We start from the raw sequence: 57,671 nt of genomic DNA on the forward strand, positions 1-57,671 counted from the left end.
GGAAACCCAGTGGGCGTTCCCCTTCCAGTTGGAAAGACAATAAGTTGAGCTCCGGCAGCAACTTGCCCAGTTGCTGTTTCTCCGTCATGACCGGGTGAATCTAACAAATGTAGCCCCTTTTGCTGCAGCTGTTCTCCGTATTTCACCACACCGGAAAAAGGCGCATTTCCAGACTTCTTCATGCTGCCCAGCGATTTTTCTACGACACTAGAGAGACCGCCATCATAATTTCCTGTTGAGATTAAATGATTGCGCGCTTGGTTGGAAGATTCAGCTGTTTGTCGCTCCAACCGCTGTTCTGTGTCTTCAATTGTACGCTTGATTTCAGCAGCGACATGATCATCGACTGCCCGCCTTGCCAAAATATCCTCGGTGCCTAACAATTCAGTAATTTCACTCAAAATAGCCGAGCCACCTTGTTCGACGATTTTATCGGAGGCAAGCCCAAGAGCTGGGTTAGCTACTAATCCAGAGGTGACATCAGAACCTCCACAATTTAAGGCGATTGTTAATTCACTGACCGGAATCTCTTCGCGCTGTTGTCTAGAAGCAACTTGCTGCATTTCTCGCGCTTTCTTTATTCCTTCCTGAATCGCTTGCAGAGAGTCTCCTTCTTGTTGAATAATAACCGTTTCAAGCATTTTGCCGGTCGGTTTGATACCTGCAGCCAATTCTTGGGGAGAGAAACGTTCACAACCAAGCCCTACAACTACCACACCTGCATAGTTCGGGTTTTTACCAATTTGAATCAGTGTTTTTGCAGTCGTTTCAAGGTCTTCTCCTACTTGAGAACAACCTACTGGATGTCTGAAATAGACAGAGCCTGGGACTTGGTAAGCGATTCGTTCAGCCACTTTCCCGGAACAAAAGACAGAGGGAATGATGGCAATTTCATTACGTATACCGACCTGACCATTTTCTCTACGGTAACCCATGAAGGTCTCTGTCATGCTCTCATGCCCCTTTCACAATACATGTTGTGATTATGAATCCAACTGCCTTTTTGCACTGGCACGGACATGCGGCCAATGATTTCCCCGTACTTTAAGACGGGGGCATCCTTTTCCAAGTCCGTTAACGCAATTTTATGGCCAAAATTAATGCGTTCTAGCACACGAATGATTTCTTCCTCCTTACCTTTGCGCACAAGACAGTTTTCTCCTTCATTAATCTGCGTCAGAGCTACACTCACATTATCTTTTTCATCAATGAGGAGTGCTGATTTCTTTTCATTGTTAACGGCTACATTTAAATGTTCACTCATTGTTTTCGCCTCCAATTTAAACGTCCTAATGAGCTGTTTGCAGCAATCTCGTTTCTACCTCTCCATTAGAAGTAAAGGTTAAAGATTTTCGCTCCCCGATTGTATAAGTGACCCCCTCTTCCTCCATCTCCTCTATCACAGCAGGGCTTACGAGCAAACGGTCCAGGTGAAGGGTATTTGGTATTTGGATCAATTTCAGGGTAGATTGGTTTTCCTCTGGTCCCAAGCTTCGAATAGCTGTTTCTATTGCTTCTTTTTCTGTTTCATAAATAAATGGAAGCATCGCTCTGCGTAGATACGTACTTGTTAGTGCATTCGTATACGTCACGTGACGGTCCATTTGGTCGGCAAGTCGTTGCGTAATAAAATCACCAAGTCCCACTCCTTGGGCGTTCCCAAACGATTCAGGTGATAAATCCAGTGTTACAATTCGCGTGATTTCAGGGAGGGGCGGTTCAGGTACACCATCAATCCGCCATCTGCCAATAATGTTTGGGTCCATGCCTGTGCCACTGTAGTTTTTTCCCATCTCTTCAACGACTAAGATATCCATCGTGTCTATTGGCAGACGAGGCATCATTTCCTTGGATGCGTTTAATAATTCAGCTTCTTCTTCAAACCAGTGGTCGCGGGATACTGCTTTAATCTGCGCCGTTTTATCAAAAGCGTTTTCAACAATTCCAATACCCATAAGCGGGGGCGCTTTTTTTAAGCAGGTTTTACAGACATCTATTATATTTTCTGCCATTTTTAATGAACCATGGCTATGCACGAAGGTGGCTCCGCGGATCTTTCCGAGGCCAATTGTGACCATCTTGCTCAAGCCGCTCTCTACCTTTCCGCGAAATGCTGTATGAGCCTTCACTCGATTCACCACAATGATTCCTTCTGCCTGAAACGCATGCTTATCCATATAAGCCGGAACGCCATTTTCGGTGTAGCCGATTAATTCAACCTCCATAGAAGAACGAATCTCTGCGCCCATTGTGTTTTCTGTAACACCTAGATGATCTAGCACTTCTAGCTGCCCTTCTGCTGTTGCTCCGCCATGGCTGCCCATGGCCGGGACTAGGAAAGGTTTATAACCTGCTCCTTGCACAGTTTGAACGGTTTCTTTTAACAGTTCAGCAATAGCATGGATGCCTCTGCTTCCGGCTGTGATTGCAATTTCACTTCCAGCGGGCAGTTGATTTTGTTCGAGCTGTTTCTTTACTTCCTCTCGTATTGCTGCTTTTTTATCTGGTAATGCTTCTTCAGGAAAGTTTTGATAGATCTCGATTAACTCCATTTTCCTTTCACCTCCTTGAAAGAGTCTTCAAGCATTTCGTAACACTTGCTTGTGGAGCCGTTAATATATCGGTGTTTGGAAGGTGCAGCTGGTCAGCGACATGAGCCATGCTGTACTGAGATAAGACGATGGCTTCATGATCTTCTGCAAGTTCTTGCATCAGATCTTTAATCTTACGGTCATGACGTGCTGGCTCTCCTTTCTGTAAAGCAGTCATAGCTGTGGTGTCTATTTTGACTGTTACTTCTATGGATGGTGCTATTGCTTGTAAGTAAGACAACAAAGGAGGAGGTGTTTCTTCAACCGTAGCAATTAAGCCAATTTTTATATATCTGGACGCTTCATCCATTACACCTTCATCCGAGCGAAATACTGGAGCATTGACGAACGGTTGAATATCGTCTCTTACCCCATTAAAGGCTGAACACGTCATTTGTACAGCTTGCACATCAAGTGCATCAGCCTGTGTACAAAAAGATGCTAATCTTGATCGTATGAGAGGGGTGATTTGTTTCTCTTCCCTTAACAGCTGCAATAAACTGGTATCCATCATGTGAATCAGCTCAATTGATGGATCGGTTGTTAAAAATGCGCGGTCGATTGGAGCAAGAGAGGATTTAAGTGCATGGATACAGGCAATTCTCATTCTAGGCTTCTCCTTCTTTTAAAGAGTAAGAGCATTTATTCCAAAGATAAGAAACGATAATATTACGCTCGCAAGTAACACATAAGGAGCATTCCACATCCCTATTTTTATTGGCGAACGACTAAGTAAATTTCCTAAGGTTAAGTTAAGTGCAGCAACGGGCGAAACCGCGGTCGAAAGCGACCATCCTGCTATTAAAGCCAACCCTAACGCTTCAATACTAATCGCTAAATCAGTTAATGAGATACTCGCCCCAATAAGGGAAACGGTTAATATTTGGTGAATTCCTACCACCCCTAGAACCACAATAACTAGGATCGTAATGAAAATGACTAAAAAAGGTGACAAGCTATTTAAATATGTGAAAAAATCAGAAATCATGATTGAAACGTCTGTCATTTGAACCATTTGCGCAAAAAAGGCAGCAGCAATAAAGAGAATAGCTTCATTATGAATACGAGGTAATATATCGTCTTTATAGTGACCAAGTGATTGGACAAACTCTTTCGTTCTTTTAATCAGCACAGCCCATAGCAGCGGATAAATGAAGGCAATCACACTAATTAAAATAATTAGGTTAATGTCAAACATTCGCTCAAATATAAAAATCGAGGCAAACATACCAACAAAAACGATGAGTAGTTCAATCGCCTTCTTCCAAGAAGACGCTCCTTTGTCCTGTGGCTCTTTAGTCACCGCTGCTTCTACCTGAGGTAGTGGAATCTTGGCTTCTTTTGAAACTAATAGAATCGCTACTAACGTTCCACTTATCATTAGCAACAGGCCCCAGAAAATAAAGGGGAAGATAGGTAAATTAAGCATATTAAGTACGATTGCGACACCTGCAAAATAAGGAGACCAACACATAGCCAGTGAAAATCCTTGTGATATGGCGCGCGTGTAGAATTTCGGATCTCTTTGAATGTCTTCCTTAAATAATTCAAACGAAATCCGAACAGAACCTAAGTTCATAAAGGTTGAAAGTGAACTCGTTAAAATCACGATATTAGAGAAAATTTTAAATGGCGTTTTCAAAAAGCGATGAACTAACCGAGACACATACTCTACATATCCACCATTTTGGAGGGGATAAGCAAAAAGAGGTACTGAAACAAATAGTGCCACCAAAGGAAGGTTTTCAATCAGTCCAGCTTGCCAATAGGAAACGCTTAAATTTTGAGTGAAAAATACAAGATGCCCTACGCTAAACAAAGCAATGGTCATGATCTTTGGAAAAAAGGCCATAAATGGTAATGAATAGAGGATCAGTATGACTGTTAACCCTACGAGCAGCTTATCAAGCGGCAGATTCATCACCGTTGATAGAATAAAAAGGACAGCCAATCCAAATAGCATCAACCCTCGTGAAATTGAGACCCGTTTTTCCCATTCTCCAGCTAAATTCAAGATGCTTCCCCTCTTTTATTCCACTTTAGAAACACAGAATTTCTAAAGGATTAGAGTTTCAGAAAAATCATTGTTCGCTAGTAGGAACTTAGGAAAGTGTTAAACCAAGTAGTGACCAATACGGCAATACTACAACGAGAACAAGCAGCAAATACGCTACTGTCATAAAAAGCCCTAATTTGAAAATATCAAACGTAGTTAAGCCGCTGTTGTTATAAACCATTACTAGCGGTGTAGACTGCGCTGGATAAAATTTGATCCCATCTACTATCATTGGAACAAGCAGGACAAGCGCATACTCATTCAGTTGGTACGTATCAGCTAATGACATAGCAATCGGCACAAGTAAAGTTATACTTACCGTAATGTTTGGGATGAGCATATTTAATAGACCTAAGAAAAGTAAAATACTACCTACCACCAGCAGCAGCGAATGTTCTTGAGATACAAGTTGAGTAAACTTAAATGTTAAGGAAGCTAATATCTCGTATTGTTCTAATACATTAATAAGAGAGAGCATGCTTCCAATAATCAAGATGTTCTTCCCAAGACTTGTAGCAAGTAAGGCCTTCCAGTTTACTGCTTTTGTAAATACTGTCAGAAACCCAAATGCCACCAGCAGAGGAACAGCAGGATCCAGACCATGAATACCATCTGTTACCCAAAGCAGTACTGTACAAGTTATGATACCAATGATCCAATAATCCTCTTTTACAAATTCCGGTTTCTCCGTTAACTGTTCTTTCTCCAGAGCTGTAACTTGTTGCACCGTTGCTCGTGCTTTATACATGAGAAGAAGGTAGCTCAACCCACATAGTAAAAAGATATAATACGGAACGGCCATCCAAATAAACCATTGCAGCCAACTTACATCTCTTAAATAACCTGCTGTAATAATGGAAGTAAGCCCACCAGTTAAAATGGCAGAGGAAGCTAAAGGATTTAATACCCCCAAAGCAAGATAAGCGCGTTTCGTTTCTTCTTTTAAATCATAAAACTCAAGAAAAGAACGCACGAGCGGATATAAAGTTGCGTTTCTTGTAATAGCTGATGGCAGTATTATTGACAACGGAAGAAATGAAAGTGTGAGTACTGCCGGTAAAGGCCATTTTTTTTTACCATAAAGTATTTAAATAAACGGAGGAGTCCACTACCAATCGTTGAATGAGCTACAGCCAAGCCGAGCGCAGTGGCACCAATTAAAAATAGAATGACGGACGAACCAAAGCCTTCTACTACGAGATAGCTGTTTTCTTTAGGTAAATGAACAACTAATGAAATAATAATAAACAATGAGGTATAAACGGGTGAAACAAACTCTACAGCAAAAAAGCATATGCCTGTAACGGCAAGTAATAAAATGGTCCATTCAAGCGGTAGAAACCATCCAAAACTATTGATTACAGCAGCAAGGGAAATGAAAAGGATGAACCTCCTCCACATAATTAAGACTTCTTGTTAGTCGCTTGATCTACTAAAAAGTCAAAATCACAACCCTTATCAGCTTGGAGAACATGCTCTTGATATAACTTTGTGTAGCCTCTTGCTGCTTTTGTTTGAGTTGGTTCTTTCCAGCTTTTCTTGCGGTCGTTCAATTCCTCTTCAGAAATGAGCAATTCAAGCTTTCGTTCGTTTACGTCCAAACTTATGCCATCACCGTTTTGCACAAGGGCAAGTGGTCCGCCAATCGCCGCTTCTGGAGCTACATGTAACACCACAGTGCCAAATGCTGTCCCACTCATTCTGCAATCAGAAATACGTACCATGTCACGCACACCTTGTTCTAACAACTTTTTTGGGAGTGGAAGCATCCCAGCCTCAGGCATGCCTGGAGCACCGACAGGACCAGTATTCTTTAAAACTAATACATCCTCTGCTGTTACATCTAAATCAGGGTCGTTGATTTTAGCTTGCATATCTTCCGTAGATTCAAAGACTACAGCTCTTCCTTCATGTTTGAGCAACTCTTCAGAAGCTGCTTTCGGTTTAATCACTGCCCCATCAGGAGCCAAGTTACCTTTCAAAACCGCCAGCCCCTCACCTGCATGAAGCGGGTCGTCAACAGGCCGAATAATATGGCGATATACGGGGGAGATGTTTACTTCTTTTAAATTTTCGCTGTGAGTTGCCCCCGTTACCGTTATTTCATTTACATGAAAATAGTCCGCTAGTTCTTTCATTACTGCTTTAGCTCCACCCGCTCGGTAAAACTCCTGCATTTGATATTCGCCGGCAGGGCGTAAATTAGCGATAAATGGAGTTTCTTTTCCAATTTCATCAAAAGTCTCAAGCGAGAGCGGAATCCCTAACCTGCCTGCAATAGCGATCAAATGTACGACTGCATTGGTTGACCCACCTACTGCCATCAACATCTTCACTGCATTTTCGATTGCTTTCTCCGTCATAATCTTGGAAGGGGTAAGATCTTGTTCGACAAGAGACACAATCTGTTTTCCCACTGCCTGAGCCTCAGCCAGTTTACGATTGTCTGTAGCCGGGATAGCCGCTCCACCAGGGAGCATCATGCCCAGGGCTTCAGAAGCAACAGCCATCGTGCTCGCACTTCCCATAACCATGCAATGGCCGGCAGTAGGAGCAAGGGACTGGTTAATTTCTTCTAATTCCTCCTCATTGATTGTGCCGCTGCGATATTCCTGCCAAAAATGTCTGCAATCTGAACAAGCACCCAGTGTCCGCCCTTCGTATTCCCCGTTTTCCATCGGACCTCCGGTAATCATAATGGCAGGGATATCCGCACTTGCAGCTCCCATCAATTGGGCAGGAGTCATTTTGTCACAGCCGCCAATTAAGACAACCCCGTCTAACGGCTGGGCCCGCACCATCTCTTCAGTATCCATAGCTGCTAAATTTCGATACAACATGGTTGTAGGGCTTGTGAAGCTCTCTCCAAGCGAAATGGTAGGGAACTCAAGTGGGATGCCTCCACTCATCAATACGCCTCTTTTGATCGAATCAACAATACGGTCAAAATGAGTATGACACCGATTCACTTCACTTTGCGTGTTACAAATGCCAATCACCGGCTTCTCCCAGTCTGATGCCTCGTGACCCATATGGCGGGCAAATGCCTTTCTCAAAAAATGACTGAAACCTTCATCACCATATGAAGCAACTTGTTTTCTCATTTTATTCATGGAACTCCTCCCCACTTTGAAACGTAGTAAATACTACTTCACCTTCAGTAACAACCGTCCCATCTTTCTTTACCACGTTTACTTGATAGGTTAATGGAAGTGCTTTCTCTAGTTTCTTCCATTGAATAGTTAATGCTTCGTTTAAGTACACCTTTGCTAAAAATTTCGTCTGAAATGATTGGATAAAGTATCCACTTTTTAAAAGCGAAAGAAAAGGACGATACATATATCCCATCGTCAAAAGGCCATGAACAATAACTCCAGGAAGACCATGTGCTTTAGCGGTTTCTGGATCAATATGAATCTTGTTTAAATCACCTGAGGCATATGCATACTCTCGCACTTGCTCCATTGAAAATGGTTCAATCATATAGCTGCCTTCTGCTGGAATGAGCTGTTCTGTCATTGGACCCCCCCTCTAGCTGCTACATGTTCTGGAACGATTAATGTCCGCTTTGAAATAAAACGAGGCTCTTTGTTTTCATCTAACCCTCTCTGTTCCACATACAAAAACGTCATGTTCCCGCTTTTTCCTGTTTTTCGTTTCACATCTGTCAGCTGTTGATAACATGTTAGTACGTCGCCAATGCGAAGCGGCGCATCGTATTGATAACTTTGTTCCGCATGGATTAAGCCTGAACTTGGCCACTTCATACGAGGAACCTCACCATAATTAAATGTACGCGGAAAAGTAGGGAGTTGACGTAATATATGATGTTCGTTTCGGTCGCCTTGTAAGCCTAAAGCTTGAGCAAAAGCCACTACCTTTTCTGCTTCGATAACATTTACAGTGGGGGTTGAGGAAAGGCCAATAAAATCTTCCCACTTCATCTCATCACACCTTGATCACTGACTTTTTCTCGCTCAAAACAATCTATCTTCTGTTCTCTTAAGACCAAGCCGGCTATACTTTGGATTTTTTATGATCTTTCATACTAGAAATCAAACTGCTTTTATTTCGTTCAATGTGGAATTCGGTAACCGTTTTAATCACGTTCATGTTTCCTGCCTTTAAGGCCTCAAAAATTTGCCGGTGTTCTTGTTTCGCTTTCTCATGATGATCTTTTAAAAGCATAGGACTGGCAATCGGCAAGAAACCGGTCCAGAGGAGCTCCAGGTTTTGCTTTACTCTTCGCCACGGGCATTTTTCAATCATTTTCTTATGATAGGCTTTATTCAGTTTTGAGTAATAGTCTATGTTGTCATCAACTAATTGTACGTTTTCCATTTCTTCTAAAATATCTCCAAGTTCCAAGAAATCATTTTGAGTAAAAAAGGGATAGGCTTTTTCCACCGCTAACGTTTCGTGCATCGAACGCAAGGTGTAAATTTCTTCAATGTCGTCGATCGTGATAGGATAAGCCACTGCTCCTTTGCGTGGTTCATTCTTCACTAAGCCTTCTAATTCCAAACGCTTTAAGGCTTCTCGGATCGGCATCCGGCTAACCCCTAGCTGGTTGGCCACACTTTCTTGGACAATACGCTCTCCCCGCTCATAGTCTCCAAGTAAAATTGATTTGCGAATTGAATCTGCGACATGATCTTCAATGGTTCGTTTATCTTCTTCCGATAAAGGCTCATATCTCATCTTCCTCCCTCCTTAGTCAATCCTGTATAAACTGGACTAGGGCTACATAGATTCTGTAGCCCACGGTCTTTAAACACGTTAATCAAGTAGACCTTGTTCTTCATAATACTCTTCTGCTCCAGGATGTAGAGGGATGTCTCCAGCACCTTCTTGGAAGTTTTCTACCTCAAATTGTTCAAATGTTTCATGCTGGCCGTGCAGGTCCTCGATGTTTTCCCACAAGGATTCGACGAGATCATACGCTACATCATCAGGCAGAGAAGCATCCGCTACTAGGAAATTCTGCAGGGCGGTTGTATGCACATCTTCTTCTTGCCCTTCATAAGAACCTGCTGGAATCGTTTCTTCGATATAAAAGTCGTATTCTCCGACCATTGCATCGATCTGTTCATCATCAATGCTCGTTAAAACTCCATCAGCCGTGCTTATCATTTCACTAACGGCTGAAGTAGGAATACCGGCATTAATATTAGCTCCATCTACCTGATTGTTCCGCATGAGATCAGTTGCTTCGGGGAAATCGCCAAAATGCGTTTCCATATCATCAAATGTTAAATCATATGCATCTAAAATTTGTTGGGAAGCAATTTCTGTACCGCTCCCTGTTGCCCCAGGCGCAAAATCCTGTCCTTCTAAGTCAGCAATTGAGTCTAGGTCTGCCCCTTCACGTAAAACGACATGGTTGTAATTTGGATAAATCCCTCCCAAAATACGAACGTCTTCATATGCTTCACCTTCAAACCCTGCTTCTCCGTTATAAGCTTCTTCCAATATATTACCCATAACAAAGCCAACATCAGCTTCACCATCTGACATAAAGATCATATTTTGAACACTTCCATTTGATGATTGGGAAGAGGATGAAACGCCATCTACTTGATTACTCCAAAAATCAGCCAGACTTGCTCCCAATGGATAGTAAAGTCCCGTTTCACTAGCAGTTACGACATCTACGTGAAAATCATCTTCATCTCCTTCTTCATCCAACCCATCAAGGCCATCTCCACCAGCGGCTTCATCGCCCCCTTCTTCTACTTCACCATTCTCCTCCCCTTCAGTATCGGCATCGGCATCTGTGCCTTCATCTGCTCCATCTCCACAAGCTGTTAACAAACTTAAACCTAAAAACCCTGCAACTACTGGATACAAAGTGTTTCTCCGCATTTTTTTCAATTTTCCTCTCTCCTTTTATATAGAATATGGAACCAATTAACCCTTTAGCGGTTTGCAAGAACTTGGAGCGTGCAACCCCATTCACCACCTCCCTTACCACTTGATACTTTCTAGATAGCTGTTTCAGGTGCTTTGCCTTTAGTTATTTGGGTAGAGGCTGGTTTTAATTTTTGCCATACTACTATTCCAGCAAGTAAAGCCATGCCTAACGCATCATAGATTAAAGTAGGTTCTACGAGCAGTAACGCAGCTACAAATAAGGCGATACGCTGCGTCCAAACAGCGCGGGATAATAACCAACCTTGTAGTCCGCTTGCTAGAGCTACCACACCCACAATAGCCGTGAGCATAGCAATGATGCTGGCTGTATAACTAGATCCGTCAAAAAGGAGAACAGGATTATACAAGAAGAAGAAAGGTAAAATAAATCCTGTTATACCGAGACGAACCGCAGTTACTGATACTCGATTAGGTGAGGCTCCTGCGATCCCTGCCGCTGCATAAGAAGCAAGGGCAACTGGAGGTGTGATATTTGAAAGAGCTGCATAGAAAAATGCAAACATATGAGCCACTAAAACAGGTACTCCAAGTTCAACAAGCAATGGTGCTGAAACTGTTGCTACGATAATATAAGCGGCAGTAGCTGGAATGCCCATCCCCATGATGATGCTTATAACCATCGTGAAAAATCCTGCTAACAGCAAGCTTCCACCGGCAAGCTGTAGAATGTTTTGGCCAACGACCAATCCAAGGCTAGTAAGAGTAACAGATCCTACAATAACTCCCACAATCGCTGTCGCAATTCCAACCGAAACAGCTGCTTTACAACCATCTTCAATGGATTGAACGATCGTTCTCCAGCCCATGCGTGTGGATTTACGGATCATGCTTGCTACCACCGTAGCTAGTAAAGCAAATACAGCAGCATATGTTGGCGTGGTACCGCTTACAAGGAGGTATATAAGAACGACCAATGGAAAAATAAGGTGTCCTTTATCCTTTAAAACCCCAAAGGCTGGTGGAATATTCTCGCGTTTCAAACCAGAGAGGCCCAGACGCTTTGCTTCAAAATGCACCACCATAAATACAGTAATAAAATATAGAAGAGCTGGAATAAGTGCTGCTAACATGACCGTGGTGTAAGGTACCCCTACAAATTCTGCCATAACGAAACCGGCTGCCCCCATGACTGGAGGGGCAAACAGTCCCCCCGTAGAAGAAACGGCCTCAACTGATCCGGCAAAATGAGGTTTATACCCAGTTCGTTTCATTAAAGGTATGGTTACAGACCCCGTGGTCACCGTATTTCCTACCGCACTTCCGTTCACCATCCCCATAAATCCACTGCCAATGACTGAAACTTTAGCGGGACCGCCTGCTGTCCACCCTGCTACAGTCAAAGCAATATTGTTAATAAAGTCTGTAAAACCACTGTTTCTGAGAAAAGCACCAAACAAAACGAACATAAATACAAAGGTCGTAAACACCCCTAGTGCGATCCCAAAGATCCCTTGACTTCCCCAAAACATGGTATCTATTACTCGAGTCAGATTAAATCCGCCATGACCAAACGTCCCAGGAATATACGGACCCGAAAAAACGTATAAGAGAAAAACTCCAGCAATAATACTTAATGTATTACCTACAACTCTTCTACTAGCTTCAAAAAGCATGACTGTGCCAATCGCTCCAAAAATGTAATTCCAATCGCTTCGGTGAAAGCCGCCCCACTCGCGCGCAAATGTTTCATAAATGCTTACAAAGTAAATGACAGCACTTAATGCGAGTACAATACAGACACCGTCCCAGACGGTCGGAAGCTTTCTTTTTCCCTTGCTTCGTTTAGAAGCCGGAAACAAGAGAAAGGCTAATAATAGAAGAAAGCCAAGAGTGTAAGCTCGGAGAATAATGGCTTCCATTGAGCCAATACTGTTGTAATACATCATCATGCCTGCCCATAAAATACAAATCAGTGTAATAACGACAGCCATAAAGCCGGTATAGGTTCTCATTTTGGCGTCCGAATCCAATTTTTCTATGTTTTTCACTTTGCCTTTGCTATCTTCCTCAGTGGATGGAGTCACTTGATTGTTATCTGTCATTCTTTAACCTCCTTTAATTAATCTTAGCAAACCGACTTTCATGCTCTCCCCTCCTAAAAGTTAAACGTTTACTTGTAGGCTTGTTCTATCTATTAACAAGGACTCCTATCACATTTTGACACCGCTTACATTTTAAAAATTCAAAATTATAAATTGAGTCATTAGCCCTTTTTTGCTTGTTATGAACCTGTATTGGGCACATCGGATTTTGGATCCAACCACATGACGCATTGGTTTGCCATTATAATGATTCAGTACATAGAGAAAGACTACTGTTACTTTCTAAGCTAGCATGTAAAAATGGGGAGATGAACAATAGCCTTTCTACTATCACTAGTTAAATGATCTTACACTTTTGCTTCTTCACCAAACCAGGCCGGCAACATTTTTCGCAATGGTTTATCTTGATTATAGCCAAGTACATACCGTGCTTGCATAATGGTATGAATCTCACGGGTTCCTTCATAAATGACTGGTGCTTTTGAGTTTCTTAAAAAGCGTTCTACCGGGTATTCGTTAGAGTAGCCATAAGCTCCGTGAATTTGTACTGCATCATTGGCTGCTTCATTGGCGAAATTACATGCTTGCCATTTTGCCAATGAGGTTTCCCTTGTGTTTCTCTTCCCTTGATTTTTTAAAGTTCCAGCTTTATACACCAGTAATCTGCTCATTTGCAAACCAGCTTCCATATTCGCAATCATTTGCTGAACAAGTTGATGTTTGCCAATTTCTTTTCCAAACGTTTTTCGTTCGTTACAATATTTCACGCTTTCTTCAAGGCTGGCCATGATTAGCCCACATGCCCCTGCTGCTACTGTAAATCGACCATTATCCAAAGCAGACATCGCTATTTTAAACCCTTCTCCTTCTTCACCAATTAAGTTTTCTTTAGGGACTTTGACATGATCAAAAAATATCTCGCCGGTATTGCCGGCGCGGATCCCGAGCTTTCCTTTTATTGCTTTTGAAGAAAAGCCTTCCATCTCCCGGTCAACCACAAATGCTGAAATGCCATTATGACCTTTTTCTTTATCCGTGTAAGCGAAGACTAGAAAATGGTCGGCATAATCGCAAAGAGAAATCCATGTTTTCGAACCGTTAAGAATATAATGATCTCCTTCTTTGACTGCAGTAGATTTCATAGCAGCAACATCAGAGCCTGCATCCGGTTCGGTCAGCCCAAAAGCCCCTACCTTTTCCCCTTTTGCCTGCGGCGCCAAAATTCGCATTTTTTGTTCTTCTGTCCCCCACTGTAAAAGCGTCATACTGTTTAGTCCTGTATGAACGGATACAGCAGTTCGATAGGCAGTGTCTCCCCTTTCCAATTCTTCACATGCAATCGCTAACGTGTTATAGTCCATTCCACTTCCGCCGTAAGCTTCGGGGATGCATGTACCCATCATCCCGAGTTCTGCAAGCTTTTTTAATATAGCAGGTTCAAAATGCCCTTGCTCATCCCACTCTTGAATATTTGGTATAATCTCTTTATCCACGAAATTGCGAAGCATGTCTTTTACCATCAATTGTTCTTCTGAAAGTTGAAAGTCCATCCTACATTACTCCTTCCAATATTAGAATTGAAGCGCTTTCATGGAAAGGACATAAAAAAGCCAGCCCCCTCCTTGCCTTAAATACACAAATCACCCATGTGTACAAAAGTTAAAGTAAGGTGGACTGGCTTTAGGATCCGAGATTCAATTCTGGCGTGGAATTGAGTCGAAACTTAACAATCCATCAGTTACGTATTTATTGTGTGTATCTAAAATCCTAGTAAATTATCGAACAGATGTCAATGCTTTTTAAAGATTTTTCTGAATATTACTTTAAGTTTTGGATCCTATATTCAGGGTCCTCCCCTCGTAACCCGGTTAACAACTGAGACACAGCTACTTCCCCCATCTGTTCTCTTGTTTGAAAGGTTGCTGATCCCATATGAGGAAGAGTTACTACTTGGGGCATTGTTAGAAACGGGTGATCAGGAGATAAAGGCTCATTTTCATAAACATCTAAGCCTGCACCGCGAATTTCTTGTTCTTCTAACGCCTTAATTAAATCTTCTTCCTTAACAATTGCCCCCCTGGCTACATTAATAAAATATGCAGAAGGTTTCATAGCTTTAAACAATTGCTCATCAAACAATTGATAGGTCTCTTTCGTTAAAGGCAATACCACGCAAACATAATCGGAAGAACGCAGCAGAGCGTGTAAGTCTTCTAAAGGCTCAGCCCCATAAGCGACTTCTGCCTCTTCATTTCTGGAACGATTATAATACCTTACCTTCATTTTAAAACCGAGAGCAGCCCGGCGAGCAATTTCTATACCAATTTTCCCCATCCCTACAATGCCTACGGTTTGATGATGCAGGTCCTGACCGAACCATTCTGGCGAAAGTGAACTCTTCCACTCTCCATTTTTGACGCGCTGCTCCATTTCTGGCAGGCGCCTCCCACAAGCGATCATTAAGCCAATCGCTAAATCTGCTACACTGTCACTTAATACACCTGGAGTGTTGGTGGCAATAATTCCACGTTGGTTGAGCTCATCTATATTTAAGTTATTGTAGCCCACCGCAACATTAGCGATCACTTTCAGATTTGGAAATTGATTTAAAATGGTATGATCTACGTTCTGATGAGAGCGGATGAGCAAACCATCACATGCTAAACAAACGTCCTCTGAAAGCTCCTCCCATCTGTCAAAATATACAGGGTCCACCTGCTGTTCCAGTTCAATTTTCCCTTTTCCGAACAACGAGTTATGGGCTAAAACGTTAAAAGCCATGTTGCTACCTTCCCTTCACTTTTATTCACTTATTTTACAGCTATTGATTCGACACCATATAACTCTCCCCAGGCGTCCAGAGTCTCTAGCATTTGCATACTCAACGGGATTCCATTTAACTTCCTATCTTCATAGTTCAACCATTCGATTTCACCAGGCAGATAAATCTCCTTTACCCCTTTCATCGGCTTAAGCTGCTTGATTTCTTCAGCCATGGTGTCGATACGATGTTTAAATGTCTCGAGGCCCACAAATAAATCGGCTCTCATGACCATAAAGAAATGCCCAAGCTCTTGCTTCTGTTCAAATTCAGAAAACAAATCACCAATATTCGGCCCATATGCTGCTCCTGTTAAGAGAGAAGAAAGAGTTTCCACTAAAAAAGAAATGCCATACCCTTTTGCTTCACCCATAGGCAAAATACACCCTTCAATCGCTCGGGCAGGATCGTCTGTTTGTTCTCCTTCTGGGGTAATGGCCCATCCTAGCGGAATATCTCTGCCTTCTTGCTCAGCTAAAACAATTTTTCCTTTGGCTACTTTGCTAGTCGCCATATCAAAAACAATGGGATGCGGGCGATTACTCGGCAAGCCATAAGCTATTGGATTGGTACCAAAAAAAGCTTGCCGCGCTCCCCAGGGGGCAACTACAGCTGGAGCATTCGTCACAGCAAGAGCGATTAAATCTTGATCAGCTGCTTTTGTTACATAGTTTGCAAGCATTCCACAATGATTTGAGTTACTGACGCCGACAAGGCCCACCCCTGTTTTTTTTGCTTTCTCGACAGCTAGGTCCACCGCCTTTTCTGCTGACGGTATGCCCATCCCATTATCAGCTTCAATTAAAGCACTTACTGGCGTTTCCCTATTGATTGCATGTTTCGGCTGTAAATTAATCATGTTTTCTTTTATTCGCTTTAAGTAGATGTCTGTTTTACTAATGCCGTGGGAATCCACCCCTCTTAAACTAGCCATAACTAGATGATCTGCAATTTGCTTTGCTTCCTTTTCATTAGCCCCTGCCGCTTCAAATAGTCTATGCAGGTAATCAGTTATTACTTCTGCTTTAAACGTCTGAGCCACACTCTGTTCCCCCATGCGTCCACCTCTTTTATTTACTAGGATATAGTCGGATATTGGATCCAGAATACCGTTAAATTTTTTCCTACCCGTATTTTCGTTTAGAGTAGCTCCGATAAACATTGTTGTTGATTTTCAGCCCTCATGTAAAATCAACCATCTTCTTTTAAAAACAAGCTCTCTCCATCCCGCCAAAAAAACGATAACAATATGATCATTTCATCAGACCTTGTATAAAGCGCTTTCAAACTATCGGATAACAACTCTCCCCTCCTCACTATGAATACATGTCACTCCTAATTAAATTATCTTTACTATCTCACATTTGTACTAATTATCACAATTTTAAATATTGTTTTCAATAGATTTGTTATATTGTATACTTGTAATACAAATTTTCGAATCGGTTTAACAGGGAGAGGTTACTTATGGAAAACTGGCAAATTGAGCAATTGCACACCTTATTTCCAAGTGAACGCTTTTTTACCAGCACAGCTGACTTGTATTCTTACAGCTTTGATGCTTCATTTGGTGAATATATTCCTGAAGTCATTTGCCAACCGTTACATGTAGAGGAAATAAGCACTGTCGTAAAAAAAGCAAACGAATGGAAAGTCCCTATTTACCCGCGAGGATCTGCTACTTCGTTAAGTGGAGGTCCACTTCCTGTTAAAGGCGGAATAGTACTTGATATGTCCCAGATGAAAGATACCCTAACAATTGACCAGGAGAATATGATCGCTACTGTGTCTCCAGGGGTTCTTACCGCTGATATTCATCGCGCAGCTGAAGAAGTTGGTCTGTTTTATCCACCAGATCCCAGCAGTGCTCTCATTTCTACAATCGGCGGCAATTTACTTGAAAATTCGAGTGGGCCTAAAGGACTGAAATATGGAACAACAAAAGAATATGTTATTGGCCTTGAAGTGGTAACCCCTACTGGCGAAATTGTAAAAACAGGTGGAAAAACAGTTAAGAATGTCACCGGCTTTGACCTAACCCGATTAATTGTCGGATCAGAAGGGTTGCTCGGAATTGTGACCGAAGCTACCTTACGCTTAATTCCTAAACCACAAGCCCAAAAAACACTGCTTGCTACATTTCATTCGCCAGTAGACTGCGGCAAAGCAATTACCGAGGTGTTGAGACACGGGGTCCTACCAGCTGCTATGGAGTTAATGGATAACGCTTGCATTCGAGCAGTTGAGCATTTTCAACCGAGCGGATTGCCGATCGATGCCGGTGCTTTATTGATCCTTGAAGTCGACGGCACCGATGTGAGTACGGAAAATGAAATCGGCCATTGTCAAACCATTTGTGAACACGCAGGGGCTATATCTGTGCAGGTCGCAAACAACGAAGAGGAACGAGCCGCGATTTGGAAGGCGAGAAAAATGGTTTCTCCGGCCGTAACAGAGTTAGGACCTACTAAAATCTCTGAAGATGCTACGGTACCAAGGGGAAAGATCCCCGAGATGATGGAACGTCTGCAGGAAATCCGCGAACGCTATCAATTAAACCTAGTCGTGTTTGGCCATGCAGGAGATGGGAATCTCCATCCTAATATCATTACAGATAAACGCAATACAGAAGAAATGAAGCGAGTGGAAGATGCAGTAAGTGACATTTTTGAAACGGCTGTAGAGTTAGGAGGTACCCTGTCTGGCGAACATGGAATTGGCCTGTTGAAAGCCCCTTACCTTGAAATGGAATACGGAACAGCTGGCGTAAATTTAATGAAATCGATCAAGCACGCTTGGGACCCTAATCATGTCTTAAATCCTGGGAAAATGTTTGCCGAAGAAGGTCAAACAAAGGTGGTGCTCACATGACCAATACTCAACCTCACACCAGCAAACTTCATGAATTAGCATATGATGCAACCAATCAATGCATTCAATGTGGTTATTGTCTGCCTTCGTGCCCTACCTATATTTCCATGGGCCAAGAATCCGCTTCACCCCGTGGTCGGATTAATTTGGTCAAAGCGGCTGCGGAAGGAAAAATAGATGTAACTAAGGATTTAGCTGAACCCATTGATCTTTGCTTAGGGTGCCGGGCTTGTGAAACCGCCTGTCCAGTAAATGTTCCTTACGCTCACATTCTTGAATCAGCCAAAGAAGTCATCACTGAAAACGAGCAAGAAGCCGGCAAAACAGCAAAAATCAAACGCCTCACCCTCCAGCATGTTTTCACAAATTCGAACCTGATGCGGATGGGCGGAAATTTCATTTGGCTGTATCAAGTAACCGGGGTACAAAAGGTTGCTGCAAAGATGGGGCTACTTGATAAATTTTCTCCAGCGATGGCTGCTCTTGAACACGTGATGCCAACTGTTGAACGACCCGGCAAGCGCCCAACACGTGGGACTTGGCTCCGCGCATACGGAACAACTACTGCTACTGTATCATTTTTCACAGGCTGTATTTCAGATGCTGTGATGAACAAAACAAACCGACGTTCCGTAGAATTGCTTAGAACGGTCGGCTGTGACGTTTACATTCCAAAGACTCAAAACTGCTGCGGAGCCCTTCACTCTCATCAAGGTGATCATAAAACGGCTGTAACATTGGCCAAAGAAAATATCGAAGCCTTTGAAGAAGTGCAGACTGATTATATCGTTAACAATGCAGGAGGGTGCGGAGCAAGTCTACAAGAATATGAACATCTTTTAACGAACGAAGATTCAAACTGGCAAAAGAGAGCCCGCCTATTTAGCGCGCGAAATAAAGATATCAGCGAGATTTTAGTAGATTGTTCTCCTCTCCCCTTTAAAAAGAATGGCCCTGCCGTAGTTACGTATCAACCGTCTTGCCACTTGACCAATGTACAAAAGGTAACAGAGGCACCCCGCCAGTTATTAAAACAAATCCCAGGGACTCAATTTGTAGAAATGGGTCAAAGCGACACATGCTGTGCTTCAGGAGGAATCTATAACTTATTGCATCACGAAGAAGCCAATAAAATTCTAGATCACAAGATGGACTTTGCCCGTGCAACTAAAGCACAAGTTATGATTATGTCAAATCCTGGATGCTTGCTGCAAATGCGCCTTGGTATTAAACGAGCAGGATTAGATGAAGAAATGGAAGGGATGCACCTCGTTGACTTACTAGCTGAGCTGTGCGATATTCCGTAGTAAGACTTCTACAGGAAAGAAGGACTGAAGATGATCGAACGAAAGAAAGTATCGCAGCAGGTGCTAGCTGCGATTAAAGAAAAAATACGCGCCGGAGAATTTCCAGCTGAGGAAAAACTCCCTTCGGAAACTGAACTTGCTGAACTATTTGGCGTCAGCCGCTCTCCTGTTCGCGAAGCTTTAAGTGTATTAGCTGCCTCAGGGATTATTGACTCCAAACAAGGAGGAGGCAGTTGGGTACGCGCTACTCATATTGAAGATTTTTTACAAAAAAACGGGTTAGAGGTGCTTTCTCCAGGAGAAGTAATCCACTTAATTGAAACGCGTATCATTTTAGAAACTGAAGCTGCTCAGCTTGCAGCCCAACGCAGAAATCAAGAAGACATAGAGGATCTTCAAGCTCAGCAAGATGAACTTGAATTGATTTTAGAACAGAATGACATGATTGGCGATGACATTGATTTTAAGTTTCACCATGCGATTGTTAAAGCTTCCCATAATCCAATTTTATTGAAAACAATGGAAAACATTTCAGATTTGTACAATGAAGCGATGAAAGCTTCATTAAATTTGAACCGGGAAATTCACGGCAAAAAACAACAAATTTATAAAGAACATGGAGAAATCTTAGAGGCCATTAGAAAGCAGCAGCCAGACCAAGCAGCCAACGCTCTTCGACTTCATTTAAATAACAGCAGAGAGAAACTCGAAAGTAAATTAGAGGAGTTTACTGCTTTAAATACGAAATAATTATCATTTAGTAAAGCCTGGTTTCCGTTTAATAGGGAGAAGCCAGGCTTGCCGTTCTTATTTAACCTTCGCCAAAACTTCACGCAGGGTGGTAACAATAAATGTAACATCATCCTCGGTGATGCTTAATGGGGGTGCGAGCGTAATAATATTAGTTAAACCTGAAATGGTATCGCCATTTTTCCCAACGATTAATCCTTTTTCTTTACATGTGGCCACAACCTCTCCAACAATGCTTGCATCTATTGGCTCTTTGCTTACCTTGTCTTTCACCAGTTCAATGCCAAATAATAAGCCTTTATGGCGAATATGACCTACATAAGGATGCGTCATCAATTGATTAAATTCTTTGCGAATGCGATCTCCGAGTTTTCTCGACTGTTCAACTAGCTTCTCTTTTTCCATAATTTCTAGATTTTTCAATGCTAAACTACAAGCAGCAGGGTTTCCGCCAAATGTATTAACATGGCGCAGGTGCCCGCTTTCATCTTCATCTCTAAACGCTTCATAAATTTCAGGCCGTACTGCACTTGCAGACAACGGCAGATATCCACTGGTCATCCCCTTTGCCAACGTTATAATATCAGGTTGTATACCGTAATGATGAAAGCCAAAGTTTTTCCCTGTGCGACCAAACCCACAAATGACCTCGTCAATAATCAAAAGAACATTATGGCGTTTACATATTTCTTCTATTTTTTTCAGATAGGATTCGTGCGGAATTAAAATCCCGCCGCCTGTGATAAGTGGCTCCATGATGATAGCTGCCACAGTTTCAGGTCGTTCCATCATAATACTTTCTTCCATCATGTCAGCACATGCTATGCTCCATTGTTCAAATGAATACTCGGCGGGTCGTCGATATTCTTCCGGCGCTTTCACATGAATGAAACCAGGTGGAAGCGGTTCATATTTATACTTGCGCTGAGCTTGCCCCGTGGCTGCCATTGCAGCAAACGTGCTCCCATGATAGGAACGGTATCTTGATATAATTTTATACTTTTCTGGCTGGCCAGTTTGAGCATGATATTGACGCGCTACTTTAAAGGCTGTCTCATTAGCTTCTGAGCCACTATTTGAAAAAAGATAACGATAGTTGCCGCCTAGCCATTCATTCAACTTTTCTGAAAGCTCAATGGCAGGGACATGACTATTGGTCAGTGCCATATACGACAACTCCCGAAGTTGTCGAGCAGCTGCCTCAGCTAGCTCCTCTCTGCCATAGCCTACATTCACACACCAAAGCCCAGACATTCCATCTAGGTAGGTCTCACCTTCAATATCAGTTACCCAAGCTCCCTTTGCCTGTTTGGCTATGAGCGCCTTTTGTCCTTTCTGATAAGGTTTTAGCGGATGCCAAATATTCCTATTATCTTTTTCATATAGCTCATCTTTCATTAGCTGCACCTCCTGTTTTATTTTTGCGTGAGGAGCTAACTCTAAGTTGTTGGGTGACTTGGAGATTAATTTGGACGTGTAAGCGCTTTAATTGGACGTTTCGACAAATTTCTGTTACGTTTCGACAAAAAATTGATACGCTTTTTTCCTAAAGTGGACACTTCGACAAGATTCTCGGACGTTTTTCCTTAACATTACATGCGAATTCCAAATGAGGCGGTGTAATCTCCTTATCGCTTTATTATTACTCTTCTCTTACTATATTCCCTCGCTCTTTTAACATGCCTAAGCTTATAAATAGACGGAAAACGTGATTAGTTGTGATGACAGGATGAGCTCTCCTATGCCACAAAAAAACCTTCTGCTAAAAATGCAGAAGGTTCCTTTTCCATTTAACGTTATTGTTCATCCTCTACTTCTTCGTCTGCTTCTTCATCTGAACCATCATTATCGTCCTCATCTTCTGAGTCATTTGGTCTCTCCACTGCTGGCGGTCCTGGTTCTGGATTATCCAATGTTGGCTCATCACTGTCCGATTCTTCTAACGACTCATCTAACTCTTCGTCCAAGAGCCGAGCAACAAGTGCTGAGAACTCGGAACGTGTCGTTGGTTGATTTGGACGGAACGTGTTATCTTCATAGCCATTCGCTACTTCATTAGCTACAACCCTTTGAATGGCGTCAACATTAACATTTGGACGGTTAGGGTTTAAATCATTAAATTCAATGGGCTCTTCAGGCTCTTCCAGCTCAAATAAGCGATCTAAAATCAACGCCATTTGCTCTCGGGTCAGTGGTCGATCACCTTGAAATTGGCCTGACTGCGTCCCTTCTAATATTCCCAAATCAGCTAGTGTTGCAATAGCTTCATACGCAAAATGATCTTCGCCTACATCTCGAAAACCTGGGTCTGGCTGCTCTTCTGTCTCGATATCAAACGCTCTATTGATCATCACAGCTGTTTGTTCTCGGTTAACTGGTTGATTTGGACGAAAGGTTTGGTCTTCATACCCTTCAATAATTCCTTCTTCAAATAAGGTTGTTACATCGTCATAAAACCAGTCCGACTCAGACATATCTTGAAAAGAAAGGGGAGGAGTATCATTTTCTTCTTCGGGCTCACTTTCCTCAGCATCATCTTCATCATCTTCATCGTCTGCCTCGTCTTCCTCGTTGGCTTCATCGTCTTCCCCAGCCTCGGTGTCTTCTTCATCCTCACTGCTTTCTTCGGTGTCTTCTGATTGCTCTGTTGTCACATTCTCTTCTGCATCTTCAGCTGTTACAGCACTCGTAAAGCTTGAAGATACAAGCAGTGCTGCTACAGAACTCAGCGTTACGGTACGTTTCCATTTCTTCATCTGATTGCCTCCTTGTGTACACTACATCTCTCTTTACTGTACCGCGCTCTCTTCTGTTGCTACATCTTACAAAAGTTTTGTATTCAAAGTAAAAAAGCAGGATATTTAAAACCAATCGACAGATCACACAAAATATGAATAGGATCTATATACTAAAATTTTCATAAACTGCTCAATGTTCACTCATTCTTTTGCTTTTGTGAAAGTTATGTAGTGCGTACAAAAACAGCCAAGCTGTATAGAAGAAACCTCAAGAATCTCCATTTACAAGCTTGGCTTTTGGTCCGCTTTTATGCCGTCAGATTTACCTTTTTCTATTATAGGCTTCTATTTGCTTTTGCTGATGTTTACCTATCAATGCTCACTTGCTCTAAATCTACTTGAAATACCTCCTCTACTCCTTCTATACTAATCAAAATCTTATGCTCACCTTCAGGCAGAGAGTCTTCAGATTCTACTTGAAAAAACCCTTCTTCATCGACGTCCACTTCTTTTTCTATCAACGGTTCTTTTTCTGTCTGTCCTTCTTCAACTACTTTCATGTCAATTGTATCTGCTTCTAATTGCTCCGCTACAGATCCTTCCAAAATAAGCTCGTAGTCTTCTCCAATCGTAGCCTCAGCTTGAATAGGCTGTTCTTCTGCTACAGCTAACGCATTATCTTGAATACCAGGCTCGCGAAACATAAAAGTAGCAAACTCTTCACGCGTCACCGTTTCTTCCGGTTGAAAGGTGCCGTCAGGGTAACCCGTTGTTAACTCTGCCTGAGCTACATATGCAATTTCTTCTTCATAAATGTGGTCCTCTGCATCAGAAAAACTATGCTCAGCTTCATAACCGTCAGCTAGATTGAAAGCTCTAGTAAGTATAACGGCCATTTCTCCTCTAGAAAGCTCATCTTCTGGACGAAATGTACCTGCCAAGTCCCCTTCAATAATCCCTTCTTCTGAAGCAATCATTACATCTTCATAATAATAATCCGCTTCATCGACATCAATATAGCTTTCAGTTTCACCGCTATAAATGGCATTAAAACCAAGAGCTCTCCTTAACATAACAGCAGCATCCGCTCGCGTTAATTCCTCTCCTGTTCCAAACCTTGTCTCTTTTACTCCTGCAATAAAGTCTGCTTCGGTCATCGCTAAAACTGCATCCGTATAATACGTATCCTCTGCGACATCTGAATAAGGATTATCAAGTTCTACGTCAATTTCATTTTCCACACCTTCTCCCGTAGACGTTAGCGTGAAGAAACTGACTACAGCACCGATCACACTTCCTGTTATCTGTTTATTTAGTTTCATAAACTGACCCCCCTAGCAGTTATACTTTGGTTCAAAAACTATTTAGTAGTGCTTTTATTCCTGCCAGAGAAGAGAAGTAAACCTTTTTTGATTCGTGCTTGTATTAATATTTGGATCTTCCTTTGCCTTTTCTTATGTATGCTTCCATGAAAATAACCTAGCACATAGTTTCTGTGCTAGGTTATTAGCTCATTTATTCGGATAACAGAGCGTCTACATTAACGAGACCATTCCCATAGTAAAATGAATCTCCTAAATCAATCGCTGTGTCATTTAATTCAGTTCGAACCGCATTATTTGAAATAAATGGGTTTTGTTCTAACATTAAAGCTGCTGTTCCGGCCACGTGCGGGGCTGCCATCGAAGTGCCATCCAAGGAAGCATAATTGTTTCCTGGCATCGTACTTTCAATGTTAACCCCTGGCGCCATTACCTCCAGGGTATTGCCTACGCTGGAAAAAGACGCTCGATTATTGTTTTGGTCCACAGCGCCAACTGCCATGACAGAATCATACTGAGCGGGATAAGCTATCGTACTACCACCGAAGAAATCAGTTCCTGAGTTACCCGCTGCTGCAATAACGACGATACCAGCATCATCTGCATTATTGCTTGCTTGTTCTAATGCCTGTGAGCCAAAGTCTCCGCCTAAACTCATGTTAATAACGTCCATGTTATTATCAATAGACCATTCAATCCCCTGGGCGATGCCACTGAGTGTTCCACCTCCATCACCGCCTAAAACCTTCACCGCATGAAGATTGACATCAGGAGCAACTCCTAACACACCTTCATTGTTATCTAATGCCGCTACCGTTCCAGCTACGTGAGTGCCATGTCCATTATCATCTTGAAATGGGTCCGGCTCCCCTTGAACAAAACTCTCGCCATCTACTACATTTAAATCAGGATGATTCCCATCAATTCCAGTATCTAAAACAGCTACATCAACTCCATTACCTGTGGTAGAGCCGTGGTAATTGTCGGCATTAATATGATCAACACCCCAAGGAATCGTTTGATTGACAGCTTCATACTCTTTGTTTTCTTCTATGAATGAGATATTAGGGTTATTTTCCAATCCTTGCACAGCTTGTTCTGGAAGAGTTACATGTAATACTTCCATATGTTGATATTCGTGCTCAATGTCACCATCCCTTGCTTCAATCATTGCTTCACCATTACCAGGGGCCCCCGGCTCAAAACCTACAAGATATTCTTTCTTGTTGTCAGCAAAACTTGTCTCCTCAAAACCAAACGCCATAACAGCAGCCATTGCCGCACCTACAGTTATACCTACAGACTTTTTCTTCATCGACATTCCTCCTAGTAAAAAGATTACATATAGCGTAGCAACAAATTCGAACATCCGAATTTTCGATATTCGGATATTTTTTTATCGCAATCCCATAAAATTACTTATTTACTCTTAATTGTATTAAATAATATAAAATTACTAATATTTCGATATTAATTCTTCGTCACACGAAACATTTGATTTCTTTTTACGATCCCCTCATGATAAAATGAGTTGCTCTTTCTATTAGACTATTTCTAGGAAACCTTTTTCAACTGACAATGAAAGGCGGTTCAATGTTATGTACATTCGTGAATTAGGAGCTGAAATCGCATACTTACGAAAGAAAAATAAGTTGACGCAAACCGATCTTGCCAAAAACATCTGCACCCAGCCTACCATCAGCATGATTGAAAAAGGGGAAATTGTACCAGGCATCGACACCCTTCATAACATAGCCTTGCGTTTAAACAAACCTGTTGAATATTTCTTGAAAGTGTTGGAATACCAGCGCCCTGAATATGTAGAACAAACGATTAATTTAATAGAAAAAGCCACTACAGCCCATGATTACGAAACAGTCTATCGCTTAACAAGTGCCGAACTAGAATCAGGAGCCCTAAATAATAATTGGATTAAAGTATTTTTAAAATGGCATCAAACCACTTCGGGGTACGAACTTGGAAAGTGGGAGGCTCATGAAGCTGAGAAAAAACTAATTCACCTATTGGAAAAGTTAAATGAAATTGAGGGGAAAAAAGAAGGTATACTTAGCAAAATATACAATACTTTAGGAATATTATGTTCAGAACAAAACAAATTTACTGAAAGTCGTTACTATTACGATAAATCAATTACTCATCTGCCCGAAATATCAGACCAGCCTTCAACTCGTTCCTTACCTATTTTTTATTTGCGAGTTCTTTACAACAAAACGATTACTCTTTATGACGCCCACAAATATGAAGAAAGTTTGGCTGAGGCAGAGCGTGGGATTTATTGGAGTAAAATATACGACAACATGGCTTTAATTGGCCAATTTTATTATTATAAAGGGCAAAACAGTGAAATTTTAAAGCTAAATACCGAGGCTGAAACTAAGGAATGCTATAGAAAAGCGTTATTCTTCTTTAAATTATTAAACAAAAATGTGTACGAATCCTTGCTTTTAAAACATAAAGGTCATTATTTAGAGTAAGTTATATCTATTTACTCTAAAATATAAGTATATTTATATTTTTTCTCACATAAGCTCATCTCTTTAATAAATCTGACTATAAAGTTAATTTTAGAAGGAATATAGACGTTTTTGGAATTACTCATTTTTCTAAAATACTAGTAAGATACTAACTAGCTTAGCAAGGCAATTTATGAAAAAGGAGCGATTTTAATGAAAAAACTAATTGTACCTATGGCTTGCATTGTTGGTTTATTTGGAATTTTATCTTTTGCTCAATTTTCTGCGGTGGAGTCAATCGCTGAAGAAGAGTTCCAAACTCAAGATCTAAAACATGAATATTAATTTTTATTCAACAATCACTTTTACTCACTAACCTACTTACTACCCCTCCCATCATCTGTAGTAAGTTAGTATCTTCGAATGGCTCTTAATCTTATGATATCACTCAGCCCCTCGTCTCTACTTCTAGCGTAGAGGTTGGTTTACTGGGTGATTTTTTCTTCATTTTAATACGTTAGATTTGGCGGTTTCTTATCTACTTTCCTCAATAGATGTGGATGTGATCCTCTGATTCTTCAAAAACCTTACTATGAAAAAGGAGGGACGGCTCATGCAGCATCAGACTAAAATTTCTTATCGAAAAGCATCATCGCCGAGTTTAGGACCTATTGTCTTGTTTCACTCCGTTTCTCCGTCATTTTCTGAAGAGATGGAAGCAACTCTGCCCATCAAATGCATTACGTTTCAAGGAAAAGATCTATTATTAAACCTTGAAGATCTATCAGCTTCCTCTATTGTTTTTGTTTATGTAAAGAACAAGGAAGCGTTGGGAGATATTGATCCCACTCTCTCTTCAAAAGCAAGGCTTGGCTTGATTGTCTCCTCCTATGATGAATTCTTTATGAAACAAAAGATCACTGAAGGCTTTAGTCATTTTTATTTAGAAGAAAGGCCATTAAACAAACAAGCAGATTGCTTGCTTGAAAGTCTGGAATACCCTTCCTACATTGACCCATTTCTGCAAAATCCTTTGTTGACTGAGTTACAAAGTCTCATAAAAAGGGAAACTCAAGAGCCAGAAAATCTTCAAATTAGAACAGATAAGGCAAGTACAGTTTTACGACCTACGGAAGTGAAGATTTTAGCTGAAGTCTTAAAAGGGAAGTCTAACACCCAAATTGCAAAAGACTGTTACCTTGCGCTATCTACTGTTAACAACCATGTCTCCCAATCTTCCAAAAAAATGAAGGCCAACAACCGTTTTCATATGATTAAGCGAGCCATTGAATTTGATTGGGTGGAATAAAAAGCTAGTAGACCATCCAGTCTTCTAGATGGTCTACTGGGTTACTCCTTTAAGGCTCAGCTTCATTAACTAATTTTTTTATCAATAAGCTTTGGTAAAGTACTGTCTGGATGTTCCTCGAGCTTTCCAAACATACCAACAGTGCCTACCTATATGTCAAATAACTCCTTAACAGCCAGCCAATCAGTATAGCTTTTGCCTTTGTACATAATCATTTAGCACGAATGACTTTCCTATTAAAAAGCCCCGTCTATACCGTTAGCAGAATAGACGGGGACCTAGAAACGTTATTAACTATGCTGTTCCGGAGCCTGCATTGGCGGGGTAACAACCCAGCCTTTTTCTTTATTCATGCGCAAAAGTTCCGCGCCTTTTTGGGCTTTATTCACATGAATTTGGCCGAACATCATCGCAATATCTTCTCTTAACGTTTTAGCCATTGCTTGACTGCAGGCAACTAAGCCGAGCCCGATGTCTCTAGATAAGGCAGCTGAAATCTCTGGATCTGTAATACGGGCGCCAGCTGGAATATCTTCCATCCGGGCTTCCGCTCGTTCTGGCGGAGCTGGCGGTAATACCACTCCGTTTGCTTTTAATATCTCTTCGATATCTTTAGCCTCTTTCCGGTCTTGTTCAACCAACCCACTAAGAAAATGATGTAGATCTGTATCACCACAATGATTCATCATCGTTTGGTTTGCCGCAATTTTACCTTTCAACCCCGCTAAAAATGTCCATAAGTCAAATACTTCACCATAGTGAAGAGGCTGCTTCACTTGTGTACCTTCCATTACTCCCATAGCTAGTTTCCTCCCATTCGTTATAATTAGGCCTCATACGTTTCGCTCTATTACAATGGATCGTTTGAGAGGGCTGATGATAAACTTACCTGCCTCTATTTTGGTTTTTTAACTGTATCACCACTGTCCATATATCAAGCTATTTTCAGCCCACAACATTTAGATTAATCCAGTCACTTATGAATTATGTAACATTTTTCACTCATCTCCCTCCTTTCTTTTCCTCATATTTTTTTGAAGAAAGGTTAAGCTATGCAAGGCGTAACTTTGAGGATGGGAGGTTCTAGCATGGGACAGAATGTAACCCAAAAATTATTGCAAGAGCACCTGATTCATGGAGAGTTAACAGCAGGTGAAGAAATCGCAATTCAAATTGATCAGACGCTTACACAAGATGCTACCGGCACCATGGTTATGCTTGAACTTGAAGCAATGGATTTGGATCAAATAAAAACCGAAGTATCGGTGCAGTATGTTGACCACAATTTAATTCAGGATGACCACAAAAATCCCGATGATCACTTATTTTTGCGCAGTGCAGCAAAACGGTTTGGCCTGCATTACAGTCAGCCTGGAAACGGTGTCAGCCACCCTGTACATATGCAGCGAATTGCAAAACCTGGCAAAACACTGCTGGGTTCCGATAGTCACACATGTGCAAACGGATGTATGGGAATGATCGCCATCGGAGCGGGCGGTATTGATGTGGCGATGGCGATGGCGGGAGAACCTTTTTATATGAAAATGCCTGAAGTGATGGGGATTGAATTAATTGGCGAGCTGCCACCTCGAGTAAGCGCCAAAGACGTCATTTTAGAATTGCTGCGCCGCCATGACGTAAAAGGCGGAGTTGGGAAAATTTTAGAATATCACGGACCAGGTCTTAATAAACTGACGGCTATGGACCGGCATGTCATCGCTAATATGGGAGCTGAATTAGGGGCTACTACCTCGGTATTTCCAGCAGATGATGAAATCAAACACTTTCTTCATTCCCAGCACCGGGGAGAAGAGTGGTCAGAATGGGTGGCAGATATCGGCGCGAGCTATGATATCGAAGAAACTATTGATTTATCGACACTTGAGCCTTTAATTGCCAAACCTTCAAGTCCAGGTAATGTTGTTCCCGTTACTGAAGTTGAAGGGGAACCGATTTACCAATCCTATATCGGCTCTTCAGCGAATCCCGGCTATCGTGATTTTGCTGTAGCCGCAGAAATCGTGCGCGAACGGCAAGTGGCTGCTGGCGTTTCTTTAGACATTAACCCGTCTTCGCGGCAGATTCTTCAGGATTTGACGCGTGAAGGAAAGTTGGGCGATTTAATTGCTGCTGGAGGCCGAATTCACCAGGCTGGCTGTAACGGCTGTATTGGCATGGGCCAAGCTCCGGCCACGGGCCGAAACAGTTTGCGAACAACGCCTCGTAATTTCCCAGGCCGTTCTGGAACGAAAGAAGATAGTGTTTTTCTTTGCAGTCCAGAAACTGCCGCCGTTTCAGCTTTAGCAGGAGCCATCACCGACCCTAGAACGGTGCAGGAAAGAGAGCATGTAACGCTTCCGACAGCACCAACTGTTGAAGATCAAGCACTTGAACCACCGCTCCCGTACGCAGAAGCACAAGATGTAAAGCTAGAGAAGGGACCAAACATCGGAAATATCCCAACATTAAAAGAGCTGCCTGACGAGTTTGAAATCCCAATTCTCTTAAAGGTCGGAGACAACATCTCAACAGATGAAATCTTAGCCGGAGGCGCTCGTGTGCTGCCATACCGGAGCAATTTAGAAAAAATAAGCGAATTCACCTATGAAATTGTAGACCCTGGCTATGTCGAGCGAGCAAAAGCTTCTAAAGATAGCGGCGGCCACATTATTGTAGGCGGCTATAACTATGGTCAAGGCTCAAGCAGAGAACACGCTGCCCTTGCTCCAAAATATTTAGGCCTGCAAGTTGTTATTGTAAAAGACTATGCTCGCATCCATTTACAAAACCTAATTAATTTTGGTGTTCTGCCTCTTTTCTTTTCAAACCCTGACGATTATGAGCAGCTACAGCCTGGTGATATGTTGCAATTTACGAATATAAGAAACCAATTAAGCGCATCAAATAAAATTGAGGTGAGCTTAGAAAGCAGCGGAAATACGTTGTTGCTTGAACACAACCTTTCTGCAAGACAGCTTGACCTAATTTTGGCAGGCGGTATTATTAACTGGGTTAAATCAAGAATGGAAACAACGGAAGGAGGAGCCTAATGCCTTTTGCACGAAACTGCCCAGCTTGTGGTGGAACAGGACTATTAATGGATGATGAGGAATGGCGCTATACGTGTTCGATATGTGGAGGAAACGGGGAAGTCGACATTCAAGGTGATATTGGGATGAGCACCCGTTCTACCTCCTCCTATCCGGATACTGACGAAATGAACCGGACAATCGATTAATTTGCAGAATAGTCCATGCAGGGTTTCCCTCCCTTAGCATGGACTATTGTTCATCTAAGCTCTAGTGATGGTTCCTTCATCTTCGTCGCAGAAAAAGACACTAGAGGAATGACAGTCCTCCGGTTAATAATAGCTGTTTATTCATTAAAAATTAACTAACATGAAACAAGCTTCATGCTTTATATAGTAAAGGAGGGAGGTGCGAAGTATGTTTTACCATGTAAAAGAATTACAGTACCATGCAAAACCTGAATGTCCAGACCCCGTGTTTGCAAAAAAACTACAAGAAATTCTAGGCGGCCAATTCGGGGAAATTTCTGTCGCACTGCAATATTTGTTTCAAGGCTGGAACACCCGTTGTGATGCGAAATATCGTGATTTACTTATGGATACCGGCACAGAAGAACTCGCTCATATTGAAATGCTTGCGACAATGATTGCCCGGCTGTTGGAAGGAGCTGATGTTCAAGCTCAGGAACAAGCAGCGCAAGACCCAGTGCTTGCAGCCATTATGGGAGGAATGAATCCGCAGCATGCCATTGTTTCCGGCCTGGGGGCAATGCCTGCTGATAGTGTCGGAAATCCATGGACGGCCAGTTATATTAATGCAAGCGGTAACTTGTTGGCGGATTTTCGTTTGAATTTGACTTACGAATCACAAGGGCGCCTCCAAGCCGCGAGATTATACGAACAAACCGCGGATCGTGGTGTTCGTGATATGCTTTCTTGGCTGATTGCAAGAGATACTATGCATCAAAATATGTGGTATGCCGCGATTCAGGAGTTAGAAGAAAAAGAAAATATTGTTGTTCCAAGTACATTTCCGCGTGAGTTGGAAAAACAAGAAGTCGCCTACACGTATTTCGATCTCTCCCGTGGCACCGAATCGGAAAAAGGACGTTGGGCGCACGGTCGCAGCATGGATGGCCTCGGCTATTTCACCTACCAATACTGGCCACCGCCATTTGGAGAAGCCGTGCACTTACGACCTGCCCCACCGTATATGTTTAACACTCCTCTGCCACCTCCTAGTAAAATGTAAAGATCCCCGTGCGGCGCATAAGGTGGCCGCGACGCAAAGAGGAGCGGCCCATTTTTCAGGCAGCTCCTCTTTAAATTAATAGTTTTCCTAAAGCTTAAAACACCTGTTCAATCATACTTATCCTCTTCACCCAAGGCGGCTTCATCCTCTTCTACTTCTAATTCTCTTTCATACCGTTCATGAATTTCATTCACGCCGTCGTATTTCCCATCGCTGTCTGCAAGTGCAAATGTTTCCACATCTGCGTGATTCTCTATGTTCTGCTCAACGGCTGGATACGTTTCTTCATCCTCTATATTGTCCACTTGATATATATCGGATGGGGTTTCTGAACTCCCATAGCGACTTACGCTTTGCCACGCATCTTCCGCGTCAAACATGACATGTTCTTCTTCATGAGAAGAGGCGATCGGATCAGCCTTTAAGTTATCTTCTTCCACTGGACGTCTGTCGCGAATGGGTTCATGAGAGGCATGTTCCACGCAGCGCAACGTAGTGGGAATCACTTCTAAGCGCTCCTGCGGAATATCTTTTCCACAAATTTCACAACTTCCGTACGTGTTATTGTTGATCGCCTGGAGCGCTTTATCAATATCTTCAAGCTCTTCACCTTCATGTTGAGCAATCGCTTGGTCCTTTTCTCGTTCATACAATTCCGTCGCACTATCCCCAGGGTGGTTATCGTAGCTGGATAACTCACTTGTAGTTTCCTGAAGTGAGCCATCTTGATGGTGAGAAAGCCTCGCTTCGACGTGTCGCCTCCTGTCCTCCAATTCATCCTTAAACTTTTCGCGCTGTTGTTCGTTCATAGCACCCTCCCTCGCTTGCGCCATTCATAGTGATTGATTCTACCTATAGGGTTTGTCTATAACAGGCTTCTTATGACAAAAGATGCGGAGAATTTGATGAAATACAGACTTGGCGATTGAGCTATTGTCTCACTTTTGGTGAAAAACGTATTAAATTTTTGTCGAAACGTCCAAGTGAAGCGCTTACACGTCCAAATTGAAGCATAAAACGTCCAAATACTTATGAATCGCTCAGCTGAGAAAGCGAACAGTGGTAGAGGCGTCCGCTTAAGTCTAAAGGGTAATGTCTGGAAAATGACTTAATAAAACGGTGCGTTTGTTGCCGATTCTCACTCCTCAAAAATGCACGAATTTCCGCAGAAGTAAAGCTTGAATTGACTAACAATACATATTCTTTAATCGACTGAATATGGGCTTGTCGGTCATGAGCGTCACATGCCTGGCACCTCCACCTACCCCACCACCATTTCATGCTAGGCGTTTCACATTCCTTACATACAACACCTGTAACGAGGTCTTGAGGAGACACGTTGAAGTATTTCAATATATCTTTATAAAACGGGCGGTGATCAGACAAAATCAACTGTTGCAATTGCTTTATGTCGATAAGCTGTGACGGTTCAGAAGCAGAGAGAGGTTCATCAGTAAATAGGTAAGGGATCTGCGCAGCGTGGATTAGAGAAGGAGTGACGGTATCCGGGCCGCCCGTGGAACGGAGAATTGTCGAAGGCTTGCTAATAACTACATATGAACGCATGGGGCGCGGTTGTAATTCATATTGAACGAGCCATGTTCTTAACTGCCTTTCCTGCAGCTTTACTTGTAATAAAGCATTAGGAAAGCCTTCTTCTACATCATTCACTGTTCTGACCATTTGATTATGTTCATAATCAACATGGAGCGTGCCCGATACGTTTTTTATTTCAAGCAAAATCAGTTCCGCTTTCGTGGCTAAGAGCGTGTCAATTTGAAAGTAATTGACCTTATTAAATGAATTCATATAAGGGAGACGGACATTATGAAAAACAGAATACGTATCCTTGGGAAGAAATGATAAGTAATACTCAACCGCTTCCTCGCCGCGGTGTCCTTTCATCTGTTTTGCGTGTTCATATTCAACCTTCGGATAAGCTAGGTGAGTATTTGGAAGGCGGCGAAGCAGAGCCTGTAATTGCAGGAGATAAAGCGGGGAGGTGCGTTTTTTAAAAATCACGGTGAAACCCACTCCTTTCGAGGGTCCCTACTTATTCGACGTATTTTTCTTAAATCCTCTACGTTTCTAATATAAGAAGCGCCGTAATGCTACGGCGCTTCTTATATTGTTAAGGAAAAGCGTCCGAGAATCTTGTCGAAGTGTCCACTTTAAGAAAAAAACGTATCAATTTTTTGTCGAAACGTAACAGAAATTTGTCGAAACGTCCAAGTGAAGCGCTCACACGTCCAAATCAGCCTCCATGTAGCCACCCTAACAGCTCAGGGGCATCTCCACTATTATTCCAATCGGTACACAGCGTCTACCCGCTGTACAACTTCAATTTGGCCAGCTTCAATTTCAGTTGTTCCCTCGCCTTGGTCCGCGTCTATTGCATCCTCTGCCACTTCTTCCTGTGCCATATCTTCTGTAGGCACTTCTACTTGTGCTTCTTGATCAATAATTTGTACGATTTCCCCACGCGCTTTTCCGGCACCTTCAGCTAAGGCCTCAGCCCGTGGTTCGGTGTTTTCAATCGCTAGTTGAGCAGCTTCTTGCTCGGCTTCAGTCGGATCATCGAGGGTAAAGCGTGTTTGTTGAATTTGATTCGCTCCTGCTTCTGTTGCGATATCTATCAGTTCGCCGACGCCATCAATGTCTTCATATTCAATTTCGATAATATGATGAGCACGGTACTCTTCTTCTCCTTCATCTGGCTGACGCTGTGGCTGAACATGATACTGGACCGTTTCAATCTGTTCATCTCCCACGCCTACATCAGAAAGGGCACTGCGGACCGACTCCACACTTTCTGTTACATCATTCTGAGCTTCATCTGCTGACCCGTGTACAGCTTCAGCACCCAATCGTACATAAGCCAAGTCGGGATCAATGCTTACCTCTCCTTCCCCACTTACAACAACAGTCCCATGGTCACCCTCCTCAGCATCTAAAGTATTCGAACTGTCTGAGGGACCAGGAACAAGCACAGTAAATAACATGCCTAAGCCAACGAGAGCTGCTGCACCTGTCCCAACGTAAATCGTACTTTTACTTTTCATTCTAAATCCCTCCAATGAGTAGGGTTCATTCCCCTTCTATTTCATTGGACGAGATCACTACTGTACAGTTACATCCTCTACCAGATTTATTCAAATCTATCCTATGTTGCAAAAGGTAAGTTACTCTCGCAATTGATCTTCTTCATTAAAAAATACCTTATAGCCGTTTTGTACAAAAATAATCACTGTGAGCGCCACCGCCCCCGATACGCCTAATAAAATGGCAATTTGGTATTCAATGGCTGTGAGCGGATCGACTCCTGCCAAAATCTGTCCTGTCATCATGCCTGGTAAAAACACGATCCCTGTCCCCACCATAGAATTAATCGTCGGTAAAATCGCTGCGTCAAACGCTTGATCAACGATTTTCCGCGTCGCTTCTTTTGGTGTGGCTCCCATCATTAGAGCAGCCTCAACTCGTGCACGCTGGTCTCTAAGCCCTTCGACTAACGTTTGCACCCCTAGTGTTACACCGGTCATTGAATTTCCAATAATCATGCCTGCAATCGGGATAAAATAACGTGGGTCATACCACGGCGAAAATTGTATGACGATTACATTAAAATAAAACAGACTTACCAGTGAACCAACTGCCATCGATATCGCAATAATTACTTTCATCTCACGGTTCAACTGCCCGCGTACTCGCTTGAATATATTTTGAATCGCAAACCCGACCATTATGACAAGCACAGCCAAGGTCAATAACGGATGAGGATGTTCAAACAAATAGATTAACACATAGCCCACAAGCAGCAGCTGAATCGTCATCCGAAACGTAGAAATGAGAATTTCTTTATCACGCGGGATTTGACGAATTTTCACCACTATAAGTAAAAAGACAATGAATATATAAGCTGCAACGAGCTGCCATAGGGTCAGTTCTATAATTTCTTCATTCATTTTCTCTCCCCCCATTCAAGGCAAACGGGGAAATATCGACCACCGTGTCCGAAAATTCCTTTGCAATTTGCATATTATGAGTGACAAACACCATCGTCTTTTTTTCCTTTTTTACATGTGAGACGAAACGTTCCATTACATCCTTTTCCAAATTTTCATCCAACGCAGAAGTAGGCTCATCCAGCAAATAAACTTGGGGAGTAAGCAAGGACATCCGGGCCAGCGCCAACCGTTGCTGCTCCCCGCCTGACAACTTTGTAGCATCTGCTTCCAGATTCTTATCTAAATAAAACTGCTGGATAGCCTGCTCCATCTCTTCTTTTGACGGCAGATTCTTTTCTGTTAACCGAGCCCCTGCTTGCAAGTTTTCTTCTACTGTATCACCAAATAAAACAGGGTCCTGCGGCAACATCACAACCTCTCTCCGCAACTCAACAGGCTCCCATTCAGCAATTAACTTCTCATTAAAGTAAATCGTGCCCTCGCTCGGGGTATGCATCCGGTTTAATAATTTAAGCAGGGTCGATTTGCCACTTCCACTTTCGCCGACAAGGCATGTAATCTCACCCGCGCGAATATAAAGCTCATCGATTGCTAAGATGTCTTTATACTTTACTTCTTCTAACTTAAACATCGCTTCTCGTCTCCTTTAGCTGTCTACACTCTCCATCATGGGGCTTCTCCTGCTAAGTATTCCCTAAGTATAGCAAAGGTACTTCGCCAGTAAAAAGTGGCACTCTTCCTGCCCAGCATAGATAAAACGCCGTTGATGACGGCGTTTTATCTTCTTCTACGCTTATTTTCTCCTTGCGGGAACACGTTTCATCACTTTAAAAAACCAGGCCCGGCGTTTATAAACAGGCAAGCTTTTCACCGTTCGGTTGTTCAACGCTTTTTCAACACCTGATTGCCTAAGGTCGGCTTCCTCTTGTTCATGCCTGGCAATTGCGTTGGAAAACCGCTTCACGTCTGGTTCAATCCCTGTATACTATTTCCTTGGCGACAATAGACCTCTTTTCTTTCATTTGGCGTACTCAATAAGATAACGATTGAAAACCGTAAAGTGTTTGAAAAATTTTAAAACATTTAGCTGCTCACTCGATTGTATATGTAACTATCACCATTATTAGGTAAATCTAAATAAAAAGAGCTGGGAAGCTGAAAGTACACCCCGGCTCTCTTACCTTTGCTTTCCTTCTTTTTTTATTAACGTTTCTAGCGGAATCTCTGTAGCAGTAGTTCCGCGTTCTTCCATTTGCTTTCTTTCTGTCGGATAAAGAATGAGGAAGCTTTGCTCTGTACTTTTTTCCAGTTTGGTCGGTAATTTGTTAAGCTCTGGGTGCCAGGCAATTGTCCCTTTCCTGCAACTCATAAGCACTACCAACGTGTCGTTTTCCAGACTGCTTAATGTTTCGGTGAATAACGCTTTCCAACTTTCTGTATGCCTGACCTTTATTTGCAGATCAGGTTTCATCTGCGCAAAATAATCTTGGTATATGGAAGCCGGAGTCGATATGGTTACACAGCAAAGCGTGGCGCCAATGTTTTTTGTGATCAATTGAATTCGTTGCATGGCTTCTGAAAATCCCGCTGTATAGTACATACCTTTAGGTAAAATAACGAGCACCCGGCGCAACGTGTCCAGTGGTTGTTTGCGATGTAGAATCATAATACTTTGCGTCGTTTGATTTAAAAATTGGTCCATAATACTTCCAAAAACACGCTGTGGCATGTTTTTCTTCGTTTTCCACCTTGTAATTACCAACGTAATACGCTCCTCGATCACTGCCTTCCCCATCGTATCTGCCACGTTGTGTCCCACTCTGGTAACTGCTTGCACTGGTACTTCCGCGGCAGTGGCATAGTCAGAAGCGTCAGCTAATAATTCTTCCACTCTCGCTACTTCTTTCTCGATTTCTACAGAGGGTGGAATAATGCCTAGTGAATAAATTGGAGGGGTACCGATTTCGGGCTTTCTTAGCATCATCGCAAGATCTAATAGGCCTTGCATAGATTCTGGACTAGTCATTGGGAGCATAATACGCTCAGAGCGGGTCCTTGTTTGCTCAGGGGTGCGCCTTTCTTCATTGAGCAAGATATACCGCCCGTACTTCTCTATCATAGAAGGCCCTAATATACACGTCACCAAAATCATGACAATAACTCCATTTACCGAAGATTGATCTAACAAGCCTAAATCATAACCAACTAAAGTAGCAGCCAAGGTAGCAGCCGCCTGAGGGATAGTCAGGCCAAACATTACATTTACTTCAGCTTGATTGTATCTATACCTGTACCTTGCAAAGAGAGATGCCGTAAACTTGCCAATAATCACCCCGGTAACAAGCAGTCCTGTTAAAATTAACGTTCTCGGCTCACTAACTAAAAGACGTACATCCATTAACATGCCCACTGATAATAAAAAGAATGGAATAAACAACGCATTAGCTGTAAATCGGATTCGATTCATTAATGGACCACGCTCAAGGATCAAGCGATTGAGTGCAAGACCGGCTACAAATGCGCCAATAATCGGTTCAAAACCTGCCACTGTGGCAAAAAATGCAGAAATAAATAGGAGAACAAAAATAAAGGTAAAAACGGTAATTCCTTCTGTGGTGACATGTTGAAAAAACCATCTCGTAAGCAGCGGAAAACCGATAACATTTAACAGAATAAGAAAAAAAAGCGACAACATAAGAACTGAAAAAAACATGGCATTCAGCTCTCCAGAAACCGAACCTGCCACAATAGCAAGAACAAGGAGAGCCAACGAATCTGTAACCAGCGTTCCCCCTACGGCGGTGGTCACAGCTTTGTTTTTCGATAGGCCTAACCGGCTTGCAATTGGATAACCGAGCAAGGTATGCGAAGAAAGAATCGACCCAAGTAAAATCGATGCTGCCAATGAATAGTCAAGCCATAACCCTACACCGGTTCCAATTAAAAACGGAAAGAAAAATGATAAAAAGCCAAAACGAAAGCTGCGGTTGCGGTAGTTCTTAAAACCTTCAATATCCATTTCCAACCCGGCAATAAATATAATCAGCAGCAACCCTACCGTTCCGAGCAGTTCAATAGTAGATCCTCGGTGCAAGAGGCCAAAGCCATGAGGGCCAATAAGAATGCCAGCTAATATTGGTCCAATTAAGCCAGGCAATTTCAAGAAGCGCATGGCCATCGGCATCAGCAAAAAGATGATCATGCAGATTAAAAAAACGAGGACAGGGTCGCTTATTGGCCGTTCAAACATAAGCATCGACCTGCTTTCGTGATGTACAGCTCGTGATGATACATCTAGTCCCTTCTTAACGCATGAGTATGTTTACACCTTGAGCTTCATTCTCCTGAAAAACAAAACGCAGGCCACACGTTGCAAGCAAGTTCACTTAGAAAGAATTGGATTTACCTGCTATTTTCATATTCTTTTCAACTAATATATACGTTTGAAGCGTTGCAAGATGGGGGTACTTTTTTTATAGAAAGGTGGGATGCACACATGACACAAAAACGATTAAACACATTGAAACCTGGACAACACTATACAGCACAGGAATTAGATAGTTTTGTCTCCACGACCGATGTAGTGCTCTTATCCAACAACGGAAACCAACTTTTCACAGAACCAGACCGTGAATATAAGGTTGTCTCTGAATTTGAGGGGTTTTTTGAACATTCATCCACAGACGGGGAGAAATACTTCCGAGACAAGAAAACGTATGTTGTGGATAAAGCCTAAAAATACGATTAAACTTTTTGCTAACAAGGCTGTCCCCAGAGGGCAGCCTTTCTTATTGGGCTCCAAATGAAAGATTCAGCTGAAGCTCCCAGTAACTCTGGGGTTCTCTACTAGGACGCTGATGTTGAAAACGTCCAAATTACGAGCGAAACGTAAGAGAAGTTTGTCGAAGTGTCCAAGAATCCTGTCGAAACGTCCAAATTGAAGCTAAAACCGCCCAGTTTTTCCCAAAAAACGTCCAAATTCCTTTACTTGTGCGTAAACCTGTGGATAGTTTTACGCCAGGTGGGAGATTTCTTTTTATCTGTAATCATAGACTCAACTTCACTCAAATCAATGTCTAAACTTTCATACATTTGGTAATCATAGATAAATGAAACTGATAGAGTGGAGGAGTGAACACTTATGAAACAAGCAGTAAAAGCAAGTATAGCTTTCCTGCCCTTTATTTTTGCGATCGGATGCATGAATGAAGTAGGAGAAGAGGAGAGTGAGGAAGATATTGCTGAAGTGGATGCCCGTGGTGAAAATACAGCCGAAGCCTATGCTGAAATGATGAATGTGGATGGCGACCAAGTGGGACTGGTCACCTTCACCGAAGAAAATGGTGCGGTCATGATTGAAGCTGAAGCAACCGGCCTTACCCCTGGCTATCACGGTTTTCATATTCATGAACATGGAATCTGTGAACCTGTGAATGACGAACCATTTGATTCTGCTGGCGGCCATTACAATCCGGAAGACGAGGTACATGCTGACCACGCCGGCGATATGCCTTCATTATATGGAAAAGAAGATGGAAGCGCTTATTTGAAAACGTCGCTTGACCGCTTCCATCCCGGCCAACTCCTCGAAGATGAGGTAGCAGTTATCATTCATGAAGAGGCAGACAATTTTGCTCACATCCCTGAGCGGTATCAGTCCACAGAAAGTGATGAACCCGGCCCTGATGAAGAAACATTACGAACAGGAGATTCTGGTGAACGCTACGCCTGTGGAGAAGTTGTGGGTACTCAAGAATAAAAGGTTCTGTAAAAAAGCCCTGACCTCTTTTTAAAGGAGGGGCAGGGCTTTTTCTGTGGATTATTCTACTTTATCAACGATCTATATCCACAATAGCTTCCTCATTTTGTAACACTTGCACCGCTAACTCTTCGATTGCGCTATATTGACCTTCCACCTCATCAGCTGCTTCTTCGCCGAGCTCCTCTGCTTCAGCTTGTGCCATCGTTTCTTCTGTGTAGATCATTACTGAAACGGAAGATTCTTCTTCTATAATATCCACATCTGCCACATCTTCTCTAGCTAAAAGTTCCTCTGTTAGTTCATGAAAATCAGATTCCACATCAGCTTGTGCAAAATCACCTTCTTCCTCCGTCTCGCCATCTAGGTCTTCTTCTTCTTGTTCTACTACGTCAGCTGGTTCCTCCTTCGTATCTTCTGGCGCTTCCTCTTGTCCACAACCATTTAAGAGTAATAGCAACGTAAAGCTGGAAATATAGATCGATTTTCTCACAACAACCACCTTTCTCGTTTCCTCCTCCGACACAATCAACTAGTAAAAATCACCTAGTTTTTCAACTCAAGTTGCTACAACTGATAGCCCCCCCCATTTATATCATTCTCCAACTCGTTATAACTTTCTATCTCCTCAGCTGAAACTGCAAGCTGCCGCAATAAACTATGAAATTTTTTATTCTCATACTTAAACCTTTCTCCGGAGTTGTAACGACGGGCAATTCCCTCGGCAAATTCCCAACAACATTTGATATCCTTCATTTCGACTGATTCTGCCAGCAGCGTTAAAGCTTCTAAAACATCATTTATAAGGATCGGATCGTCTTTTGCATAGTAAAGAATGTGGGCAAACGACACGTTTAAATAATAATCAAACGATTCATTTGGAATAATTAAGCGCAAATCATTGTTATCATCCGTCAAATAAGGAGCAAATCTCGTAATCGTTGCAATGTCTAATAATAGGTCCGTCATTTGATATATTACGTTTTTGGCTGTAGCAGGATCATCATTGCTGATTGCTTTAATTGCAATTTCTTTTAATTTATTTACTCCGAACTCTAAGTCCTGGACCTCAGTTTTTTTGTTACCAAAATAAAGTAAGTTTTGATAATTGTACTCGTTTACTTCCTGACCATTTTGTGGCCAATAAGATAAAATAGGGATCCCTTTCGTTACAAAATCGCCAACTCGAACTTCAAGGCGAATGATAATATCATCTTTTGAAGCATTTTTTATCATTTTTTTATAATCGACAATTTGTAAAAAGCCTGGTTTATCCGAATAAATGGTATAAGCATCTTTTCTAGATAACTCCTCGCCTGTTTTATTTGGCTCATTTGTTCGAAAAGGCTCGAGGTCTTTTCCCAACGTTTTCATAATTTTGCTTTGCGATTCCACTTTCATGTTGTGCGTCAACATCGGAACCTGCATCCACTTAACCGAATGATTAATAAAGAACACGAAATTACCCATGGCAATAAGCGTAAGAGCAAACGAGGCGAACGGGATCGCTACATACGTGTCCATTAGATTTTCGTTCAACATAAAAAAAGCAATCATTAAATAAATGAAGGTTGCATTAAAAATACCCAGTACGTGCTGTGTTTTAGAATCAGCGATAAAATTGAGCATCATGCGTGGTGAAAATTGACCAGAGAATGTAGTTAAAATAACTACTGTCGAGTTAAAAGTGAAAGCATTTAATGTGATTACACCAGCAAGCAATGTGCTAACCACAGTATACAAAAATTCATGATGAATGATAAAAGTTGTAGGGACATGTTCGTGCAGCCCAACGGAAAAATCCAGCCAAAATGCCACAATAGCCAACATGATAGCTAGAATAGCGTAAAGAACAGAAGAAAACCATAGATTAGCTCGAAGTTCATAACCTAATTGACGACGAGACATGCTTGCAATCCGTCGAAGTCTTCTTGGTAGAAATTTGCGAATTAGCATCTAAGGTCTTCCTTTCCTGCCTAAAGTGTAGAAACAATAAAGATAAAAAGGAGGATGAGCTTGTAAAGGCTCATCCTTTCATTCACTTCTTTATTACCCTGTCTGTCTGATTTGTAACATTAAATTTTAGGGGAATGCTAGAAAATCTACTAATCCATTACAAAATACAAGCTTTTTTGTGGATAAGTATTGATACGCAAGCTCCGCCTTTTTTAGCTGTCACTTTCCACATCATCTAGTGGTTAATTGCTGCTTTAGGGTCATAATGGTCAACTGCTAGTTCACAACCCGCTCCCATCGCAAGCTGAGCCAATTGAAAACCAAGGTATGGACCTGTGGTTAACCCGGAAGCTCCCAAGCCATTGATGACAAGCAGATTTTCATAATGAGGTATTTCCCCAATTAACGGAAGAAAATTAGGGGTGAAGGGGCGAAAACCGACACGTGTTTCCACAAGAGTGCTGTCAGCTAACCCCGGCGCTGTAGTTAATGTTTTATTTAATATATCTTGAACGCCACCAGCTGTGACACGATGGTCAAAACCTACCTCGTCTTCATGTGTGGCTCCTGCGACAATACGACCTTGCTCAAAGCTGAGAAGATAATGATTGCTTGGCGGCATAACGACCGGCCACCCACTCGTATTTTCGCCGGGCAGTTCAAGATGAAGGATTTGAGCACGCTGCGAGGTTACTGCAAATGAAAGACCTAATGGGGTTAAAAGCTCCCTTGCCCAAGCACCTGCAGTTATCAACACCCGCTCTGCTCGTATTTCTTCTCCATTTACCTGCACTCCATATACATGTTGACCAATTGGGGATAAGACAGCATCGCCTTCAATAAAAGTGGCTCCGTGTCGTTTGGCTGCCCGCAGCAGAGCTTTTCGGAGCCTTCTTCCATCCACCCGCGCTCCGCCACTTACATGAACAGCTCCATACTCCTCGGAAAGCGGTGGAAATAGCCGGTTGGTTTCTTCTGGAGAAAGCTGGACAGCCTCCCCAATCTCCGGTGCGTCTTCTCTTCGCATTCGTGCACGTTCAACCATTTGTTCTAATTTTTTTTCATCAGTATGCAGGTGTAATGTCCCCACCTGTGCATAACCTGTTTCTGTTTCGCCTTCTTCTTTTAAATTCTGAATCAATTGTGGATAAAATTTCGCTCCTTGTTTCACCAGCTGGTACCATGCTTTATTTCGCCGCTGGGTAAGCCACGGAGAAACAATGCCCGCTGCAGCATTTGTCGCCTGGCCAGGCTCTTCACGGTCAATAATGATAACTTCCGCGCCGGCCTTGGCAAGGTGATAAGCTGTAGAAACACCAGCAATCCCCGCGCCGATTACAACGTATGGTTTCATTCAAAAAACACCTTTTCTGTTAAGATCTCATTCGCTCTTATTTTATCAAGCTGGCACAAAGAGTAAACCCAGACAGCGAGTAGAGGTGCCACTACATTTTTTCCACAAGCTTTAATATAATGGGAAGAGCTAAAAAGACACTGATCACGCGGATAATCTGCAAACTAGCTACAAGAGTTGGCTCAAGCCCTAAAGCAAAAGCTGTTGCAGCCATTTCAGCAGCCCCTGCAGGCACAGTGCTCAGGAGGCTTACGACATAAGATACCTCCGTAAACAGCCAGAAAATAAACGCCAGGAAAAAACTTAAAATAAAAAAGAGACCAAGCACTTGTGCACTAACTCCACCAATTTGTTTCAACCTGAGAAATGTTGGACGGTCAAATCGTACTCCTACCATAACACCTATTAACGCCTGCCCAATTCCTCCAATATAAGTAGGCACATCATCAATGTGAAAAATAAAATCACCAAACAAAAAGCCGAAGGCAATCGCGTACAACAGGGATCCTGCCGGAATTTTGATCCGAAAGTTCAAATAAAACGCTATACTCATTACAATCAAAAAAACAATAATGTGCTCCAGCGTCAATGCACCCTCTGCCACCTGTTCCGGCCCGGCCTCTGCAGCTTCAGCCCACAAGCCGGCGATCAGTGGAATGAGCAGTACAAAAAAAGTAATTCGCGCCGTATGAAATGCTGCCACAATTCGATTGTCAGCTCCATAATCCCCGCTTACGCTTATAATTTCAGAAGCACCGCCGGGAATACAACAAAATAAAGCCGTGCGTTTATCCAAAATGCTGGACCACTTATACAGCAGCCAGCCAAAAAGCAGCCCGCCAGCAAGGGTAACTATGATTGTAATAAACAAAGGTAGAATATAGACCCCCAATACGCTGAATAATTCCCTTTCCATTAGCAATCCAATATTCGTTCCCACCAAGGTAAGGGCAATCTTAAACGGCCAGCCTTCATAACTGACGTCCGAACGCAGCAAGCCATATAAAATCCCGGTCAGCAATGCACCCAAAAGCCAGCCGGCAGGCACGTTCAGCATATTAAAAACAGCACCGACCCCTAGAGCTGCCAGGAGTACCCCTATTGCACGCATCATAATCCCCACTCCATTCTGATGCTTACTTCTATGTCCACAGCAGAAGGCTCTCGCCGAGATTTATATTCGGACCGAGAGCCTGGCTATGTTTCTATTTATTTGCGAACAAATTTAATTAAGCGAATAACCAGCGGAACCACTAAAGATAAAGCGGCCAAAATTAACAACGTCAGTGAGATAGGCTGGTTTAAAAAGATCATCCAATCCCCTGTGGATATCTGAAGAGCCTGACGCATATTTTCCTCCATTATAGCACCTAAAATCATAGCCAGAATTAATGGAGCAGCTGGAAAATCATTCATCCTCATGAAAAATCCGATTAATCCAAAGATTAGTACGAGAAATAAATCAAACGGATTAAAACTTAAGCCGTATACCCCAATCATACAGAAAACGATAATAAGAGACAAAAGCATCGCCCTCGGTACATTTAAAATCTTTGAAATAAGCGGGATTAAGGGCAGATTCAACACAAGCAAAAAGATGTTTCCGATATACATACTAGCCACTACGCCCCAAAACACATCAGGCCGGTCTTCCAGCATCAACGGCCCAGGGGTAATCCCCATAACGAGCAATGCTCCAAGTAATACGGCCGTCGTACCCGAACCAGGCACACCCAGTGTCAAAAGCGGGACAAATGAACCGCCAGATGCTGCGTTATTAGCTGCTTCAGGAGCTGCGACACCTTTCACATTCCCTTTTCCAAATGTATCTCCATCTTTAGCAATTCGTTTTTCCATCGAGTAACCTAAAAAAGAACCAATCGTTGCCCCGGCACCGGGAAGGACTCCGGTAAAGAAACCAAGAACCGAACTCCGGCCTACAGGCGGAGCAATATCGCGCATTTCTTTTTTGGACAATTTCAACGAGCCAAGCGAATTTTGTTTAGATGCACCTGTACGTTTTTTAAGGAGGACAAACACTTCACCGAGTGCAAAAATCCCTAAGGCAACTATAAGAAAGTCAATACCATCAAGCAAGTTCACATTGCCAAACGTATAACGGGCTGTGCCGGTTTGCAAGTCCATTCCTACTAGAGAAACCATTACGCCAAATACTGCAGCAATCAGCCCTTTTATTAGAGATTTCTCAGAAAGACTTACTACCGCGGTTAAACCAAACACCATCAACGCGAAATATTCAGCTGGTCCAAAACTAACGGCTACCGTTCCTAAAAGAGGCGCGATAAACATTAGACCAACAATACTAATTGTACCGCCTATAAATGAAGAATAGGCAGCTATGGCAAGCGCTTTTCCTGCCTGGCCTTGTTTTGACAACGGATAACCATCAAATGAAGTTGCCACTGTGCCTGCCACACCTGGGGCATTTAGTAAAATAGATGAAGTGGACCCACCAAAAATGGCGCCGTAATAAACACCAGCCATCAAAATTAGACCGATTGCCGGATCCATTCCATAAGTGACTGGGATCATTAAGGCCAAAGCACTGATCGGGCCAAGACCGGGAAGCATGCCAATTACTGTTCCAGCCACTACGCCAATAAATACAAACATTAAAGCTTCAGGCTGAAGAGCAACACTAAAGCCATAGAGTAAATTTTCCCATGCGTTCATCGCTGACTCACCTCTCTTTTAAAACGGCAGCAACCCTGGTGGCAAATAGACACCGAGTCCTCGCGTTAAAATAAAATAAAAACCAAAACTTACTGTCGCCGCAACAATTCCATTAATCAAATGACGGCGATAGCCATAGAACAAGGTCATTCCAAAAATAAAGACTAAGGTAGTCAATACAAATCCAACGACTTCTAATAACAAAATGTAAAGGCCGACTGCTGATGCGGTAACTACTACCTGCGTTCCAGGACGACTCCAAAATGGTTCAGCAGGGGTAGACTCACTCTCGGTATCATCTCCGCTGCCTGCCTCTCCTCTGCTGCTTTCAGATGCCTGTTCTTCGTCTTTTTCATCCGTTTTATCTCTTTCAAAAAACAGTGCCACGGAAAGAACAAGCATTGAAAATCCTAGTAGTTTTGGAAATAAATCAGAATCAACTGGTCTCGGAAGTGCGTACTGCGGAATCTGAAACGCCTGAAATAAATATAAACATGAAAATAGGAAAAGAATGAGAGCAATAATTTGATTGGTTCTAAGTCGTTTCAATAATGACACGAGGCGGCCCCCTTTCCTTGTTTTAAAAAATAACTCTTCCTTTCACCATAAAAGTGGAAAGCCAAAATGTTTTTATTGTTCCTTATTCGACAAGATTTTCACTGCCATGGTTAAGGAAAAAATAGGAGGAGGAAGCGGCTCTGCCCCCTCCTCTTCTTTTTACTATTCAACTAGGCCAATATCTGTCAGCACGTCTTCAAACAATTCATACTGTTCGTCTAAGAAAACATCGAATTCCTCACTCGGTTGATAGTTATCAATCCAGCCTAGATCTTCCGCTTGTTCTTCCCATTCATCAGTTTCTATCATGTCTGCATACATTTCTTCATAATAAGCAACCGCTTCTTCAGACATATCCGGTGGCCCCATGATGCCTCTCCAAATGTCAAACGTGTAATCAATGCCTGCATCGACAAATGTTTCCGCACCTGCCTCGTCCAAGCCGTCTATCGACTCCTCGGCAGAGTAAGCTAATGGCTGAAGTTCCCCGGATTCAACTTGGCCAGTGGATTCTCCTACGCCCGTAACTACAACGTCTACATGGCCGCCCAGCAAGTTAGTCATGGCTTCGCCGCCGCCCGAGAAGGGTACATAGTTCACGTCTGCCGCATCAACCCCGTATTCGGCTGCTGCACCGGCAAAGGCAATGTGGTCCATGCTTCCTGCAGCTGAACCGCCTCCAACAGAAACCGCTCCAGGATCTTCTTCAATAGCTTCAAATACGTCATTTATCGATTCAAACTCCGACTCAGGATCTACTAATACGATAGAGTAATCCGTAATCAAATTAGCCACCGGCGTAAAGTCCGTATGGTCATATTCAGATGTCTCAGTAAGAGGCACTAAAATAATTGGAGGGCTTGCCGCGAACAAAGGCTGGTCTTCACCAGCATGACCGGCGATTTCTGCCCAAGCAACCGCGCCGCCGCTGCCGGGAACATTTTGCGGAGCGAAGTTCACTGGTGCAAGATCTTCGTTTTCAATAACTTGCGCTGTGGTACGGATCAACGTATCCCAGCCGCCGCCAGCATCTGCCGGAGCAATATATTCGACATCATTTTCAGGCTCCCAGTCACCATCGACTTCACCATTATCATTTTCTTCGTCAGTTTCTTCCTCAGCTTCATCTTCAACCTCTGCTCCAGCTTCTGTATCTGCCTCTTCTTCAGTAGGATCTTCAGGCGGATCCCCACAAGCTGTGATCATTGCAATTGAAAGTGCAGAGACCCCCGCAACTTTGCTGAAGCGCTTACAAAACCGTTTCAATAAAAAAACCTCCCTTTGTTTTCAGTGTGTGATGAATTAGCTCCATCTTATCTGAAAACACAGAAAGGAATAAATATTATAAACATAAACTGTATTTTGTTCATTTTGTTTAGGAATAAACTGGAGATTTTAAATGAATAAATAGCGGCGCTCAGGCCGGCCAACCTCTCCATAGCTAACTTCTGCCCGCACTTCTTCGATCGAAATTAAATATTCCAAGTACCTGCGGGCTGTCGAACGACTCGCCCCGATTGCTTTTGACACCATAACTGCCGTAGTTCCCTGTTTCCCATTTTCTTGTAAACATGCTCTAATATTTTCAAGAGTTACATGGTCAATTCCTTTTGGTAACTCTTCTGTTTGCTCAGATGCTTTCGTTTGCAGCTGAGTACCCCCGTATCTCAGCTGATCTAATTCTTCTTGTGAAATTTCTGAACGTTCGGAGAGTGCTTGTTTTTCTTTCTTATAGCGTTGCAGAGTTTCAGCTGTCCTCTCTTTTTGGACAGGCTTCATAATATAATCAAAAATCCCAGCCTGTAATGCTTCTTGAATGGTGGATGTTTCATTGGCAGCAGTCATCATAATAATATCTATGCCAGGATACGTGCTGCGAATATGCCATAACAGCTCCAATCCTGTAACATCTGGAATATATATATCTAAAAGGATCAAATCCGGCAAAGAGAGATCAGATTCGAGAAATGACTTCGTTTCTGCCCCGGTTTTTGTGGAGTGAACCACTTTGAAGGAAGGAAGTTCTTCCACAAATGCTTTATTGATCTCCGCCACGCGAAAGTCGTCTTCTACAATAAGAACAGAGTAGGTATTCGCAATGTATCTCACCCTGATTCCCCCTTTATTTCCATACCCGAATATTTTGGCAAGGCAATGACAAAGCAAGTTCCGTCCTGGTCGCTTTTCTCCACAAAAATTGTGCCATTCAAATCAGCCACAGCTGCGGAAACAAGAGCAAGGCCGACACCGCGATGTTTAGCTAAGGTTTTAGTGGAAAACCCTTTCTGAAAGATGTGGTCAATCTTTGCTTCATCAATACCCGGTCCGTTATCTTCTACTTCAAAAATGAGATCAGTTCCAATATCAGTAAAAGAGATAGACACATGTGGTGAATCCTCTTTAGTTAACGTAGCTGCCTCAACAGCATTTTCTATTATATTCCCAAGAATGGTAACGATATTTTCCCGTTGCCTTTTGTTTAACGGCTCATTTAACTGGCTGGATTCTTCGATAGTCATGTCTACTCCAATTTCACGAGCCCGGTTCATTTTGCCCAACAGCACACCGCTTACCATCGTATCGGACACATTGGCCACCAAAAAGCGCATCCAATCTTGCTGGACTCGTGTTTCTTGGTCAATAAATTCTACTGCCTCCGGCAACCTGTTAAGTTGGAGCAGGCCCGAAATGGTATAAAGCTTATTTGAGAATTCATGTGTCTGGGCCCGCAGACCTTCTGCGTATTCCTTAACGTGGGAAAGTTCTTTTGATAACTCTCGAATCTCTGTACGATTTCTAAAAGTAGAAACCGCTCCTGCCAATTCACCTTTACTATAGATAGGTACTCGATTGACTACAAATAATTCGTCCCCAATCCAAAGTTCATTATTAAAGTCGGGTCCTCCAGTCTCAAGAACATTTATAAGTCCTGTTTGTGGCAAAACCTCAATCAACTCTCTACCAATCAGCTGCTCATTATCCTTTGCATCTGTTGATAAATAAGCTCTTGCCGTTTGGTTGATCATAGTAATCCTGCCAGCTTCATCAATCGCTATCATACCTTCATGGATAGATTGAAGGATCGCTTCTTTTTCATCAAACAGCTTTCCAATTTCTTCAGGCTCTAAGCCATGAATGGATCGTTTAACATGAAGTGAAATAATAAAAGCACCGGCAAATCCAAGGCCCAGCACCGTCGCAATAATTCCCCATGTATCCGCTAGATAATCCCCTGCTGATAATTTCACATCTTCTTGTAAAAATCCGACAGAAACCACACCAATAATGTTTCCGCTTTCATCAAACACGGGCGTTTTTCCACGGATAGAAGGACCAAGGGAACCAACTGCTTCAGACACGTATGACTCCCCGTCTTCCAGAGCGCGCTCATTATCTTCTCCCACCATCTGATTACCTATCCGGTCCGGCAATGGATGTGAATATCTGATTTCCTCGGTATTCCCCACCACCACAAATTCTGCTCCCGTTTCTTCTCGTACATTTTCTGCAATGGGTTGAATAGTAAGTGCCGGCTCTGCATCATCGAATGCTTCACTTACAGCCGGTATAGAAGCAACACTCAAGGCTACACTCAAAGCTTGTTCTCCAGTATGTTCCCAAACTTGCTGGGAGGACTGCTGGGTAAAATAGATCCCGAGCGCCAGCACCATTAAAGATACAAGCGCGCTCATAAGCAGTATCATTTTAGAAAGTAAACTGATGCGGAGGAATGGTGGCTTTTTGTAGATTTTTTTGCGAGATGCCGAGACACTTTTCTCATTAAATAACCACTTCATATTTCTTCTCCTTAATTACTTTGAAAAAAGTAATGTTTGTAACATTATGTCATACTATAAGATTAAGCTGAACCTTAAAACCCTAGAATATAATTGAAAATAGAGGTTCAATTATATTCTAGGATTTATGCCTAATCATTAACTAAATCCAAAGTTATCAAAAGAGACTACCCTACTGGATAGCCTCTTTTGATAATACCTAAAAATTATGAAGCCATCCCTTCATGAATAAGACGACTTTTAATACTTGAAACTGGTTTGTAAAAAGCTTGAATAAGCGGGCCAATACCGAAAGCAACAAGTACAGTGCCTATGCCAATTGGTCCTCCTAATAAAAAAGCAACAATTAATACCGAGACTTCAATGACTGTTTTTGAAACAGACATACTTTTGCCTGTACGGTACTGCACTGCCATCATCAAATTATCAATTGGGTTCCTGGCAAATTCGATTTGAAGATAAAAGCTTACGCCTATAGCAATTAACACAATTCCACTTATCAACATGCCAGCTTGAGCAGGGACGGCCCCTGGCTCTACGTTTCTAAACACTACTAAAAGCCAAAAATCGATCAATACGCCAATTAAAAAGATAGTAAGCACAGCTGAAAAATCAGGTTTCTTTTTTAATAAATAGCCATTTATCAAAATCAGCAAAAAACCGATAATAAAAATCCAACTACCTACCGTGAGGCCAATATTCCAAGACAACCCTACATAAAGAGCATCCCAGGGGCCGGCACCCAAATCAGCCACTAGCATCATGCTGATCCCAACTGAAAGGATCCCCAATCCGACTAGATAAAAGAGACTCTTGATTACACGTTCCCTCATCAGCTACGGCTCCATTCCTAAAATCTTGCAACTACGCTATCATATCATGTATAGAGCTCTTCTTCTATTCCTCTTTTGCCATTGGGGTTTTTAGCTGCTCCTTTAAAACACAGCCTTTACCTCTCACCTTAATAAATCAAGTTCAATGACACGCTTAACGATGTGTGTTCGATCATTGGCTTGAAGGACTCGCGCAATATAACTAATATGATTATTTACAGTTGAAGGAGCTATATAGCACTCTTTAGCAATCAACAGGTTGTTTTTCCCTTTTAATAGCTCATTGATAATTAAAATCTGAGTGTTACTAAATAAGCATGCTGCTCGTTGAGTACACAATGTTAACTGATTTTCCTCTTCCTCCGCTTTTTGCAGCTCTGCTTGCTGAATTTCTTCAATTAACGTCTGCTGTAATAATGGGTCAATGTAACATTTATGCTGCCAAAGTAATTGAAAATGATCTATTAGTTCAACGGTCTTTCGTTGAGTTGAAAACACATGAGTCACATTCATTTGTAATAACGCTTGAAGGCGGTCAGAATCCTCTGCTTCAATAATAGCAGCTTTTCGATAATAAAAGAAATCGCTCTCAAATTGATAAGGAGAAGACCAATAGTCCTCACTCTCTTCCGGAGATAAAACGACTAAGCCAGATTGTGTAGGAAAAGGGGTATTCATACTTTTTTGGAGAAGGGCAACTGTGAACCATTGGTTGTTTTGGTCTTGAATAACCTCATGTAAACAAGGGTCTGTCCATTGAAGAAGTATAACAGGTTGTGAGGCCATCCATTGTACTTTAGGTTTTGTAGTTTGCGTCTCTTTAGTCATCTACTCTCACCCTTCCACAAGTTACAGAAAAATGAAAAAATTAAGATTGATATTTAAGCTGCACTTAAGCCTACATCTGTTACTTTAGTGATGTAGATTGAAAGTGAATACTTTTTCCTATTTATATAATACCATATATTCGCTGAAAATGGACGTTGATTGCAATACTTACGACATATTTCGCAAGCTTTTAATTGAGCTATTTATTCTCTACTACACTTACCTTTCTCTTCTTAATATAAAGTGCCCTTTCGCAAAAGAGACTGCTTTTTTCTAGGTTTTGAGCCAAAAAGAAAGCTCTCATTGTTTACTTATAAGCAACAATAAGAGCTTTCTTTTTTTTTGGCTCTGTTAAAGGCGTAAAGATCGTTACTATTCCGAAAAGGTCTCCTTTCAGTCAAGCGATGCTGTTGAACCCCCGCAGGTCGTTAAACAGATGATGCTCGCGGAGACTTGGAGAAAAGGAGATCACAGCAGGAATGTCACCTCTTCTCTTTAATAGAGCCTTTTATTTAAGTTCCGTTTGAAATTCAGCAATACTGCTTTTTAGCTCTTCAGCTAATTTTGCTAAAGATTCGCTTGATGAGGCAATTTCTTGCATTGAAGCTGTTTGTTCTTCAACCGAAGCGGAAGCCTGTTCGGTCCCAGCCGCATTCTCTTCTGCTATCATAGATAGATTAGCAACGATAGCGATCATTTCTTCAGCTTTTTGTTTCATGGTTTCACTTGAGATGGAGAGAGCGCCTATCGTTTGATTGGTTTCATCAATTGATTCTGCTACTTCAGAAAATGCGCCAGTAGTATCGTTCACACGTGAAGTTTGGCGGTTGATTGCTTGTTTAGACTCATTCATCGACTCCACCGCTTGTTTTGTCTGAGCCGTGAGCTCTGTAATTACCTTGGTGATTTCTTCAGTTGACTGATTTGATTGTTCTGCCAGCTTTCGAATTTCCTCAGCTACTACGGCAAAGCCTTTACCTGCTTCGCCAGCCCTCGCTGCTTCGATCGAAGCATTTAACGCAAGCAAATTGGTTTGTTCGGAAATGCTTTGAATCATAGTGGTAGCAGCTGATATTTTCCCAGCAAAATCATCTGTCTTTACAATGATCTGTTCTGCCTGATCTGTTGCTGTCTGCGTTTCTGTGGTTACTTCATTCAACTGTCGCATCGCTTCCACCCCTGTATCTTTTGCGCGATTGATTTGAGCAGTAAGTTGACGAAGTTCCTGAATATGATCTTGATTATTATCAACAAGTTCTCCAAGCTCTTTTACACGAGTAGATCCCTGTTCTGTGTCATTAGACTGCGTCGTAGCGCGTTTAGCAATGTCTTCGATGGTATACGCCACTTCCTCAGAAGCTTTTGAGGATTCATCGCTTACTGCCGTTAATTCCTCGGATGAAGCAGCTACTTGTTCTGAGCTCTCGGAGATTCGTTGAATCACTTGATTAAAGCTTTCCCTCAAGCCATTCACAGATTTTGTCATCGTACCAATCTCATCTTTTTTGTTCATGTACTTGATGTTTTCAGCTTGGTTATCATCTCGTAAATCAAGCTGAGCCATTGTTTCTAACCGTTGTGATAGATACTTTATAGGCCTGGTTATTGACCTTGATACCCATATGATCAATCCGGTCAAAAGAAGCAAGGAAACGCCCGCAATAACAGCAGCCTGTACTGCGGCTTGGTTGGCTTCAGATGTTATTTCATCGGTTGGAATAACTGTAGCAAACGCCCATGGTTCTCCAACCCCATCTACTTCTACGGGGAGGATGGTAACAAATTCTTCTTGATTTCGATTAACGGAATCCTCTGTAAAGCGGAAAGACTGACCTGATTGAATTTGTTCATGAATCCCTTCAGTGTTAAATTCATCTGTAATGTCACTGCCCATAGCTTCTTCATTTTGGTGGGCAGCAATCATGCCATCATGAGAAATCAACATGCCAAAACCACTATCATAGAGCTCTACGTCTGCTAATAGATGCTGTAAACTGTCTAACGCAAAGTCTACCCCAGTTACTCCTAGCACTTCACCATCTATCACCATTGGGTAGGAGACTGAAACCATCATAACTTCTTCCCCATCAGCTCCCTCAAGTTCATAACTCATGGGTTCAATAATAACAGGTTCACCGCTCTCTAACGGAAGGTTGTACCAATCTCCCTCAGCATCTGTAGAATCATACGTCTCACCCGTAGATTCAAAATTCATCTCACCGCCTGGGCGATTCCAGTAAGGGGCAAAGCGTCCACCAGTGTTATGTCCTTCCTCTCCTTCAAACTCTTCATCATTGCCATCAAAAGCATCTGGCTCCCACACCGACCATGCCCCTAATAAGTCTTCATTTTCTTCCAACGTTTCTCCTAGAATGTCAACAACCATTTGGCGTTCTGGATCCGGGCTTTGTTGCAATACTTCAAATGTGTGAGTCAAGTTTTTAGCTAGCTCATATCCGTTCTCTAATTCGCGTAAGGCAGTCTGCCCTAAGTTTTCAGCTTGTGCTTCGGCATATGTATTCGCCTGATCTGTGGCTTGATTATAAGAAGAAGCAACTACGTAACCGATCGTTACGATAAATACTAGCAATACCACACCCAATATCATACTTAATATTTTAGCTTGTATCGATTTCATTTGTTCACCTTCCCTTTCATTCTAAATACCCGTATCTTTATGCCTGACCGACAAAATTCGACTAATATAGATTAAGTCTTTCAGATCACTAAAGCAACTATGATTACTCTTAACCAGTGCGATAGACTTGCTACAGACAGCTACAATCCCTTCTCATTCTTCACTTACATTGAATAGCTAGATATTTGCTCTATATCAACCGATTTCAACAAAATAACCTCTACCCTAAAACTGGTGTAGAGGTTTATTAAGTGTATAATACTTTCTTAGTGAAAGTTTCAGTGCAAGGCGAAAAGTTATAGTTCTACCTTACCAGTTCCATCTTCTTGGATAATGATATTCGTTCCAAAAGCAGAAGAAAGTTCTTTTAAGTGCTTCATAATCTTACTGTTTTTGCTAGGCTCTGGCCATCCCCGTGCATATCTCGGCCTTCCAAAGCCTAACTCAATCGGCTGTAACTCTATAGCTGTAATTTCACCATTTTTCATTTTCCAAATGGGAATGATTGACTCCCATACGAGCGCATTTGTGCCCAGGCCTATTTTCCCGTTTTCACTACGTGCATCTAAAGCATTGGCCACAGATGCTAGCAGAACACCTGCTCTAATACATCGTGTCATGTAACATGACGGCAAAATCTTGTCTTGTAATATCTAAATGTGGACTATATTCTTGTTCCCCTGTGCCATTTGTAATGTGATGAGCATAAAGTGTTTCAATTTCCCCTTGTAAGGAGTGTCCTTGAATATCCTCTATCTCTTCGTCAATATGGCCTTCAAGGTCCCAAGCCCGGACTAGAACTGCTGCTGATTCAGCTCGTGTAATTGAAGCTTTAGGGTTGAAGGCTCCTTTATCATCTCCTTCAAAAATCCCTTCAGCTGTTACAGCTTCAATGTATGGATGTCCATACCAGCTTTGGTCTACATCATTGTAGGAAGACTTCACTTCCTCCTCTATAGGTAAGGAACTCGCCCTTGTTAACATAATTGCTGCTTCTTCTCGTGTGATCGATGCTTCAGGAGCAAAGGTGCCAGCTGCTACCCCTTCTAAAATCTCTTCTCCAACTAATGTCATAATCTCTTCATAACCTCGGTCAGAAGGAGAAACATCATTAAATTCCACCGGAGGGGCTGGCTGTTCTTCATAGGTTAACCCATGCACATAAGGAAAAAGCTCTTCATCGTCATGATCATAAATCGTTACTGGCAATTCCCCATTCGGTTCATTTTCCCCAAAGATGGTAGCAGCGGTTGCTTCAAAACTAGCATCTTGAAAACCGTACTGAGCTAAATAAGCATCTACATCATCGTAGGTCATTACATCATATGGGTTACGAATGCCAACCCCAATCACCGGAGCTTCACTCTCTGCAGCAAGGTGCTGATAAACCATCATGTGAGGATGCTCTGGTGACCGGTCATCCACCTCAAAGGTATTTGAGCCTACTATGACAGCATTACTTTCTGCAATGACTGCTTGTTGCTCCTCGGTTAATGTTTCTTGTTCGTCTTCGAGCTCGATATGTTGGACATTGGTGTGATACGCTTCCACTGCTTCTGCAAGTTGATCACTATCTTCAGCTCCTACCACTGTGATCATTTCGCCTTCTTCAGAGTTAAGCGGTAAAGTTTCATCTTCATTTTTCACCAACGTAATCGATTCTTCCGCGACTTCTTGTTCAATAGCTACATGTTCTTCTGACAAAATAATCTCCTGAACTTGCTCCTTTAATTCTTCACGATCGGCTGTTTCTTCTTGTTTAAAAATGCCTCGTTCAAGCTTTAAAGTAAG

53 protein-coding genes (2 of these 53 cut by a window edge) are annotated in these 57,671 nt (G+C 42.3%); 11 read left to right on the forward strand and 42 right to left on the reverse strand.

The features are described 5' to 3' along the window. From D469_RS0103915 to D469_RS19585, 16 genes are all read right to left on the reverse strand, one after another. Positions 1-950: the 5' portion of a UxaA family hydrolase gene (locus D469_RS0103915; protein WP_018922062.1), read on the reverse strand. Its footprint begins 220 nt before the window's first position; only the first 950 of its 1,170 coding nucleotides appear in the window; its start codon is at positions 948-950; its stop codon lies off the left edge, out of view. Beyond that, positions 947-1,264 carry a UxaA family hydrolase gene (locus D469_RS0103920; RefSeq protein ID WP_018922063.1) on the reverse strand — a complete coding sequence of 106 codons (318 nt, stop codon included), beginning with the start codon at positions 1,262-1,264 and terminating at the stop codon, positions 947-949. The genes D469_RS0103915 and D469_RS0103920 overlap by 4 nt, the downstream gene beginning before the upstream one ends. Positions 1,265-1,289: 25 nt before the next feature. Further along, positions 1,290-2,552, reverse strand: coding sequence for a nickel pincer cofactor-dependent isomerase, group 22 (locus D469_RS19580; protein ID WP_018922064.1), 1,263 nt, complete (start codon positions 2,550-2,552; stop codon positions 1,290-1,292). Positions 2,553-2,559: 7 nt separating this feature from the next. After that, positions 2,560-3,198, reverse strand: a complete 639-nt coding sequence (locus D469_RS0103930) for an aspartate/glutamate racemase family protein (protein ID WP_018922065.1) — start codon at positions 3,196-3,198, stop codon at positions 2,560-2,562. A gap of 18 nt (positions 3,199-3,216) precedes the next feature. Continuing rightward, the gene (locus D469_RS0103935) at positions 3,217-4,605 is read right to left on the reverse strand and encodes a hypothetical protein (protein ID WP_018922066.1); all 1,389 of its coding nucleotides are present in this window, start codon (positions 4,603-4,605) and stop codon (positions 3,217-3,219) included. A gap of 88 nt (positions 4,606-4,693) precedes the next feature. Continuing rightward, positions 4,694-5,674, reverse strand: coding sequence for an SLC13 family permease (locus tag D469_RS0103940; protein WP_156816889.1), 981 nt, complete (start codon positions 5,672-5,674; stop codon positions 4,694-4,696). Further along, positions 5,665-6,048 carry a hypothetical protein gene (locus tag D469_RS0103945; protein ID WP_018922068.1) on the reverse strand — a complete coding sequence of 128 codons (384 nt, stop codon included), beginning with the start codon at positions 6,046-6,048 and terminating at the stop codon, positions 5,665-5,667. Before D469_RS0103945 ends, D469_RS0103940 begins: the two co-directional genes overlap by 10 nt. A gap of 2 nt (positions 6,049-6,050) precedes the next feature. Next, a complete protein-coding gene (locus D469_RS0103950; protein WP_018922069.1) occupies positions 6,051-7,760 on the reverse strand; it encodes a dihydroxy-acid dehydratase in 1,710 nt (569 codons plus the stop codon). After that, complete coding sequence (locus tag D469_RS0103955) at positions 7,753-8,166, reverse strand: MaoC/PaaZ C-terminal domain-containing protein (RefSeq protein WP_018922070.1); 414 nt, start codon at positions 8,164-8,166, stop codon at positions 7,753-7,755. Before D469_RS0103955 ends, D469_RS0103950 begins: the two co-directional genes overlap by 8 nt. Next, entirely contained in the window at positions 8,163-8,591 is a 429-nt protein-coding gene (locus D469_RS0103960; RefSeq protein WP_018922071.1) for an FAS1-like dehydratase domain-containing protein, read from the reverse strand. The genes D469_RS0103955 and D469_RS0103960 overlap by 4 nt, the downstream gene beginning before the upstream one ends. 73 nt (positions 8,592-8,664) lie before the next feature. Next, positions 8,665-9,348, reverse strand: coding sequence for a GntR family transcriptional regulator (locus tag D469_RS0103965; protein WP_018922072.1), 684 nt, complete (start codon positions 9,346-9,348; stop codon positions 8,665-8,667). Between the two features lie 78 nt (positions 9,349-9,426). Further along, on the reverse strand, positions 9,427-10,512 hold the full coding sequence (locus tag D469_RS0103970) for a TAXI family TRAP transporter solute-binding subunit (RefSeq protein WP_026286094.1): 1,086 nt from the start codon (positions 10,510-10,512) through the stop codon (positions 9,427-9,429). 119 nt (positions 10,513-10,631) lie between these two features. Next, entirely contained in the window at positions 10,632-12,623 is a 1,992-nt protein-coding gene (locus D469_RS0103975) for a TRAP transporter permease (RefSeq protein ID WP_018922074.1), read from the reverse strand. 347 nt (positions 12,624-12,970) lie between these two features. After that, positions 12,971-14,173 carry an acyl-CoA dehydrogenase family protein gene (locus D469_RS0103980; RefSeq protein WP_018922075.1) on the reverse strand — a complete coding sequence of 401 codons (1,203 nt, stop codon included), beginning with the start codon at positions 14,171-14,173 and terminating at the stop codon, positions 12,971-12,973. A gap of 268 nt (positions 14,174-14,441) precedes the next feature. Continuing rightward, on the reverse strand, positions 14,442-15,404 hold the full coding sequence (locus D469_RS0103985) for a 2-hydroxyacid dehydrogenase (protein WP_018922076.1): 963 nt from the start codon (positions 15,402-15,404) through the stop codon (positions 14,442-14,444). 29 nt (positions 15,405-15,433) lie between these two features. Further along, positions 15,434-16,501 carry an Ldh family oxidoreductase gene (locus D469_RS19585; protein WP_018922077.1) on the reverse strand — a complete coding sequence of 356 codons (1,068 nt, stop codon included), beginning with the start codon at positions 16,499-16,501 and terminating at the stop codon, positions 15,434-15,436. A gap of 410 nt (positions 16,502-16,911) precedes the next feature. Here D469_RS19585 and D469_RS0104000 point away from each other — a divergent pair, with 410 nt between their 5' ends. Genes D469_RS0104000 through D469_RS0104010 form a run of 3 tightly spaced genes read left to right on the forward strand, consistent with a single transcriptional unit; the run spans position 16,912 to position 20,372 of the window. Next, complete coding sequence (locus D469_RS0104000) at positions 16,912-18,315, forward strand: FAD-binding oxidoreductase (RefSeq protein WP_018922079.1); 1,404 nt, start codon at positions 16,912-16,914, stop codon at positions 18,313-18,315. Next, the gene (locus D469_RS0104005) at positions 18,312-19,622 is read left to right on the forward strand and encodes a (Fe-S)-binding protein (protein WP_018922080.1); all 1,311 of its coding nucleotides are present in this window, start codon (positions 18,312-18,314) and stop codon (positions 19,620-19,622) included. Before D469_RS0104000 ends, D469_RS0104005 begins: the two co-directional genes overlap by 4 nt. A gap of 30 nt (positions 19,623-19,652) precedes the next feature. Next, positions 19,653-20,372: a FadR/GntR family transcriptional regulator gene (locus D469_RS0104010; protein ID WP_018922081.1), complete on the forward strand. Its 720-nt coding sequence runs from the start codon at positions 19,653-19,655 to the stop codon at positions 20,370-20,372. Between the two features lie 57 nt (positions 20,373-20,429). On the opposite strand, the gene D469_RS0104015 is transcribed toward D469_RS0104010, so the two are convergent. From D469_RS0104015 to D469_RS0104030, 4 genes are all read right to left on the reverse strand, one after another. Further along, entirely contained in the window at positions 20,430-21,770 is a 1,341-nt protein-coding gene (locus D469_RS0104015; RefSeq protein ID WP_018922082.1) for an aspartate aminotransferase family protein, read from the reverse strand. A gap of 398 nt (positions 21,771-22,168) precedes the next feature. Then, a complete protein-coding gene (locus D469_RS0104020) occupies positions 22,169-23,128 on the reverse strand; it encodes an S-layer homology domain-containing protein (RefSeq protein ID WP_026286095.1) in 960 nt (319 codons plus the stop codon). A gap of 347 nt (positions 23,129-23,475) precedes the next feature. Further along, positions 23,476-24,432: an S-layer homology domain-containing protein gene (locus D469_RS0104025; RefSeq protein ID WP_018922083.1), complete on the reverse strand. Its 957-nt coding sequence runs from the start codon at positions 24,430-24,432 to the stop codon at positions 23,476-23,478. Between the two features lie 193 nt (positions 24,433-24,625). Next, positions 24,626-25,747, reverse strand: coding sequence for a S8 family peptidase (locus D469_RS0104030; protein WP_018922084.1), 1,122 nt, complete (start codon positions 25,745-25,747; stop codon positions 24,626-24,628). 283 nt (positions 25,748-26,030) lie between these two features. On the opposite strand from D469_RS0104030, the gene D469_RS0104035 reads away from it, so the two are divergent. The 3 genes from D469_RS0104035 to D469_RS0104045 all read left to right on the forward strand — a co-directional run bounded on the left by D469_RS0104035 (position 26,031) and on the right by D469_RS0104045 (position 28,215). Further along, positions 26,031-26,927, forward strand: coding sequence for a helix-turn-helix domain-containing protein (locus D469_RS0104035; protein WP_018922085.1), 897 nt, complete (start codon positions 26,031-26,033; stop codon positions 26,925-26,927). Positions 26,928-27,119: 192 nt separating this feature from the next. Further along, positions 27,120-27,251, forward strand: coding sequence for a hypothetical protein (locus D469_RS22655; RefSeq protein WP_018922086.1), 132 nt, complete (start codon positions 27,120-27,122; stop codon positions 27,249-27,251). A gap of 268 nt (positions 27,252-27,519) precedes the next feature. Next, positions 27,520-28,215 carry a helix-turn-helix domain-containing protein gene (locus D469_RS0104045; RefSeq protein WP_018922087.1) on the forward strand — a complete coding sequence of 232 codons (696 nt, stop codon included), beginning with the start codon at positions 27,520-27,522 and terminating at the stop codon, positions 28,213-28,215. A 290-nt stretch (positions 28,216-28,505) separates the two neighbouring features. Here D469_RS0104045 and D469_RS0104050 read toward each other — a convergent pair whose 3' ends face one another. Next, positions 28,506-29,015, reverse strand: coding sequence for a DUF3231 family protein (locus D469_RS0104050; protein ID WP_018922088.1), 510 nt, complete (start codon positions 29,013-29,015; stop codon positions 28,506-28,508). 288 nt (positions 29,016-29,303) lie between these two features. On the opposite strand from D469_RS0104050, the gene D469_RS0104055 reads away from it, so the two are divergent. From D469_RS0104055 to D469_RS0104065, 3 genes are all read left to right on the forward strand, one after another. Further along, positions 29,304-31,265, forward strand: coding sequence for an aconitate hydratase (locus D469_RS0104055; protein WP_018922089.1), 1,962 nt, complete (start codon positions 29,304-29,306; stop codon positions 31,263-31,265). Then, on the forward strand, positions 31,265-31,453 hold the full coding sequence (locus D469_RS19590; RefSeq protein ID WP_018922090.1) for a hypothetical protein: 189 nt from the start codon (positions 31,265-31,267) through the stop codon (positions 31,451-31,453). Before D469_RS0104055 ends, D469_RS19590 begins: the two co-directional genes overlap by 1 nt. 208 nt (positions 31,454-31,661) lie before the next feature. Then, a complete protein-coding gene (locus tag D469_RS0104065; RefSeq protein ID WP_018922091.1) occupies positions 31,662-32,495 on the forward strand; it encodes a manganese catalase in 834 nt (277 codons plus the stop codon). A gap of 107 nt (positions 32,496-32,602) precedes the next feature. Here D469_RS0104065 and D469_RS0104070 read toward each other — a convergent pair whose 3' ends face one another. The 7 genes from D469_RS0104070 to D469_RS0104095 all read right to left on the reverse strand — a co-directional run bounded on the left by D469_RS0104070 (position 32,603) and on the right by D469_RS0104095 (position 39,713). Further along, positions 32,603-33,304 carry a TraR/DksA C4-type zinc finger protein gene (locus D469_RS0104070; RefSeq protein WP_018922092.1) on the reverse strand — a complete coding sequence of 234 codons (702 nt, stop codon included), beginning with the start codon at positions 33,302-33,304 and terminating at the stop codon, positions 32,603-32,605. A gap of 220 nt (positions 33,305-33,524) precedes the next feature. Continuing rightward, positions 33,525-34,517, reverse strand: coding sequence for a nuclease-related domain-containing protein (locus D469_RS0104075; RefSeq protein WP_018922093.1), 993 nt, complete (start codon positions 34,515-34,517; stop codon positions 33,525-33,527). A gap of 278 nt (positions 34,518-34,795) precedes the next feature. After that, complete coding sequence (locus tag D469_RS0104080) at positions 34,796-35,557, reverse strand: SIMPL domain-containing protein (protein WP_018922094.1); 762 nt, start codon at positions 35,555-35,557, stop codon at positions 34,796-34,798. 120 nt (positions 35,558-35,677) lie between these two features. Next, positions 35,678-36,460, reverse strand: a complete 783-nt coding sequence (locus D469_RS0104085) for an ABC transporter permease (RefSeq protein ID WP_018922095.1) — start codon at positions 36,458-36,460, stop codon at positions 35,678-35,680. Next, positions 36,453-37,094 (reverse strand): ABC transporter ATP-binding protein, encoded by a 642-nt coding sequence (locus D469_RS0104090; RefSeq protein ID WP_018922096.1) that lies wholly within the window; start codon positions 37,092-37,094, stop codon positions 36,453-36,455. The genes D469_RS0104085 and D469_RS0104090 overlap by 8 nt, the downstream gene beginning before the upstream one ends. 162 nt (positions 37,095-37,256) lie before the next feature. Further along, positions 37,257-37,427 (reverse strand): hypothetical protein, encoded by a 171-nt coding sequence (locus D469_RS21955; RefSeq protein ID WP_156816890.1) that lies wholly within the window; start codon positions 37,425-37,427, stop codon positions 37,257-37,259. A 213-nt stretch (positions 37,428-37,640) separates the two neighbouring features. Next, a complete protein-coding gene (locus tag D469_RS0104095) occupies positions 37,641-39,713 on the reverse strand; it encodes a cation:proton antiporter domain-containing protein (protein WP_018922097.1) in 2,073 nt (690 codons plus the stop codon). A gap of 246 nt (positions 39,714-39,959) precedes the next feature. Between D469_RS0104095 and D469_RS0104100 the strand changes: the two genes are divergently transcribed. Both D469_RS0104100 and D469_RS0104105 read left to right on the forward strand, forming a co-directional pair. Then, positions 39,960-40,199, forward strand: a complete 240-nt coding sequence (locus tag D469_RS0104100; protein ID WP_018922098.1) for a hypothetical protein — start codon at positions 39,960-39,962, stop codon at positions 40,197-40,199. 405 nt (positions 40,200-40,604) lie between these two features. After that, entirely contained in the window at positions 40,605-41,222 is a 618-nt protein-coding gene (locus D469_RS0104105) for a superoxide dismutase family protein (protein WP_018922099.1), read from the forward strand. Positions 41,223-41,295: 73 nt separating this feature from the next. Here the strand turns inward: D469_RS0104105 and D469_RS0104110 are convergent, their stop codons facing one another. From D469_RS0104110 to D469_RS19600, 14 genes are all read right to left on the reverse strand, one after another. Then, complete coding sequence (locus D469_RS0104110) at positions 41,296-41,724, reverse strand: hypothetical protein (protein ID WP_018922100.1); 429 nt, start codon at positions 41,722-41,724, stop codon at positions 41,296-41,298. Positions 41,725-41,789: 65 nt separating this feature from the next. Beyond that, a complete protein-coding gene (locus D469_RS0104115) occupies positions 41,790-43,178 on the reverse strand; it encodes a DUF2254 domain-containing protein (protein ID WP_018922101.1) in 1,389 nt (462 codons plus the stop codon). Positions 43,179-43,413: 235 nt separating this feature from the next. Next, on the reverse strand, positions 43,414-44,532 hold the full coding sequence (locus tag D469_RS0104120) for an NAD(P)/FAD-dependent oxidoreductase (RefSeq protein ID WP_018922102.1): 1,119 nt from the start codon (positions 44,530-44,532) through the stop codon (positions 43,414-43,416). 91 nt (positions 44,533-44,623) lie between these two features. Then, positions 44,624-45,646: an AbrB family transcriptional regulator gene (locus D469_RS0104125; protein WP_018922103.1), complete on the reverse strand. Its 1,023-nt coding sequence runs from the start codon at positions 45,644-45,646 to the stop codon at positions 44,624-44,626. A gap of 95 nt (positions 45,647-45,741) precedes the next feature. After that, positions 45,742-47,226 carry a tripartite tricarboxylate transporter permease gene (locus D469_RS0104130; RefSeq protein WP_018922104.1) on the reverse strand — a complete coding sequence of 495 codons (1,485 nt, stop codon included), beginning with the start codon at positions 47,224-47,226 and terminating at the stop codon, positions 45,742-45,744. Between the two features lie 18 nt (positions 47,227-47,244). Next, a complete protein-coding gene (locus D469_RS0104135) occupies positions 47,245-47,784 on the reverse strand; it encodes a tripartite tricarboxylate transporter TctB family protein (protein WP_018922105.1) in 540 nt (179 codons plus the stop codon). 162 nt (positions 47,785-47,946) lie between these two features. Next, entirely contained in the window at positions 47,947-49,050 is a 1,104-nt protein-coding gene (locus D469_RS0104140; protein WP_018922106.1) for a tripartite tricarboxylate transporter substrate binding protein, read from the reverse strand. A 129-nt stretch (positions 49,051-49,179) separates the two neighbouring features. Beyond that, on the reverse strand, positions 49,180-49,893 hold the full coding sequence (locus tag D469_RS0104145) for a response regulator (RefSeq protein ID WP_018922107.1): 714 nt from the start codon (positions 49,891-49,893) through the stop codon (positions 49,180-49,182). Next, a complete protein-coding gene (locus tag D469_RS0104150; protein WP_018922108.1) occupies positions 49,890-51,581 on the reverse strand; it encodes an ATP-binding protein in 1,692 nt (563 codons plus the stop codon). Before D469_RS0104150 ends, D469_RS0104145 begins: the two co-directional genes overlap by 4 nt. A 206-nt stretch (positions 51,582-51,787) precedes the next feature. Next, on the reverse strand, positions 51,788-52,414 hold the full coding sequence (locus D469_RS0104155) for a YczE/YyaS/YitT family protein (protein WP_018922109.1): 627 nt from the start codon (positions 52,412-52,414) through the stop codon (positions 51,788-51,790). Between the two features lie 123 nt (positions 52,415-52,537). Continuing rightward, a complete protein-coding gene (locus D469_RS0104160) occupies positions 52,538-53,242 on the reverse strand; it encodes a helix-turn-helix transcriptional regulator (RefSeq protein WP_018922110.1) in 705 nt (234 codons plus the stop codon). A 508-nt stretch (positions 53,243-53,750) separates the two neighbouring features. Next, complete coding sequence (locus tag D469_RS20955; RefSeq protein WP_018922111.1) at positions 53,751-55,880, reverse strand: methyl-accepting chemotaxis protein; 2,130 nt, start codon at positions 55,878-55,880, stop codon at positions 53,751-53,753. Positions 55,881-56,176: 296 nt separating this feature from the next. Next, positions 56,177-56,461, reverse strand: a complete 285-nt coding sequence (locus D469_RS0104170; RefSeq protein ID WP_018922112.1) for a hypothetical protein — start codon at positions 56,459-56,461, stop codon at positions 56,177-56,179. A gap of 22 nt (positions 56,462-56,483) precedes the next feature. Then, positions 56,484-57,671 carry the end of a glycoside hydrolase family 3 N-terminal domain-containing protein gene (locus D469_RS19600; RefSeq protein WP_018922113.1) on the reverse strand. It continues 1,431 nt past the right edge of the window, so only the last 1,188 of its 2,619 coding nucleotides appear in the window; the start codon falls outside the window, past its right edge; its stop codon occupies positions 56,484-56,486.

This window comes from Salsuginibacillus kocurii DSM 18087 (genome assembly GCF_000377705.1).
In the GTDB taxonomy this organism is placed as follows: Bacteria; Bacillota; Bacilli; order Bacillales; family Marinococcaceae; genus Salsuginibacillus; species Salsuginibacillus kocurii.

Bases quoted from the DNA above. Each gene is read 5' to 3' on its own strand.
- D469_RS19590 (WP_018922090.1), top strand. From the start codon at position 31,265: ATGCCTTTTGCACGAAACTGCCCAGCTTGTGGTGGAACAGGACTATTA.
- D469_RS0104000 (WP_018922079.1), top strand. From the start codon at position 16,912: ATGGAAAACTGGCAAATTGAGCAATTGCACACCTTATTTCCAAGTGAA.
- D469_RS0104160 (WP_018922110.1), bottom strand. From the start codon at position 53,242: ATGACTAAAGAGACGCAAACTACAAAACCTAAAGTACAATGGATGGCC.
- D469_RS0104125 (WP_018922103.1), bottom strand. From the start codon at position 45,646: ATGATGCGTGCAATAGGGGTACTCCTGGCAGCTCTAGGGGTCGGTGCT.
- D469_RS0104020 (WP_026286095.1), bottom strand. From the start codon at position 23,128: ATGAAGAAATGGAAACGTACCGTAACGCTGAGTTCTGTAGCAGCACTG.
- D469_RS0104065 (WP_018922091.1), top strand. From the start codon at position 31,662: ATGTTTTACCATGTAAAAGAATTACAGTACCATGCAAAACCTGAATGT.
- D469_RS19585 (WP_018922077.1), bottom strand. From the start codon at position 16,501: ATGGGGGAACAGAGTGTGGCTCAGACGTTTAAAGCAGAAGTAATAACT.
- D469_RS0104015 (WP_018922082.1), bottom strand. From the start codon at position 21,770: ATGAAAGATGAGCTATATGAAAAAGATAATAGGAATATTTGGCATCCG.
- D469_RS0103960 (WP_018922071.1), bottom strand. From the start codon at position 8,591: ATGAAGTGGGAAGATTTTATTGGCCTTTCCTCAACCCCCACTGTAAAT.
- D469_RS19580 (WP_018922064.1), bottom strand. From the start codon at position 2,552: ATGGAGTTAATCGAGATCTATCAAAACTTTCCTGAAGAAGCATTACCA.
- D469_RS0103980 (WP_018922075.1), bottom strand. From the start codon at position 14,173: ATGGACTTTCAACTTTCAGAAGAACAATTGATGGTAAAAGACATGCTT.
- D469_RS0104105 (WP_018922099.1), top strand. From the start codon at position 40,605: ATGAAACAAGCAGTAAAAGCAAGTATAGCTTTCCTGCCCTTTATTTTT.
- D469_RS0104045 (WP_018922087.1), top strand. From the start codon at position 27,520: ATGCAGCATCAGACTAAAATTTCTTATCGAAAAGCATCATCGCCGAGT.
- D469_RS0104010 (WP_018922081.1), top strand. From the start codon at position 19,653: ATGATCGAACGAAAGAAAGTATCGCAGCAGGTGCTAGCTGCGATTAAA.
- D469_RS0104005 (WP_018922080.1), top strand. From the start codon at position 18,312: ATGACCAATACTCAACCTCACACCAGCAAACTTCATGAATTAGCATAT.
- D469_RS0103945 (WP_018922068.1), bottom strand. From the start codon at position 6,048: ATGTGGAGGAGGTTCATCCTTTTCATTTCCCTTGCTGCTGTAATCAAT.
- D469_RS0104025 (WP_018922083.1), bottom strand. From the start codon at position 24,432: ATGAAACTAAATAAACAGATAACAGGAAGTGTGATCGGTGCTGTAGTC.
- D469_RS0104080 (WP_018922094.1), bottom strand. From the start codon at position 35,557: ATGAAAAGTAAAAGTACGATTTACGTTGGGACAGGTGCAGCAGCTCTC.
- D469_RS22655 (WP_018922086.1), top strand. From the start codon at position 27,120: ATGAAAAAACTAATTGTACCTATGGCTTGCATTGTTGGTTTATTTGGA.
- D469_RS0103950 (WP_018922069.1), bottom strand. From the start codon at position 7,760: ATGAATAAAATGAGAAAACAAGTTGCTTCATATGGTGATGAAGGTTTC.
- D469_RS0104100 (WP_018922098.1), top strand. From the start codon at position 39,960: ATGACACAAAAACGATTAAACACATTGAAACCTGGACAACACTATACA.
- D469_RS0104050 (WP_018922088.1), bottom strand. From the start codon at position 29,015: ATGGGAGTAATGGAAGGTACACAAGTGAAGCAGCCTCTTCACTATGGT.
- D469_RS0103955 (WP_018922070.1), bottom strand. From the start codon at position 8,166: ATGACAGAACAGCTCATTCCAGCAGAAGGCAGCTATATGATTGAACCA.
- D469_RS0104115 (WP_018922101.1), bottom strand. From the start codon at position 43,178: ATGCTAATTCGCAAATTTCTACCAAGAAGACTTCGACGGATTGCAAGC.
- D469_RS0104035 (WP_018922085.1), top strand. From the start codon at position 26,031: ATGTACATTCGTGAATTAGGAGCTGAAATCGCATACTTACGAAAGAAA.
- D469_RS0104090 (WP_018922096.1), bottom strand. From the start codon at position 37,094: ATGTTTAAGTTAGAAGAAGTAAAGTATAAAGACATCTTAGCAATCGAT.
- D469_RS0103970 (WP_026286094.1), bottom strand. From the start codon at position 10,512: ATGCGGAGAAACACTTTGTATCCAGTAGTTGCAGGGTTTTTAGGTTTA.
- D469_RS0103920 (WP_018922063.1), bottom strand. From the start codon at position 1,264: ATGAGTGAACATTTAAATGTAGCCGTTAACAATGAAAAGAAATCAGCA.
- D469_RS0104155 (WP_018922109.1), bottom strand. From the start codon at position 52,414: ATGAGGGAACGTGTAATCAAGAGTCTCTTTTATCTAGTCGGATTGGGG.
- D469_RS20955 (WP_018922111.1), bottom strand. From the start codon at position 55,880: ATGAAATCGATACAAGCTAAAATATTAAGTATGATATTGGGTGTGGTA.
- D469_RS0104055 (WP_018922089.1), top strand. From the start codon at position 29,304: ATGGGACAGAATGTAACCCAAAAATTATTGCAAGAGCACCTGATTCAT.
- D469_RS0104030 (WP_018922084.1), bottom strand. From the start codon at position 25,747: ATGAAGAAAAAGTCTGTAGGTATAACTGTAGGTGCGGCAATGGCTGCT.
- D469_RS0104130 (WP_018922104.1), bottom strand. From the start codon at position 47,226: ATGAACGCATGGGAAAATTTACTCTATGGCTTTAGTGTTGCTCTTCAG.
- D469_RS0104120 (WP_018922102.1), bottom strand. From the start codon at position 44,532: ATGAAACCATACGTTGTAATCGGCGCGGGGATTGCTGGTGTTTCTACA.
- D469_RS0103975 (WP_018922074.1), bottom strand. From the start codon at position 12,623: ATGACAGATAACAATCAAGTGACTCCATCCACTGAGGAAGATAGCAAA.
- D469_RS0104085 (WP_018922095.1), bottom strand. From the start codon at position 36,460: ATGAATGAAGAAATTATAGAACTGACCCTATGGCAGCTCGTTGCAGCT.
- D469_RS0103985 (WP_018922076.1), bottom strand. From the start codon at position 15,404: ATGGCTTTTAACGTTTTAGCCCATAACTCGTTGTTCGGAAAAGGGAAA.
- D469_RS0104095 (WP_018922097.1), bottom strand. From the start codon at position 39,713: ATGTTTGAACGGCCAATAAGCGACCCTGTCCTCGTTTTTTTAATCTGC.
- D469_RS0104150 (WP_018922108.1), bottom strand. From the start codon at position 51,581: ATGAAGTGGTTATTTAATGAGAAAAGTGTCTCGGCATCTCGCAAAAAA.
- D469_RS0104070 (WP_018922092.1), bottom strand. From the start codon at position 33,304: ATGAACGAACAACAGCGCGAAAAGTTTAAGGATGAATTGGAGGACAGG.
- D469_RS0103965 (WP_018922072.1), bottom strand. From the start codon at position 9,348: ATGAGATATGAGCCTTTATCGGAAGAAGATAAACGAACCATTGAAGAT.
- D469_RS0103930 (WP_018922065.1), bottom strand. From the start codon at position 3,198: ATGAGAATTGCCTGTATCCATGCACTTAAATCCTCTCTTGCTCCAATC.